Here is a 57,671-nt window from a genome sequence, read left to right on the forward strand (position 1 = left end):
GCAGTGCATGAGTACCGTAGCAATCGTGTATCGCGAAACCAAAGGTTGGAAATGGCCGGTAATCCAATTGGTTTACATGACGGCTATGGCTTATGTTGCGGCTTTAGTTGCTTATCAGTTATTGAAATAGTTTCGTTTAGTGTCAGGTAGTTAGTGTTGAGTATCTAGTATTAAGTAATTAGTAGTTAGTATCAAGTATCAAGTATCAAGTAGCAAGTAGCAAGTAGCAAGTAGCAAGATGGAGTGCCTATCATTTAGCGCGCGCTCGAAACTAAGAACTCAATACTCCAAACTCAGAACTCCAAACTCCAAACTACCCCAGCTCAATCTGACGCTTGATGCTCTCTTCTAAGGAAATTAATGTTTCTGTACGCTGGATTCCATTTACTGCTTGTATCTCCTCATTTAACACGTGCCTGAGGTGGTTAGTGTCTCTGCAGATTATTTTCGCAAACATACTGTAAGCACCAGTGGTGTAGTGGAGTTCTACCACTTCTTTTATTTTACTCAGTTGCGCTACAGCATCTTTATACTGAATTCCTTTTTCTAAATAGATACCTAAGAAAGCACAAATATCGTATCCAGCCTTTTGTGGATCAATAATCAGGTGAGAACCTTTAATAATACCCATTTCTTGTAATTTCTTCATTCTGACGTGTATAGTTCCGCCAGAAACGATTAAATCTTTCGCAATTTCGGTATAAGGTTTAGTCGCATCCTGCATCAATTGTTTTAAAATGTCGATGTCCAGGTTGTCAATTTCTAAATTGGAATTGTCTTTTTTAAGCATATTTTTGAATTATGATAAGCGAATTTAATAAAATTTATCAATATTATAAAAATAAAATTAAATGTTTAAAATATTTGCAAGGTAATGGTTGTTCCTTTACATTTGTATTAAGCAATTAACAAAAAGGGAACGTTCTTTTACAATTGCTGAACATTAACAATGTAGGGTGGTGAAACAGGCAGACACACCTCCTTGTCTCGGTGGCGGAGATCATGGAAAACCAGTAATGGCTAACCACTCCTTGAAGGTTCGATTCCTTCCCCTACAGCCAGTTCAGTTGGCAATTTACGGTTAACAGTTTAAAACTGAAAACTATAAAATTGAAAACTGTTAACTTTTGAAATGTTGGGTGGTGAAATTGGCAGACACGCCTCCTTGTCTCGGTGGTGGGGAATAATGGGATAAACGCAGCTTATTGGGTTGACCACAAATTAATTTTTTGAACTGTAGCTAACTACCCCTTGAAGGTTCGACTCCTTCCCCAACAGCATTTTTTATGAATAATAAGTTAGTTAATTGAGCAATCCTGGATAGGTTGCTCTTTTTATTTTACACCCATTCCCAATCCAAGCATATTTTTTTATTGAATTGATATATCGTATCTTTCACGATATTTAATCAAATGTTGCATTAAGTTTAATGAAAAAACCCTCCATAAAAGATATCGCGAGCCGGCTTAATATTTCCATCACAACTGTTTCGTTTGTAATTAATGGCAAAGCCAAAGAGAAAAACATCAGTGATGCGCTTACCAAGAAGGTTTTGGATCTGGTAGCAGAACTAAACTATCAGCCTAATGCATTGGCTAAAAGCTTACGCACAGGTAAAACACAGATCTTAGGCTTTCTGGTAGACGATATATCTGAACCTTTCTTTGCTGCAATAGCTAGACATTTAGATGAAATTGCATCCGATTTAGGCTATAAAATATTATTTAGCAGCACCAGAAACAATACCCAAAAAGCCATAGAATTATTGCAAATCTTAAAGGACAGGCATGTAGATGGTTACATTATGGCATTACCCGAAGGACTGGAAGATGAGGTGAAAAAACTGATTAAAACCGATGCTCCGGTAGTATTGTTCGATCGCTACGTACCTGATGTTAAAACAGATTATGTAATTATTGATAATCAGGAAAGCGTATATCAGGCAACCAGACATTTGTTGGATAACGGGTATAAAAATATTGGTTTTGTAACATTGGAAACTACACAAAGCCAGATGATTGACAGGTTGTCCGGATATCAGGTAGCGATGGCCGAAGCAGGTTTGCCAACAGCTGTAAAAGAAGTTGATTATAAAGCAGGAGCAGATTCTATTGCGCAAATGACAGCCTATTTTAAAAGTGAGAAGAAATTGGATGCTGTTATTTTTGCTGCCAACTACATTTGCATGGACGGCTTGCGCACGTTTAAGAAAATGGGGATTAAGATTCACCAGGACCTTGCGGTAGTTTCCTTTGATGATTTTGAGTTACTGGAGTTCTGTGATCCGCCTGTTACAGCCATTGTACAGCCCCTCAGCGCTATTGCAGATAATGTGATGAAGATTTTGTTGTCCAGATTAAATAAAGCAGGCCAAGCCACCGGAAATACGCAAGTTAAACTGCCCGCCCACTTAACCGTTAGGGGCTCAAGTTTGAAAAAGGCATAAAATAAAAAAGGGGAACAGTTTTAAACTATTCCCCTTTTTAGTGCTGCTTAAAAATTAAACAGTCATGATATCTTTTTCTTTAGCTTCTGCATGTTTATCAACCTTGATGATGTAAGCATCTGTCAGTTTTTGAACTTCAGCTTCACCAGTTTTAATTTCATCATCAGAAACACCTTCGCCTTTTAGTTTTTTAATTTTTTCGTTGGCATCCTTGCGAATATTACGAACTGTAATTCTTCCACGTTCAGCTTCCTCTTTTACTTTTTTAACTAAATCTTTACGGCGTTCTTCTGTGAGCGGCGGTACCAGCAAACGGATAACAATACCATCATTTTGAGGATTGATACCGATGTTTGCTTCTTGTATGGCCCTTTCAATTGGGGTTAAAAGCGTTTTTTCCCAAGGTTGGATTACCAGTGTTCTGGCATCCGGTGTATTGATACTGGCCACTTGAGATAAAGCAGTAGATGCGCCATAATAATCAACAAAAATGCCATCAAGCATTCCTGCAGATGCTTTTCCAGCTCTGATTTTAGTTAATTCAGCTTCGCAGTGATCAATGGCTTTATCCATAGAAGCCTGAGAATCTAATAATTGTAACTTTATGAGGTCATTCATATTTGCGTGTATTTCTACAAAAATAATAAAATTTTTAAAGCTTATTTAACGAGTGTACCGATGGCTTCCCCGTCAGCAATTTTCATGAAATTGCCCGGCTTGTTCATGTCAAAAACGATAATAGGCACTTGGTTTTCTTCGCAAAGCGTGAAAGCCGTCATATCCATTACATTTAAGTTTTTAGCATATACTTCTTTGAACGAGATTTGTTCAAATTTAGTAGCTGAAGGGTCTTTTTCAGGGTCAGCAGTATAGATGCCATCCACACGCGTTCCTTTCAGTACGGCATCTGCCTTAATTTCAATCGCACGAAGTGCTGCAGCAGAGTCTGTTGTAAAATAAGGGTTTCCTGTACCTGCTCCGAAAATAACTACCCGGCCTTTTTCCAGGTGGCGAACAGCTCTTCTGCGGATAAATGGTTCGCAAATCTGCTCCATTTTAATGGCGGTTAACAAACGGGTTTTAATCCCTACTTTTTCAAGTGCATCTTGCAGGGCCATGGAATTAATTACAGTAGCCAGCATCCCCATATAATCGGCCTGGGCCCTGTCCATCCCACTTTTTTCGGCGCTTAAGCCTCTAAATATATTTCCTCCACCGATAACGATTGCAATTTCAAGTCCCTTATCGTGTACAGCTTTAATGTCTTCTGCATATTGTCTTACACGCTCATTATCAATGCCATATTGTTTGTCGCCCATTAGCGACTCGCCGCTAAGCTTCAGTAGGATGCGTTTGTATTTCATGACCTCAAAAATATTAACAATTTTTTACTTACCGACTATGCTTTTTAACAATTGATGTAAATATTTAGTTTTACAGCAACTTACCTTTAAAAATGACTTGCTGTATCTCCAGTTCCTGATCTAAAACCAATAAGTTGGCCTCACATCCTGTAGCTATTTTTCCAGTCAGATTTTCTATGCCCATTAATCTGGCGGGATAGCTTGTGGCCATTTTTAACGCTTCGGGTAATGCTATATCACAATGTGCTACACAATTTTGAACTGCCTGTAGCATGGTAAGAGACGAGCCAGACAAAGTTCCATCGGGCATAACGTACTTATCTCCGCTTAAGCGGTGCTGGTAAGGGCCGCTATCACAGGCCGTAACGGCATCTGTAATTAAGAAAAGACGATCTTTTAAAAGTTTTTGGGCAAATTTTACTACCTCGAAATCAACATGTCTGCCATCAGCGATAATGCTTGCCATAGCTTTGTTATGATTAAAAACAGCGGTTGGAATGCCCGGTTCACGGTGATGAATGGGGCTCATCGCATTAAAAAGATGGGTAGTGGTTTGAACCCCCATATTATAGGCTGCCGTAGCCTCCTCAAATGTCGAGTTGCTATGGCCCAATGACACCACTACCTGATGGTCCAGGAGATATTGAACCACCGCGTCATCCTGCAGTTCCGGAGCAATCGTCATCATTTTGATCACACCGTCTCCAAAATCGAGTAATGCTTTGATCTCATCAAGACTGGCTTTTCTTACATACTCAGGAACGTGAGCACCTAGTCTTTTAGGATTTAAGAAAGGGCCCTCCAGGTGTAAACCATAGCAATTTTTAACATAGGGGCGGTGTTCTTTTGCTGCTTGAATACAATCGTTAAAAACCGCAGGTGTATTGGTGGCGATACAGGCCAGAAAGCCTGTGGTACCTTTTTGAAGCAGATCATCCTCAATAATATGAAGCGATTCAACAGATGGATTTGCGGAAAATAATCTCCCCCCGGCGCCATAAATCTGTAAATCAATAAAACCCGGAACAACTAAATTACCACCACTACTGGTTGCCGCTTTTATGTCTACAATATTCAGATCTCTGATTACGATTTCTTGATTGGTGATTAATTGATCGTTTTGGTAATAGGAAATGTTACGGAGTAATTCGGACATGTTACAGACTTAGTTAATCATTATGTTGACGCTCAAAATTAAAGAATGTAATCAAGTTTTTATCCAATTCTATAAAATAGGTGTTGATGCATTTAATTATTAAGGAGAAATGTTTATTTTAACAGATATTTTTTATTCATGCAAGGCGAAAAGCAAAAAGTTAAATCATCCCCCGTTTTAACGAGCAAGCCATCCACAATAACCAATAACATCATTTTGGTTATTGCCAGTTTGTATTTTCTGGTAGACTGTGTTCCCAAAGTAGAAATTATTGATCAGATGGGTATCCATTGGTTGCTGATTGGCTTACTCAATTTGGTAGCAGGATTATTCATTTTGAGGAATAATACATTTCTTACCGGAATAAGACCCATATTTAAAAATAATATCACATGGCTTTACCTGGCTTTCGTGACTATTTCGGGTATTTCTATTTGCTTTGCCTTGAATAAGGGTGAAAGCCTTATCATCTACTCCCGCCTACTCACCGTTTGCATAACCGTATTTATTTTTAGTATACTGTTCTACAATCGGAAAGAACTGCTTAAAGACCTGATTGTTGTAATCACTTTAATTGTGCTTGCCCAATCGTTTAGCGGGGTGATGCAGTTCTATGCAGGCCTTGGAAAGACAGAACTGTCCACTTTGGTTAATAGCCTACAGAGTACAACCGGCAATAAAAATATTTTTGCTGCTGCTTTAGTGATCAAAATTCCCTTGATTATTTATTGCATACTAAAGCGGCAGGGATTCTTGAAATACCTTGGCCTGCTGACACTTTTTCTGGCTATTCTGACTGTTTTTTTTATCAATGCAAGGTCTGCGTATTTAGGCTTACTATTGAGCTTTCTAACTATAGGGGGGCTAATCATTTACTTGCAATTAAAAAGCAAGTCGATTGCCCAATTCAAGTTAAATTCCTTGCTGATGCTCGGCACCTATGTCCTGGCATTTTTCATTAGTCAGAATACCCTGACTAAGGCTAAGCAGTTAAATCAAACAACTGTGTATGGAACCTTTGCAGATAGGCTGGGGACAGTGGTAGATACAGATAATGAAACCACCAATATTCGTTTAAAATATTGGAAGGGTGCTTTAGATATAATTTCACAGCAACCTTTAACCGGTGTGGGGTACGGAAATTGGAAACTTTACTCCCCGCTGTATACAGGGCCGCTATTAAACGATAACTTATTCTCCAAACATCCTCATAATGATTTCATAGAAATAGCTGGAGAATCAGGCATTTTAAACAGTATTATATTTTTATCCATCTTTATATGTGCATTGCTGGCTACAATTAGAATGCTCAGATCCAAGCGAGATCCGGAGCTAAAGTTAATTTCGATCATTATTTTGGCGAGCTTAGGGGGGTATTTCATTGATGCCTTCTTTAATTTCCCTTCCGAAAGGCCTAATATCCAGGTGTTGTTTGCTTTTATTTTAGGGGTGATTCTGACTAACTACCTGGCTCCTGCAGAAGCAAATTCCGAAAGCCAAAAGCCAGTGTCAAAGCTTTTCGTTATTATGCCTGCTATTTTAATCGGAATAGCAACAATTTACGTGCATGTTGTTGTGTTTCAGTCTTTGAAGGCCCAGTGGCTGGTTGATAATGACCTCAACAGCATTGATAACATACCGGGAGCGTTTCCTAAACTTAATTATGCTCAGGTGAGTACCATATTACCTGAATATCCGCAAATTGCCGAGAATTCTGAAATCATGGCATTTAAGAAAGCTAAATATCTAAGGGCGGAAAAGCGATATAAAGCGGCTATACATTTGCTGGATAGTGTTCAGTACCAAAGCCCATATTTACCATACAGTGATTATCTAAAGTGCAATATTTACCTGGAAACGAAACAATTAGATAGTGCTTATAAGTATGGCAAACGAGCAGCAGCTATCAAACCAAGAAATTTCTATTATTTTAGAATGGCCAGTTATTTGGCCAGGGTAAACAATGATATTGCTGGGGTACATAAGTTATTTAAAACCTATCATACTTACCGTAACGACCAGCAGTCATGGTCTTATTATGCCTTAACGATGTTTTATTCTAAGGCCAACAGGGCGGAAGTTAAGAAAGTGGTTGATTCGGGACTTAAATATTATCCACAGGATACCATTATGTTAAGTTATAAGCCTTTCTTGCCTAAATGATAAACAAAAACTGATCAAACGTTTGAGTAAATTTAATCTTACACGACCAAATTGGCCTATTGTCGGTATATATTTGATTAATCAGATAGACTCATCAACAAATGGCAGAAAATCAGAACAATAGGAGAAATTTTTTAAGAACTAGTCTTGCGCTGGGCGCAGCAACATTGGTTGCCCCAACTGCTACAATTGCAGGTTTACCAGCAGCAGTAAAGGATGATGAATTTAAGATTGCTGTTGGCCCGTACCTTCAAAGCAATTTTAATAATGCTATGACCATCCTTTGGCTAACCAATAAAAATGCGGCAGGTTGGGTAGAGTTTGGAGAAGATGCAGGAAATTTAGACAGGAAGGCTTATGGTAAGGCAGAACTGGGTTTAATGCAGGCGAACTCGAAGTTAAACGCAGTGACCATTCAAAATCTTAAGCCAGGCATAAAGTACTACTACAAAATTGTTTCCAAAGAAATTAAGGATTTTCAGCCTTATAAACTTACTTATGGAGAAACGATTAGCAGTAGGGTGGAGGAATTTCAAAATGCAGATGTGACGAAAAAAGAGGTTTCTTTTTTAATGATGAACGATATTCACGACAGGCCTGAATCTATTCCTTTTCTACTTAATCTTGTTCCGAAAGGAAAACAGGATTTTGTGTTTTTCAATGGAGATATTTTTGATTACCAAACTGACGAGAAGCAGATTATCGATCACATGCTGCAACCCTGTGTGGATAGTTTTGCCAGGCATACCCCATTTGTTTATGTAAGGGGCAACCATGAAACCCGGGGCAAATTTGCCCGGGAGTTTGCGCAATACTACATGCATGTTGGCCATGCCGCATTTACATTGGGGCCAGTAAGATTTGTGATTTTAGATACTGGAGAAGATAAAGAAGATGCGCACCCTGTGTATGCAGGTATCGTGAATTTTGACGATTACAGAGTACAACAGGCCGAATGGCTTAAGAATGAGATCAATACCAAGGCTTTTAAAAATGCGCCCTTTAGGATTGTTTTAATGCATATACCGCCACGTTTTTCGGGAGATGCACATGGACCAAAGCATTGTACGGAGTTATTTGAGCCCCTGCTTAACCAAGGTAAGGTAGATCTGGTTTTAAGCGGACATACACATAAATACATGGTACACCAGCCGGATAAAAATCTGAATCGTTATCCTTTAATTATTGGAGGAGGACCTAAAGCTGGGTCGCGGACGATTACCTCGATAAAAGCCGACCAGCATAAAATAACAGTAAGCATGATCGGCGATTCAGGAACTGAAGTAGGAACATACACTGCTTTAAGGAAATAAAAAAGCCGGCTAACTGTAAAAGTTAGCCGGCTTTTTGTTATGATTTATAAATGCTTATGCACCTAATTGTACGCGTTTGAAAGCAGTAACTGTTAAACCTTTAGAAGTGTTATCTAAAAATTTACGAACATCTACAGAACTGTCTTTAACAAACTCCTGGTTTAATAAAGTACTGTCTTTGTAGAATTTGTTCAATTTACCAGCAGCAATTTTCTCAACCATTTCTTCTGGTTTACCTTCCTGACGAATTACATCTTTAGCAATTTCGATTTCACGCTCAATAGTAGCAGGATCAACACCGTCTTTATCAACAGCAACTGGGTTCATTGCAGCAATTTGCATCGCAACATCTTTACCAGCTTCAGTAATATCAGCGCCATTAGCACCTTCAAATACTACTAAAACACCCATTTTACCGTTAGAGTGGATATAAGAAACGATTTTTTCGCCAGATATATTTACATACTCCTGAATAACGATTTTCTCTCCGATTTTACCAGTTAATTCAGTAATGGTTTCAGCAACTGTACGTCCGTCTTCTAAAGCAATAGCTGATAATTCTTCTGCAGTAGCAGGATTGTTGGCAACTGCTGCAGCTAAAACAGCCTGAGCTAAATTACGGAAATCTTCAACTTTAGAAACTGGCTCAGTTTCACATGCTAAAGCAACTAATTTACCATTTGTGCCATCCGCTGAAACAGCGATAGATACCAGACCTTCAGAAGTAGCATTACCAGAACGAGCTGCAGATACTTTTTGACCTTTTTTACGCAATAAATCAACAGCTGCTTCGAAATCACCATTAGCTTCAACTAAAGCTTTTTTGCAATCCATCATACCAGCGCCAGTTTGTTGACGCAATTTGTTTACATCTGCTGCAGAAATTTGTACTGTAGACATTTTATTTCCTTTTAAAGTTTAAAATCTTGTTATAACAATTACAGGTTACAAGTTACAAGCAGCAAGTTAAACTCTTGTTAAGCTAACTTAAAACCTGAAACCAGTAACCTGCAATTAAAAAATATTACTATTCTTCTGTTTTAGTTTCTTCAGTTGAAGATCCTTCTACTTCAGCTTCAGCAGTTGCTTTTTTAGCACGTTTTGGTTCTTTAACCTCTGGTGCATCAGCTGCAGCTTTAGCTGCTACTGCTTCTTTTTCAGCTTCTTCGTCTTTCTCACGTTTACGTTCGTCTAAACCTTCTTCAATCGCTTTGATAATTACATCAGTAATTAAAGAGATAGATTTTGTAGCATCGTCATTCGCCGGGATAGGGAAATCGATGTTAGAAGGATCAGAGTTAGTATCAACCATCGCAAAAGTAGGGATGTTTAATTTTAACGCTTCAGTTACCGCGATGTGCTCTTTCTTAACATCAATTAAGAATAAAGCTGCAGGTAAACGGTTTAAATCAGCGATACCACCTAAAAGGTTCTCTAATTTAATACGCTCACGTTGAATCATTAAACGCTCTTTTTTAGATAAGATCGCATAAGTACCGTCTTTAGTCATTTTATCGATGTTAGACATCTTTTTGATTGACTTACGAACAGTAGCAAAGTTAGTTAACATACCACCTAACCAACGTTCAGTTACGAAAGGCATATTTACTTTCTTAGCTTGTTCAGCTACGATTCCTTTAGCTTGTTTTTTAGTAGATACGAATAAAACTTTACGTCCTGATTTTACGATTTGTTTAATCGCAGCCGCAGCTTCTTCAGTTTTAGTTAAAGTTTTATTTAAATCTATAATGTGAATTCCGTTACGCTCCATGAAAATGTAAGGAGCCATTTTTGGATTCCATTTACGGGTAAGGTGACCAAAGTGTACACCTGCATCCAATAAGTCTTGATAAGTTGTTCTTGCCATTGTCTTTGCCTCCTGTGATTAACGTTTACTGAATTGGAATTTCTTACGGGCTTTAGCACGTCCTGGTTTCTTACGCTCAACCATACGCATATCACGCGTCATAAGGCCTTTAGCACGTAGAGCAGGTTTTTTCTCCGCATCAAGTTCAACAATCGCTTTAGCAATAGCTAAACGAACAGCTTCCGCTTGTCCTTTGATACCACCACCTTGAACGTTTACATTGATATCGTAACGGCCAACAAGCTCAGAAACTTCTAAACTTTGGTTTACGATATATTGCAAAGGTAAAGTTGGGAAATATACTTTGTGGTCTTTACCGTTAACGGTAATGGTGCCGTTTCCATCTTTTAAGTAGATGCGAGCAACAGCTGTTTTTCTTCTTCCTGAAGTGTTAGTAACTGACATTTCTTAAAGTTTAATGGTTTTAGGAGACTGAGCTGCATGTGGGTGTTTGTCACCTGCATATACAAAAAGATTAGTGTATAATTTTTTGCCCAATTTAGTTTTCGGTAACATACCACGTACCGCTTTCTCGATTACACGCTGAGGGTGTTTCGCCATTAACTCTTTTGGAGAGATAAAACGTTGACCACCTGGATAGCCAGTATAAGAAACATATTCTTTTTCACTGAATTTGTTTCCTGTCAATTTAACCTTGTCTGCATTAATAACGATAACGTTATCACCGCAGTCTACGTGTGGGGTGTACTCAGGCTTGTTTTTACCACGGATGATCATAGCGATCTTCGATGACAAGCGCCCCAAAATCTCGCCTTCCGCATCAACAACAATCCACTGTTTGTTTACAGTTTTAGCATTGGCCGAGACAGTTTTGTAACTTAACGTATTCACTTGCTTGTATTTAATTTATTAAACAATTATTTATTCCCAATAAATTTGGGACTGCAAAGATAGATGAAATTGTTTTATTATCAAATAGTTGATTGAAAAAAATGTAAGGTAAATGTCTTATTCAGGTGATGAGTAGAATCATATCTGGTTGGTGGAGGCAGGAACCTGTAGTAAAAAATGTGTTTGGTTATATAGTAATCTGTTTGTTCGTATATTTCTTTGATCGAAACCGGGATCAGGTAGCTTTCATTTTTTAAGGTAAAGCAAGGCCGGTAGTACAGGTGGATCGGCAGTCGGGCTTTTCGCTAAATCTTTTAAAATAAATTCTACTTTGAAGGAAGAATTTAGGACAATTTTAAAAGGATATCGCTCCAATCCCGTTTATTTAACTCAAAGCCGTGCTGTATTTCCAGTTGGCATTCTGGCTTACCGAAGCCAAATTTTCTGGGTTATAGATCATCAGGCATATAGCCCATTCTTTTTCTGGGTTTGCTTTTCTTCTCGGTCAACTCATCCAGATACTTGAAAACCAACTCTATGTTCTTATCCTGATTATTGATTTTCCTTTTGATCTCTTCAATTTCAAGTTTAAGCACCCCTCCATCAATTAATAATTGCCTGATTTTGGAAAATATCCTGACAATTTGAATGTTTACTTGTATGGCTTGCTGACTGTTTAAAATACTGGAAAGCATCAGGATGCCATGTTCTGTGAAAACATTTGGTAGATAGGTTCTTCCTCCTCTACCAATCTTTGAGGTCACAATTTGTGACCTCAAAGATTGCCATTCAATTTCAGATAGCTGAAACATAAAATCTTTGGGAAATCTATATATATTTCTCCGGATACTTTGATTCAGTACTTTCGTTTCAACTCCATAAAGATCTGCCAAATCACTATCGAGCATCACTTTAAGGCCACGAACATCATGAATTTTACTCACTAAACTATTTTCAGGGATGATAGCGGGCAGTTGTTTATCTGTCATATCATATTGGATTTATTTGAAGATAAGAAAAAGTATCGATTTATCGGTTTGTGTTACTACCGACCAAATCAAGTTAAATTGAGTAATATATCTGGTTAGCCCGCCGACCATTAGTAAAGCTATATGCGGTTTGATATCGCAATTTGCGATATCAAACAAATATCAAAAAGCTGTTGTTAACATAAAGTCCCCAATCCATAATTATCCATGCAGCACCTCGATCATTTTCTAGGCTATCCCATTCCGTTATTTGTTAAAAATCTCATCATTGCAGTTGTAGCTATATTGGCCGGGCTTCTGCTTAAATTTATTATCCATAAAATATTTATCCTGCTATCCAGGTGGTGGGATTTTATCCTCATCAAATCAACCATCAAACACCTGCGCAGACCTGTAGCTGTATTTATCCCCTTGCTTTTTCTAAATTTTTCTTTGGATGTTATGCAAATGCCCGTCACTTATCGTCATCCACTGGATAAGGCATTAGAAATTTTTCTTACAGCAGTTTTTGCATTGATCCTGGTTCGGATCATTAATGTTTTAGAGGATTACTTCTATTTTAAGTATGACCTGAACAAAGAGAATAATCTTAAAGAGCGCAAAATCAGAACACAGCTGCAATTTGTGCGTAAATTCATTGTTTCGTTAATCATTATTATTACGGCAGCAATTATTTTATTGAGCTTTGAAAGCATGCGTAAAATAGGTGCGGGTTTGCTTACCGGGGTGGGCATTGGCGGGATCATTATTGGATTCGCCGCTCAGAAGTCGTTGGGGAATCTTCTGGCCGGGTTCCAGATTGCTTTTACCCAACCTATCCGCATTGATGATGTATTGATTGTTGAAGGCGAGTGGGGAAGGGTTGAAGAGATTACACTGACTTATGTGGTAGTGAGTATCTGGGATCAAAGGCGGTTAATCCTGCCCATAACCTATTTCATAGAAAAGCCTTTTCAAAACTGGACACGGGTTTCGGCCGAGTTACTGGGTACAGTTTTCCTGTACCTGGATTATACTGTTCCAATAGAACCTTTGCGACAGGAGTTTAGTAAGCTTCTAAATTCAAATCCCCTTTGGGATAAACGAGTAAACGTAGTCCAGGTTACAGATAGTACGAAAGATGGGGCGATTGAAGTTCGCTTTTTAATGAGTGCGACCAACTCTTCCCGTGCTTTTGATCTTCGCTGTAATGTTAGGGAGGCAATGATTGGTTTTATCCAAACGCATTATCCTGAAAGTTTACCTAAAAAGCGATTGGAGTTTAAGGATAAATTTGAGGGAATGTAATTTATTACCTGAAGCATCGCTGTTTGGATGCCCCAGGCAATAAGTTGTATTATTTGAATAAGCCTTTTAGTTTAGCTAATTTCTCTTGTAAATCACCATCAGCGTCTTTAGGCTCGTTGCGAGGCTTAAAGTTTGGCTTTTGGTTGTTGGGTTTGAAGTCGCCCTTAGGTTTCTGCCCTTTAGGTTCGCGATTCTGAACGCCAGCTTTTGGAGCAACTTCCGTTTTCATAGAAAGTGAAATTCTCTTGCGTGCTTCATCCACCTCCACTACCGTAACTTCAACCTTTTGGTGTACTTTAACGATATCGTTAGGGTTTGCTACAAAACGATTAGCCAACTGACTGGTATGAACAAGACCGTCCTGGTGAACACCAATATCTACGAAAGCACCAAAGTTGGTAATGTTGGTTACGATACCTGGTAATTTCATGCCTACGCGTAAATCAGAAATGGCATTCACGCCATCCGTAAAGCTAAAAGCTTCAAACTGCTCACGAGGATCTCGTCCTGGCTTTGCTAGTTCTTTTAAAATATCATTAAGTGTAGGTAAACCAATCTCATCGGTAACATATTGTTGCGGTTTAATCTGTTTTTGAAGCTGAGTATCCTTCATTAAAGCAGAAACAGTTGTTCCCAAATCTTTTGCCATTTTATCTACCACGGCATAACGCTCCGGGTGCACACCACTGGTATCTAAAACATTCTCGGCATTGCGGATTCGTAAGAAACCTGCAGCCTGTTCGTAGGCTTTATCGCCAAGACGCGGAACTTTTTTCAAGCTTTCGCGGTTTTTAAACGCACCGTGCGTATTGCGATAATCAACAATATTTTGTGCTAAACTAGGGCCTAAACCTGAAACATAGGCTAAGATTTGCTTCGATGCAGTGTTTAACTCCACGCCCACAGCATTTACGCAACTAATTACTGTATCATCTAGGCTGGCTTGTAATTTATTTTGATCTACGTCATGCTGATATTGACCAACTCCGATAGATTTAGGATCTATTTTTACCAATTCTGCCAAAGGATCCATTAAGCGGCGACCGATAGAAACCGCACCACGAACGGTAATATCCTGGGTCGGAAATTCTTCTCTCGCTACTTCTGATGCAGAGTAAATGGAAGCACCACTTTCATTAACCATCACAATGGTGATGTGTGGTAAATTTAGCTTTCTAACAAAAGCTTCTGTTTCTCTTCCAGCAGTACCGTTGCCAATAGCAATGGCTTCTACATCGTATTTTTCGCAAAGCTGTTGGATTACAAATTCTGCGTTTTTCTCATTTCCTTGTCCTGTATGCGGATAAATAGCAGTATTTTCAAGCAGTTGCCCTTGTTTATCTAAACAAACCACTTTGCAACCCGTACGGAAACCAGGGTCGATAGCCAATACATTTTTTTGTCCCATTGGAGCTGCTAACAACAACTGACGGGCGTTTTCTGCAAAAACCCGGATAGCTTCTTCGTCTGCTTTCTGTTTCGTTAATACACGAAGCTCAGTTTCCATTGCGGGCTCTAACAAACGTTTGTATCCATCTTCCAATGCTTGCTGAACCTGTTTGGCTGCCGCATTATTTCCTGATACAAATTGGTTTTCCAAGATCGCTATTGCATCTTCTGCCGGAGGAAGAGCATCTAATCTTAGAATCAACTCCTTTTCTCCGCGGCGCATGGCTAAGACACGGTGAGAGGCTGCTGTTTTAACGGGCTCTGTCCATTCGAAATAATCTTTGTATTTAATTCCTTCTTCTTCCTTGCCTTTGATTACCTCGGCTTTAAATGTAGCTTTCTCCTGGAAATAGGTGCGCATTTTGGTCCTGGCTTCTGCATTTTCAGATATCATTTCGGCAATGATATCTCTTGCTCCGGCTAAAGCTTCATCAATGCTGTTTACTCCTTTTTCAGTATCGATAAATTTATCCGCTTCAGTTTCAAGGTCAAAACTGCTTTGATCGAATATCTGTAGGGCCAAAGGTTCTAAGCCTTTTTCTTTGGCTACCGATGCACGCGTTTTGCGTTTCGGCTTGTAAGGAAGATAAATGTCTTCCAGAAGGGAAATGGTTTCAGCCTCGTTAATCTGTTTCTCCAATTCCGGAGTCAGTTTACCAAGTTCGGTCATCGATTTTAAGATCGCTTCCCTGCGCTTATCCAAATCTCTTAACTGCAAAACTCTGTCGCGAATTGCCGCTACTTCAACTTCGTCCAGGCTTCCTGTTAATTCCTTGCGGTAACGGGAAATAAACGGTACGGTTGCACCCTCATCTAAAAGGCTTACGGTAGCTGTTACTTGTTTTTCTGCAACTTTTAATTCGGCTGCAATTATTTTATGATGGGTTAACATATTCAAAAATTAAAGGTAGCAAAGCTAATCAGGATTTGTTTGTTTTCAGGATTTTTAACACGAAGTTTTCCACGGAATTTTGTGAGTAAATTCTTGAGAAAACGGATAATAAATTAACTTCGTTTACTTCTTACGCTTTGCATTTTCTAAATCTTCTTCTGCTCTGAATTTGGTAATGCGGCTTATCAAATCTAATGGAAGGGGTTGGTTTAAAGGGAATTGAATGGCGCCTTTACTCCATTTATAATCTTCAAGTTCATGTTTGAAAGCCTGTATGCCTGAATCAGTCGGGTAAAAACCCAAATGCTTGCTATAAGCGGCAAAGTAGACTAATACTTTGTGTTGCTTAAAGGCGGGCATACTATAACTGATCACTTCCTTTGCATCTGGAGCGGCTTTTTGTATGGTTTGGCGAATTTGCTGTAAAAGCTTTTGAGTTTCTGCCGGAAAATGAGCAATATATTCTGCTATGGTTGTTGGCTTTGGTTGTTCCATAATTTCTTTAACTGATGCGTTCGTGAATTTACAGATTTTTGCAAAGTTTATCTAAGCTGTCACGATGATCTCATACCTGTTTAGTAATCCTGGTAGCCCTGATATAGAAAATCTGGCCTTCTTTATTCTATTATTTTCAGGATCTATAGCATAATTATAAGCCGTTCTAAAATCTGCTTTTTCGAGCACGGTTCGATCAAATGTTGCGGTTAACAGATCACAGTTGTCGAAAGTAGCGTTGCTTAAGTCGCTTTCAGAAAAATCGACTTCATGCATGTGGCAGTTGCCGAAAGTTGTTTTCTTCAGCTTTAGTTTGTAAAAGGAAGAATGGCCTAATTTACATTGCTCAAAACTGAAGGAAAGTCCGAAATCGTTACAGTTTTCAAATCTTAATCCCAGCATTTTGCAATCACTAAATTGGATACCGTTGAATGATGTTTTTGTGATATGAGCAAGGCTGAGATTGCAGGAAATGAATTGGCAATCCAGGAATTTTATGCCGGTCAAATCGGAACCTGAGAAGTCGCAGTTAATGAATTTACAGTTTTCATATTCTGCTTTTGGAAGGGCGCTTAAGGTATAATCTACTTTTTCAAATATTTGATCGGCTATGTAATTAGAGGACATTGGAGGTGTTTTTTAGGTAGCGAAGATACATATTTAGGAAATAGCGACGATGGTCTGTGCGAAACAGACCATGGTGACAGATTTTCGCATTTGAATCACTCGTAGAAATTGCTAATAATATCGTGTAATGGTTTAATTTCTTTTCCTTGATTCAGGATGTTATAGAGTTCGTTATTGATCGATTTTTCCAGAATCTGTCCGCCACTGATTTTCATTAGGTAGGGGAAGCCGACTTGATTTTTAATCTGATTTAAGAGGGAAGATGAAAAGATTTGGGAATAGTAGTCGTTAACAGGAGTTCTTCCATTCAGAAAAATGATGTGAACATCAGATGATAGTGTAGGGATGATGTATTTTTCGATAAATTCCTGACTATTCTTCCTGTTGTTGTAACAAAAGATTTTGTCCCCCTCTAATTTTAGAAGATTTTCATAAAAATTCTGATTTAGTCTCTTCTTCGTAAAATGGTTGTCGATACTTGAAATCACCAAAATTGGAGACAAAACAATGCCGACACAAAAAATAATCAGAAGCACAGTTCCCAGTAGAATAATTTCTCCAAACGTTTGCAACTTAGCGCGCATACTTTTTTGTTAATGAAACAGTTTATGGAAATGTCTGTATGACACAGACTGCGGTAATGGGGATGGACTGTGTGACACAGATCATACTAACAAAAAAAATCCCCTAAGCTTAGCTTAAGGGATTCCAATATTTTATAGTTGTTTTTTAACGACTATTTATTTACATACATGGCTTCTTTTACAGCTTTAACTACTTTTTCTGCATTTGGTAAGCTGGCAGCTATTAAAGTAGGAGAGTAAGGAAGTGGAACGTCTGCACAAGTAATACGTAAAACAGGTGAATCTAAATAGTCGAATGCATTTTTCTGTACATTGAAAGCAATCTCACTTGAGATAGACGCCAATGGCCAGGCTTCTTCTACTACTACCAAACGGTTAGTTTTCTTAACAGATTCGATGATGGTTGCATAATCGATAGGACGTACGGTACGTAAATCGATTACTTCAACATTGATACCTTCTTTTGTTAATTCTTCTACAGCTGGGTTTACTACGCGGGTTAACATTTTACCGAAAGTTACGATGGTAACATCAGTTCCTTGTTTTACAACGTTTGCTTTACCAATTTCTAAGTAATATTCTTCAGCAGGAACATCACCTTTATCGCCATACATTACCTCAGATTCCATGAAAATTACCGGATCCGGATCAATGATAGCTTGTTTCATTAAACCTTTTGCATCATAAGGTGTAGCCGGAACTACAACTTTTAAACCTGGTGTATTTGCATACCAGTTTTCGAAGTTCTGAGAGTGTTGAGCACCCAATTGACCAGCGTTACCAGTAGGACCGCGGAATACCATTGGGCAAGAGAATTGACCACCGCTCATAGATAAGATCTTCGCTGCTCCGTTGATGATCTGATCGATAGCAACCAACGAAAAGTTAAAGGTCATAAATTCTACAATTGGAATAAGTCCAGCTGTAGCTGCACCAGTAGCAATACCTGCAAAACCTAATTCGGCAATAGGGGTATCGATAATTCTTTTGGCTCCAAATTCCTCAAGCATACCTTGACTTACTTTGTATGCTCCATTATATTCTGCTACTTCTTCACCTAATAAAAAAACGCGGTCATCTTTACGCATTTCTTCGCTCATGGCTTCGCGTAGTGCTTCTCTAAATTGGATTTCTCTCATTGTAATTTTTAATAACGGTGGCAAATATAATTATTAATCGCTTTGAAACCAAAGGCTAAAATACCTATGTTTTGTAATAATTATAGGTAATTCCAAAGTTTGCTGGCTGTTTTAACAAGTGTCTTTTTTGTTTATTTGCTAAAGCGTGAAATAATATTGGGTAATTGAGTTTTGGAAAGGGTAATTGTATTAAAGTTGTGGATTTTATCGAAATAAACTAGTCGAAAAAATATTGTTTCAATAAATATTGTTCAATATCATATTTTTAGCAATTGATTAAGGTCAGGACTTACCTTACTTCGGCCAGTTATTTTGCTCTAATATCTTCACCAAAGTGAATAATGTTACCGCTGTTGTCTAAAATAGAAAACTGCCTCATGCCCCAGGGCATATTTTTCAACTTTCCATTGGGATGTACTACACCTTGTGCTGTATACTCGGCATAAAGCTGATCTACTTCGGTGACATAGATATAGCAACCTGTATTTTTGGGGACACTTTCATCGTTAGTTGGCCATAGATGGATACCAATATCATCTTTGCTTAAAATGATGTAGCCATCCCAGTTGTTGTGAAAAGTGAAACCTAATTTTTCAGTATAAAATTGAATGGTTTCATCTGCATTGAGTGAAGCGAGAATTGGCGTAGCTGTTTTAAGCATATGAGTAGGGTTATGGTTGTAATTTAGTGATTTGGATTTAACAAACCATAGATTTCACTATCTAAAAATCTTCCGTTGAAGTAGTAATCTTCTTTGAAATAGGCTTCTTTTACAAAGCCATGCTGGAGAAGAATCTTTCTTGAGGCATCATTACCCGGATTAATATTGGCTTGAATGGTGTGAAAATTTACCTCATTGAAACCAAAATCTATTGTTTTTTTTAATGCTTCTGATACATAACCTTTCTTCCAGAATTTGGGGCTAAGCATGTAGCCTATTTCTGCCCGATGGTTAGCCAGATTGGTTCTCCAATAGCCTATAGCGCCAATCATTTGCTCTGGATTTTCTTTCAAAGCCATTACCCAGGTTAAATTTTGTCCTTCTATGTAGCCATCATGAAGTGTAGTAATAAAGGTTTTGACTTCCAAAATCTCTTTTGGGCGTGCCCGATCAATATAGCGCATCACCTCTTCACTGGTGCGCATATCAAAAATAGCTTGCGCATCGGCAACTACATGTTCCCGAAGGATCAGTCTTTCGGTTTCAAGTACTGGGAACTGGCTAAAATTTAAGCTAAGCATCATTCGTCTTTTGATGATTCAAATTTATGCTTCTCATCGTACTTTTTTATTTCATCAATGAAAGTTTTTTTGGAATGATTGTTTATTTCCTCACCGCCGGAAGGGCTCTTTCTTTTGGCTTGGCCCAAAAGAAACAAAAACCCAAGGCTGGCATCCTTTCTTGACTAGGATAATCTGAAAGCATATAGCGGTAATAAGAGGCTTAGGCCTTTGACCATGCCTACCCTCGCTACTTATTTCCTTGGGCAGTATGTGAACGTTTGAAACTGCGGGCTTTCAGATACCCTATTCTGCGAAATGCTGCTAGGCCGGATGCGTACTTGGCTGAGTGAGGTAAGGTATTGGCATTCTGAAAATATCTGATCCCTCGGTAGCCATCATCCCCTCGCAGGCTGGAATCTTAATGATTGTTCATCTTATCCTTGCGGGGAAAGGGTTTGATGAATTATATCTCAGCTACGACATATTTATAAGAATTGGTTATGCTAATATAGCAAACTTGCCGTCGGTTTAAACCGACGACAAGGGGAAAAGGTTTTATTTTCCAAACAAGGTTTTATAGATGGAAAATTTATAATTGTCATCTACAGCGCTGGCTTTAAAATAAGGCGCTTCAAAAAGCTCTGTCAGTTTGTTTCTTAAAGCGGCTAAAAACTCAGGTTTAATGTCTTCTAAAAACTGGCCAGATAAACTCTGTCTGCCTGTTTTAAACCAAACCCCATCCTGGCTCATGCTTTTTACCACATATAAATTAGGCTCAACATGTGTTTTTCCTGCATATTGCTCGTAAGCGTAGGTGTATAGAAGGGTTTGTACCAGCGCTTTATTAATGTGTTTGCCATCTGAATTAAACAGTTCGGGAATATCTTTAAAGGTGAGTTTATCACTACCGGTTTTATAATCTACAATTCGGGTAATGCCGTTTTTTACATCTACCCGGTCAATGTAACCGAACATTTTTATGCTGGCATCCTGCCCTTTTAAGGGAAAATGAATGAGGGCTTCTACCTTTTGCTCTAAACTGATAATGGTGAAAGGTGTTTGTGAAATATCCTGATTTAAAATCACATTAACATAGGCATCTACAATGGCTAAAATCACTTTTTGCATGCCTCTATATTCCATTACCTTATCAGGGTTATTGAACATCACCGATGAGAAAGCTTTTTGAATCAGTTTTGGTACTCCTGTTCGTCGTTCCTCTATTGCTGCTTTGGTAATTTCTATCCCAACCAGATCTTCGTAAAAGTATTCCATTACCTTGTGCAGGATGGAACCAATTTCATTGGCTTCTACCACTGCACTTACCTCTTTAGGTTCTTTGATGCCGGCGATATAATTAAAAAAGAAATCTATCGGGTTAGAAATATACTGTGTAAGGGCAGAAGGGGAGAGAATTTTTTCTTTATTAAGGTATTTCTGAAGGGTTGCCTGAATAAAAGGATGATCTTCTTTTTTAATGACCACTTCTTTGGCCACTTCAGTTTTTACTTCCAAGGCCAATTCGTGGTATTGGAAGTTGAATTTACTTTCATATTCCAGCTGCTTGAGTATTCTGCTGGCTTCACCGGAGGTCGATTCGTCCGTTAGGCTATTATAAACAAAACTGATGTTTTTGGCGCGCTGCAAAAGCCTGTAAACCATGTAGGACGAGATGGCATCGAGATTTTCCAGTACGGGCAAACCATAAACCCGGCGGATACTATCGGGAATAAAGCTATTGCCGATAGATGATTTCGGAATGATTCCTTCGTTAAAACCTAAGAAAACAACTTTGTCGAAATTCAGGTTCCTGGTTTCCAGTAAACCCATTAGCTGAATACCGTTTAGTGGATCGCCACTTAATGGAACTGCAATGGCCTGAAGGGACTTCTGAACCAGATAAATCACAAAAGAAATATCCTCCTGACCGATGTGGTGGCCAAAGGTATCATGGAGCCGGTTAAGCTCCTGAATGGTTTTTACAAATAACTCTGCATCGATTTTTTTGAGTGCTTTGTTATTGGAGAGCCTGTTCAGTACGAAATTAAGTACCTGAAGTAGATTTGAGACTACATTTTTAGGCTCGACTGTTTGCTGATAAAAAACTTCCAAAAGGCCACCTTGCCTTACTAAGCGTTGATGTTCAATCTCAACAACATTTTCCTTGAGTAATGCGGTTTGGATTTTATCCCTCATTCGCTGACTTAACCCGGTAAGTGGGTGAGTGAGGAAGGCCTCAAGGCTTTTGTAGGTTAACTTTCCGGTATTTAGAATCTCTAATTGAGCACTTAGCCATAAATCTGCCAATCCGTAGATACTGGATGAAGAAAGTGCAAAACCCATGGTAACGTTGAGGTCTATCTTTTTGCCATTTACATCTGTTGGAATGGTTTGAAGCGCCGGAATAAGTAAACTTTCGTCTGCCAATACCACCACGGTGTTACCGACTTCATTTTCTTCAACATAATCGTCTGCTAAAACTTCATTTAATATCTTCGCCTGTACCGATTGTCCCTGAACCTTATAAACATTTACCAGGTGATCTGCTGTTGCCATTAAGCTTGGGCGATCATCAAACACATTTTTTAAGCCCAGCTGATCAATGTTTTTCCTCAGGAATAATCCAGCTTCCTGTAAATGATCTTTAAGGTAATAATCATCGGTATCGAAGTAGAAAAGTGCTTTGTCTGCCTCTTGCAATTGCGTAAAGAGCTTCGCCTCTGCCGAACTAAGGGCATTAAAACCTACAAAAATGATTTTTCCCTTGTCGAAATTTGAAAGGTAAGTCAATTCATTTAAGTTTCCTTCCGCCAGGTGGCGATAAACAGACCCGTTGGTTAAAAAGCCCTCATTTTTTAAGCTTGCATGAAACTTATGATAAAGCTTTGGCATCCTGCGCCACATTTTGATGAAAAGTTCCTGCTGTTTTTTATGTTTTCCTTCCGAATAGGATGTCCAGAATTGAGCCAGAAACTGGTACTGTTCGGGGCTGAGGTAATCGAAATCTTTGTTAATTACAGATATGTCTTCCAAATCGCGATACAGTTTTCCGGCATCTACGAGGTCGGCATCTATCTGGTTAAAATCGCTCAAGATAATTTTTGCCAGGGGAAAAAATTTGTGACTTGATATCGTTTCTAACTTCTCTTCTGCCAGGAGCTGATTGTAAATTCGATGTAAAGTGAAAAACTGGAGATAGAAATCGGCTATTTTAAACTGCGATGCAGCGGCAAAAAACTCCTGGATAGTAAATAGAGCGGGGCTAAAAAATGGTTTCTGAATAATATTGGCGAAATGCTTCTGAAGATAAGCAGCAGGACGTTTATTATTAAAAATGATGGCGCAATGCTGAAGGTTGGCACCAAACCGCTCAATCAAATCTTCGGCAACTTCTTGTAAAAATGGTTTCATGTCTTTATCTCGATTTGATAATTATACTGCCTTTAATTTCCCGGTAACCGCATAAAACAAATAGGTTTTTACGTTTTCAAAGCCCATTTTCAGCAACAAATCCCGGTAAAGCTCTACTTGTTCTATATGCCTTTTACTCTCCTCCAAAGTAAACTTATAATCGAGGATGATTACGCCATCGGGGCTTAACAAAATTCTGTCAGGACGATGGAGTTTGCCGTTTTCGTCGATGATGCTCTTTTCGGTAATGCTTTCCTGTGCATTATCCAGGATGGTTTTTAAATCGGGATGGAGAAGAACTTCTTTAACCGATTGGTGTAAGGCCTCTCTTTCGTTATTTTGGATGATCCCCTGCATCACCAGGTCATCGATATAGGCATTAACTTCTTTATCGGTACTGGCATTGGCCAAAATATCATGGAGTAAAGACCCTTTTCTGCCGGATTGCTGAATATTTACAAGATGCTTAAGGTGTTTATCCTCCGAAGGAATATATAGTTCAGATAAACGGCCTGTAGTTGGATAATAGTTCAGGTTGATGAGGTTAACCTTTTCAACTTTGGTATCTGTCACTACATAATCCACGATCTCGTAGAGGCTGTTTTCATTAAACTGTTCTTCAAAAGTGAGGTTAAGTACATCGCCAATGTTGGATAGTGTAGCCTCTTTTTTGGCCATTGTAGATAGATACAAGTAATCTTTAGCACGCGTTGTGGCTACGTAAAGCATGTTTAACGCATCCATATTATTAAAGAGCAGCTCTTCATAATAGGCTTTTGCTATTGCCGAATTGGCTAAATCGCTACTGTATTTTAATGGAATACCCCTTAATTCTTTATAAACTGTTTCTTCTGATGACACCCAGAATGTAGAATTGGGTTTGCCCTTGATTTCCCAATTACAGAATGGTACAAATACCGCTCTGAAAGCTAATCCCTTTGATTTGTGAATGGTAATGATCTGAATAGCATCCACACCATCCGGGGAAGGGAGCGATTTTTTTACCCCATCTTCATCCCACCAGGTTAGAAAGGCGATAATTCCCTTTTCACCCAGTTTATTGGCATTTGCAGCCAGGTCTCTAAATGCTAGCAGATAGGGCAGGTGTAGGGTTAACTCTTTTAACTCGTAAGATTCGATCAATATTTCTACCAGCTCTGTTAAAGGGAGCTGAAGCCAGCTTTGCCAGTTTTCGCATAGGGCTTTTGGCAATACACCCGATAAGTTACTGAGAGAGTTGTTATTGAGGTTTAAATAATGATCGGGATGTACTGCTATGCCGCGCAGCGAGTGGTACAATGCGATACAATTGGCTTTGTAAAGCGCATTCTGACTATCCAGGCCTATTAATGCTTTCAGTGTATTGATAATTAGTTTTACAGCAGCATTGTTGGCAATAAGTAAAGCATCTCCAGAAATTACCGGGAGATTTTGCTCCATTAACTTTTTAACTGTTAAAAGGGCTTCACTATTGGACCGCACCAATATGGCGATGTCTTTTAATGCATAATTTTTTTCGTTAATCAGCAACAGGATTTCATTGATTACATCTTCCAGTGCCAGATCTCTAAAGGTGGTTTCAGTAAAACGAGCTTCATTGGCAGCATCTTCCTTGCTGAACTTCCTGATCTTGATGGTGCCGCCTTTTAATGTGCTGGTTGCAAAATTCTGGGTAGACTGGCTATAAATATCGGTAATGATGTGACCGTAATTTTCCTCATTCCACCAGTCATTTAATGCGGCAGATTTTTCCTCAATACTTTGGTTTAGTTCCTGTTGTAAGGCAATTGGAATTGAACGGTATAAAAAGTTATTGAAAGAAATGATGTTTTCTGCACTTCGGTAATTTTCAGCTAAACTTTCTTCGATTACATTGTCCATACCTACATCCCGCTTGGCGTGCTTGTGCAGGATATTCCAATCGCCATTACGCCAGCGGTAAATAGACTGTTTCGTATCACCTACAATGAGGTGATCAGTTAAATCGGCACTTGGCGTGGCCATGGCATTCGTTAGCAGGGATTTAAAACTACCCCATTGGCTGGTTGATGTATCCTGAAACTCATCAAAAAGAAAATTCCGGTAACGGTTACCTACTTTTTCCCAAATAAAGGAAGGATTGTCTCCAGCATCTTCAGTTATACCAGAAATTAATTTCTGCGCATCGCTGATGAGCAAATTATCGTTTTCGGCCCGATATTCTTTCAAAAGCACCGCTATTTCCTGCATTAAGCGGAGGTAATAGAGGTTTTTATTGAAAGCTATGGCTAAGCCGTAGTTGGGTAAATGCGCCAGATAATGCTTTTTGATCTCCTGGAGGATGGGGTTAATCTGAGCATAAACTTCAGGTAAACTCACATTCTTTTGAAACCACTCTTCTGGCTCATCGATATAACTGAATAAGCTTTCTATTTTAGAAAAATCGCCCCTGGCAACCAGGATCAGTTTTTTTAAGCCGTTTCTGGATTTACCCTTCAGCTGGTCATCACCTACACCTGCGTTTTGAAGGCTATCATGGGCTTTAGTAGCCAAAGCAATGATCTCGTCTTCAAAATTCTTAATCTCGGCTTTGGTTACCTGGATGTATTTTTTGAATAGCTCGTCGATGTTTTCTAAGCCCAGTTCTTCAACTGCTGTTTCAAAAACCTGAAAACGCTCTGAGAAAATCTCGCCAATGAGGTTGTACAATTCCAGTTTATAATTCCAGCTTTTATTGTCGCTGATTCGTTCAATGGCCAGATCAATAATCCATTGCAAAAGCTGTTTGTTGTGATCTAAATTGGCATCCAGTTTGGCTACCAGATCATCCTTCACCTTATCATAATTCATTTCTAAATTATAATCGGCGTTTAGGCCCAGTTCAAATGCAAAACCACGAATTACTTTCTGGACGAAACCATCAATTGTACTTACAGAGAAACGGCTATAGTCGTGCAGGATTTTCCGATAAATCTTATCTGCTTTATATTGTAGGTCAGTAGGTGTAAGGCCAGGATAAGCCTTAATAATTAACTGCCGGTAATCATCAATCTTTTTTGCAGGGTTACCTTGGGCAAGCCCCAATAAAACCTCTAAAATACGGGTTTTCATTTCTTCTGTAGCCTTGTTGGTAAAGGTTACAGCCAATATCTCCCGATATTTATTTTCACTGCTGAAGAGTAAAGTTAAATAATGTGCGGTAAGACTGAAGGTTTTACCGGAACCAGCAGAGGCTTGAAGAATTTTGAGGGGTTTGGGCATATTGTTAATTCACCTGCAGGGCAGATGCGCTTCTATTTTAATCTGTAGTTGAAATGATGTAGTTTTCTAAACCAATTATTACAAAATGCATATTTTTCATCACATTGGCAACAGAAATTCGGTAAACTTTTAAACCTAAAGATATTAAATAATCCGCTCTGCGTTTATCGTATTTACCTTGTTGTTGTGATTGAAGTTTCGATATAAATATGCAATAAGTTATAATTCCTACAGTTAAACATCCTTTGCACCCAATTTATTCTTTCTTCTTCTTCTTCGCTGGTTTTTTCCTGATTCTTGCCGGCCGTTTTTCCATTTCGAAAGGGATTTCCAGTAGATCGCGGATCACTACTGACGCACAGGCACCACCAAAAGCAGCCGGAAGATAAGAGATTGTTCCATAAGCAGAACGCTTGAAATTGCTGCCGTCGGTTAAGATTAAGGAATCGCGCTTTACTTCCTCTGTAGAAAAAACCGCTTTTACTTTCTCTACATTGGGCTGCTTGTTTAGCCGTTTACGCACGTAGCTGGCAAACACACATTGGTAGGTGTTGGGCAGATAAGTTATACGTAGTTTGGTAGGATCTACCTTACCGCCAGCGCCCATTGAACTCACAATCGGAATGTTTTTTTCCAGTGCGGTAGAGAGCAGGGTAATTTTTGGCATTACGCTATCGATACAGTCCATCACGTAATCGTAATTTGTTTCCAGGATTTCGCGACATTTTTCCGGTGTAAGGAAAGCGTTCACCACATGAAGCTTTAATTCGGGATTGATGGCCAGCAAACGCTCTTGCATAATTTCTGCCTTGCTTACCCCATGATTGGTTGCTAATGCAGGAAGCTGCCTGTTTCTATTACTTGGATCAACCACGTCTCCATCTACGATAGTCATTTCACCTACACCTGAGCGGCAAATAAATTCGGCCGCAAAAGAACCTACTCCGCCTAAACCAATAACCAGAACATGTTTGGATTGAAGTTTTTCTATTCCATCATTTCCTACTAATAATGCAGATCGGGAGAGCCAGGTAACATCAGCCATAAATATATTTTTTTGTCGCTGTAGCCTTAACTGCACCTTGCGCAGATGATTGGTGGTTAGGCATCGAGCAAATTACTAATCAGTTATTAAGTTCAATTTTTTCCAGTTGGCAAAAATACATGCTTTGAGCTCATCAACTGTACATTTTTTTAAATTAGCTGCGGCTTTATAAATTTCGACGATAGAAATGTCTGCATCATCTGTTTCTAAGTAGAATGGATAACCAGATTGAATGAGTTTAGCTGCTCCAGAATCTGCTTGTAGCAACGCCGATCCGAAAGAGAGAAAGAATCCGTTGTCGATGAGTTGTTTTCCCAGCGCTTCTTTTTTATTGAAGCCATGAATAATCATGGGTACTTTTACTTTTAGCTTTTTCTTAATTTCAATCAGTTCAGCAAATGCTTTTACGCAATGAATGATCATTGGCTTATTCAGCTGTTCGGCAAGGGCAACCTGCTGTTCAAAAATATTGATTTGATCAGTTAATGGCGCACCTTTCAGTTTATCCAAACCACATTCGCCAATCATCTTTACATTAGGTTGTTGAGCAAGGACTTTTAAGTAACTCAGCTGTAATTCCAATTTATCCAGCGTGGCAAACCAGGGATGGAGTCCAATAGAAATGGGCTTGCGCTTGGGCATGGCCAGAAAAATATCGCTGGTTAGCGATAAACTCTGAATACTGGTAACTTCCTGTTGTAGGGCAACTTTATGGGTATGTAGATCTAAAAAATCCATCGCGCTGCAAAGATAAGCTTTTGTGAAAATGTATGCCTACTGTAAATACTTTGATAGTAATCTACAACGTTAGTAGACTTTGTTAATTTTGTAATATCATCCTTATAAGTTATGAAAAGATTATTCACTTTATTAACAGCTGTTTTTATTGCTACTGCTGCATTTGGACAGGCAAAAAAAGAAATAGTACACATTTATAATCCTCAGGCCAATGCCAAAGCAGATTTGGCTGCTGCAGTGAGCAAAGCTGCAAAAGAAAACAAGCACGTGTTGGTACAGGTAGGCGGAAACTGGTGCACCTGGTGTATTGCATTCCATAATTTGGTCGATAGTACCGCTACATTGAAGAAATATATCAATGATAATTTTGAAACGGTTCTGGTAAACTACAGTCCGGAGAATAAAAATGAAGCTGCATTGGCAGATTTAGGTTATCCACAGCGTTTCGGCTTTCCGGTGTTTGTGGTACTGGATGGGAAAGGTAAAGTGCTGCACATTGAGAACTCTGCCTATTTAGAAACAGAAGAGGTTTCTGCAAACGGTAAAAAGAAAGTGGGGCATGATGTGAAGAAAATAACCTCGTTTTTAAAAGGCTGGACAAATGCTGCTGTAGATCCAAAAACGTACACGGTTAAATCTAAATAATCGGGAAAATATATTCATAACCAAAAAGCCAGGCATTGCCTGGCTTTTTGGTTAATCGGCCTCTTCATCTAAATCATCAACATTTAGTTCATAAGAGGGGCGCGAAGCTTCATCGGCCTGTTCCAACAAATCTTTATCGTGCTCAATACTGGTACCATCGCCATCAACCTCGTTTATGTTTTCTACATCATCTTCCCTGCGTAAGGCATCATTTGGATCGTTGGAGTAGTTGTCGTTCTCTGGATCTATCATAATTTTAAGTATTTATAATAGATAATGCTTTGAAGGGGGAATTTGTTTTGAATAAACAGGGTTTCAGTTTTCAGTTGGCAGTTTTCAGTTGGCAATTGTGCGAAAAACCAACAAAAGTGAGTGAACGGAGTTAAGTTCAGTGCCGCTGCCCCACAACTCATCTAAAGTCCGTCTCCAAATTTATAATAAGGTGCAATGCTCACCGGCAGCTTTCCTGATGGTACCAAACGGTTATTAATTACTGCAGCGGCAGAAATCTGCATATAATCTTCCTTTTGATAGGCAACAATTAATCCCCTGCTATTTTCTAGTCCGGGTAAGCTTGCAAGATTATATGGATTTGCAAATAATGCAAAAACTGTATTCTTCGCCGATAGCTCTTTGATAAAATTTTTAACGCCTGCATTTAAAGGCATGTTGTTAGCAGGTCGGGCCCTGCTATCGTGAATACCCACAATCACCTGATCAAAAGCACCAATTTCACGTGCAATATTGGAAATTTGCGTGGCGTTGGCATCTTTGTCTAATACGTAATAAACGGAGTTGTAAAATCCTTTAGAAACCTCTTTCTGGAATTTGGTTACACCGCTCACACCAATACTGATTATGGCTGTTCTTCTAATTGGAATGAGGTTTTTGATGTATTCTTTCCCTTTTAATAAAGTAACTGAGGCATTGGCCAGCTCCTGAACCAGGGCATTGCTTTCTTTACGGTTAACACCTGCAACAATATTTTGAGTAACAATGGTATCTCGTTTGTAAACACCAGCCCAATATTTCGCGGTTAGAATTTTTCTTACACTTTCATCAATGATTTTCATGTCCAGGCGATCCTGACGAACGGCCCTGCGAATTAATCTGATTGCCCTGTCGCTGTTTTGTGAAAGCTCCAGGATATCATTCCCGGCAATAACCCCCATTAAATCTGCCTGCCCGTCTTTAAAGTATTTCACTACCCCTTTCATGTCCATTGCATCAGAGATAATTAAGCCTTTAAAGCCCAGTTTCTGTTTTAGAATACCCGTAACTATGGGCTTTGAAAGGGTAGAAGGTACATTAGGTGTATTGTCTAAAGAAGGAATATTCATGTGAGCGATCATCACACCTGAAGCCCCCTGTTTAATCAGCTCTTTAAAGGGATACACCTCCAAACTATCTAAACGGGCAGCGGTAAAGTTCAGTTGAGGCAAGTCATAGTGTGAATCTACATCCGTATCGCCATGTCCTGGAAAGTGTTTTAAAGTGGTTAACAGGCCTCCATCCTGCATACCCTTCATATAGGCAGCAGTTTTAGAAGCTACATTATATTTATTTTCTCCGAAAGAGCGGTAATTAATCACCGGGTTCTTAGGGTTGTTGTTAATATCAGCATCGGGAGCTAAGTTCATTTGCATGCCCAGGCGTTTAAAGTCTTTGGCCACTTCTAAACCCATCCGGTAAATCAGATCTTTATTCTGTATTGCCCCCAAAGTCATTTGGTAGGGGTATGAAATGGTACTGTCTAAGCGCATACCTAAACCCCATTCGCCATCTGACGAGATGAGCAATGGTACATGACTCACTTTTTGATATGCATTGGTTACGGCTGCCTGACGACCAGGGCCACCCTGAAAAAATACCACACCACCTAGTTGTTCTTTCTTGATTACCTGACCAACAGAATCAGAATACTTTTTCCCAAGATTGGTATGGGCCCTTACAAAAAACATCTGGGCAATGCGTTCTCTCCGGTTTAAGGTTTTGAAAACAGAATCTACCCATTTTGGTTGATTGGCAAGTAATTCTAAATATGTTTTTTTCTGTGCATTTGCAGAAAGTGCTGCAAAGCAGATTAAGGTAAGGATAACGTTCTTTTTCACGTGTGTTTTGTTGTATGCTGCGCTAAAATAATAATCAAAAGCCGAATTAAACAAAAACCAATCCAAGTAATTGATTTAATACAATAAGTTGTAGCTAATTTGCTTTTCTCTCTTTCCACTTAGAAACGCAGTCATCCCTTTGTTGCCTACCCCATACAACCATACGTTTTCTAAATAATCCAAACTTATTTTAAAGGCAAAGGTTATTATAAGAGCGCTCGGTAAATCAGTGTTAACTTAAAATATATCGTTATGAAAAATGTGAGCATGCCGAAAAACAATCCAACCGTTCAAGGGAATTCAATTGCCGATAGGGCAAACCACGATCTAAAAACTGATAAAAAACAAAATGGTATAACCAATGGAGGTGGCCAGCGGTCTGACCAGACCTCTAATAAAGATAATGCAAGAAAAAGAGAGCCGAAAAATTAGTTTCGTGTTAAAGGCTGTGGGTTGCAGGATTAGATCTTCAGCCTCCAGCCTTTAATTTCTGTTAACCGGTGTTACTCCCGGCTATTATCGTTAAGGCGCTGTGGAATTGTTTTCTTTCGCCATGGCTATGATATCGTTTCCTTCCAAAATTCTGCGTTCATCGTGATGGTTTAAAGTATTGATCATCGCATTCGCCAATTCTTCCATGGTGCAAAAACCCTTTGAATACAATGCTCTTCCAAGGGGAAATAGCCAGCCAATATAATTGTAAAATTTATGGGTGTATTTAGCCCCCTTAACAGGTTTAATAAAACCCGGACGGAAATTAAATACCTGTAAAAAAGGAAGCTTTGTTAAATCTTTTTCAGTCTTTGCCTTTACCTGAGCCCATTTTAATCTGCTCTTTTCTCCGGTTCCTCCACCAGAAATATAGCAAAAGGTCATGTCGTCGTTCAAACGGCTCAACGTTCTGGCCACATGTAGGGTAAGCTCGTATGTCATTTTGTAATATTTGTCCTGATCAACACCTACAGAGGTAATTCCCAAACAAAAGAAACAGGCATTATATCCTTTCAGTTCTTCCTGTAGGGGCGAAAAATCGAAAAAATCCTGATGGATAATCTCTTTTAATTTAGGATGGTTATATCCACAAGGTTTACGGTTAATCACCAGAATGCGGTCTATTGCTGAGCTTTTTAGGCATTGAATAAGTACGCCTTCTCCAACCATTCCAGTTGTGCCTGTAATGATAACGCTGTTTTCGGTGGTCATTTTAAACGCTTTTTAGGGTGATGTTATTAAAAACCCAATTTAAGATAAAAGGTTTGAAAGCAAAAATGCCTTAACAATATTACTCATTAAGGCATTTTAAATATTATCTTAACCGTGGACCTTTCATCTGATAATCATGAGGTGGTTCCGCACCTAAAAGATTTTTAACAAAATAATCCCAGCGGCGGCGCATCATATAAGGTGAATGCTGGCCGAAACCATGTGCACTATTAGGGAAAATTACCAAATCGAAAGATTTGTTAGCTTTTTCCAAAGCCTCAACAACCAATAGTGTATTGTATGGTGGAACGTTATCATCCATCATACCATGCACCAACATCAGTTTACCTTTGAGGTTTTTAGCATAATTTTGGTTAGCCTGGGCTTCATAATCCGCATTTTCCAGTAAGCCATTGTAGCGTTCACCCCAATCATCCTCATAGTTTCTGTTGTCATGGTTTCCGGATTCTGAGATACCTACTTTAAAGAAATCAGGATAACGGAACATGGCTGCTGCAGTAGCAAAACCACCACCAGAGTGACCCCAAATGCCTACTTTGGTGGTATCCATCGGATATTTTACCGCCAGTTGTCTGATTGCTGCGATTTGATCCGGCAGCGTATTAACGGCCATATTGCCATAGCTCATATCATGAAAACTTTTAGAGCGGTTAGGATTGCTGGTGCCTTCCATTACCACTACAATAAAGCCTAATTCAGCAAGCGCCTGATTGTCACCCCTTGAAGCAACAAATGACCAGCTGCCCACACTTCCGCCTTGCGGGCCAGGATAGATGTAATCAATTACCGGATATTTTTTACCGGCTTCCATCTTGGTTGGCGTAAACACCAGACCATAAATATCGGTTTTACCATCGCCTGCCTTTAGTGCTACAGGGATCGGTGCTTTCCAACCCTGTGCCGTTAACCTGCTAACATCTGTTTTTTCCAGGTTAACTAGAAGTTCTCCTTTAATGTTACGTAACACAATGGTTGCCGGAACATCTGGTTTAGAATAACAGTCGATAAAATACTGGTTAGAAGGTGAAAAGGTAATTTGGTGATTTCCGCTTTCCGGTGTTAAATCAGTTAAACCTTTGCCATCAAAACCGATTTTATAGAAATGACTGAAGTAGGGGTTTGCTGCATCGCGGCCAGAAGCCATGAAATATAAAGTACGGGTTTTCTCCTCTACCCGAATCAATTTGGTTACCACAAAACTGCCCTTGGTGATTTGATTTTTAAGCTTGCCTGTAGCTGCATCATAAAGATAAAGGTGACCCCAGTCATCACGTTCAGAATACCAGATAATTTCTTTCGTGTCAGGAAGGTACCGCCAGTTTATGGCGCCCTGTCCGGATTCGTATTGCGTTTTTACGGTTTCTTCGAAAACCTCTCTTACTGCACCTGTACTGGCATTGGCAATGCGGAATTTCTCGTTTTTATGATCCCTGGAAGTAGAAACAAAAGCCATTTCGCTTCCATCTGCTTTCCAGTCGATATCATCAAAAGTACCACTGCTGGCAATGTCATCGCTTAAGGTACCCCTGTGCTGATCGGGAGCAATATTCAGTGAAATTACCTTCGGGTTTTCTATTTCGATGATTACCCTTCTGATGGTAGCAATTTCCTTATCGCCGGGTAATGGATATTTCCAGGCTGTTAACTTGGGTGCGCCCACATTGGTTGTAACCAGGTACATGTCTTTCACATGTCGCTGATCTTGCTGAAAAGTGGTTAGTTTTTTAGAATCTGGCGACCAGCGCACAATAGGTGCATCACTGTGCGTCCAGCCAGCGTTGTCTGTGGCGTAGCCATAATCTTTAATGCCATCGGTGGTTAACTGGGTTTCTTTTCCCGAGGCTAAATCTTTAACCCAAAGGTTGAAATCTTTTATAAATACGGCTTTTTTGCCGTCAGGAGATAACACCTCATTTGGTCCGCCAGCATTTCGGCGCGCTGGCGTATTTCCATTTTGATTACCAGAACCCTGGGTTTTCGTTTTCTTGACGGGGTCAACCAGGTAGGTTTGCATACCGGTTGCAGTTCTTACTGTATAAGAAAACTGATCATTGGCCAGCCAGTTAGGTCTAACACCGCCATTGTCGATAAATGGTTCAGTATTGTAGCTCAGAAAGCTTTCAGCCCTCTCGTAATCTTTTTCTGTTAAGGTTTTTCCCTGTTGAGCGTTTGCCGAAAGTGCCAATGCACAGGCGGTTAGGCTAAGCAAATATTTATTCATTCGTTCGGTTTTATTCTGGTCGATAAAAATAATACTGTTAAACGGATACGAATTTAAAGTATTAAGAATAATACAGAGAGATTTTGGACTTAAAACAAACTTTCCCAAATATCCTCATCAACTCTTGTTGGTAGTGTAACCCTAAGCAGGGGCGTACGCTCCATTTCTCTTCTGATGGCAAAATCGGCTTCCTGATTTCTGGCCCAGCTGCGTCTTGCAATTCCATTGTTTACATCATAAAAAAGCATATTTTTCAGTTTTTCATCAGCTTCTTCCGTTCCATCCAGTACCATTCCAAAGCCGCCGTTAATGACTTCTCCCCAGCCTACACCACCTCCATTGTGGATTGAAACCCAGGTAGCGCCCCTGAAACTATCGCCGATTACGTTTTGTATAGCCATATCAGCAGTAAACCGGCTTCCATCATAAATATTGCTGGTTTCCCTGAAAGGAGAGTCAGTGCCACTTACATCGTGGTGATCCCGACCCAATATTACCGGAGCAGACAATTCTCCTGTTTTTACTGCTTCATTGAATTTTTCTGCAATTTTCGCTCTTCCTTCTGCATCTGCATACAAAATCCGGGCTTGAGAGCCCACCACAAGCCTGTTGGCTGCGGCTTCCCTGATCCAGGTGATGTTGTCTGATAATTGTTGAATAATTTCCTGTGCTGCGGTAACTTTAATGTCCTCCAACACCTCCAGCGCCAAACGGTCTGTAATGGCTAAATCTTCCGCATCCCCCGAACTACATACCCATCTGAAAGGACCAAAACCATAATCAAAGCACATGGGGCCTAAAATGTCCTGTACGTAAGAAGGATATTTAAAATCGATGCCATTTGTGGCCATCACATCAGCTCCGGCTCTGCTGCATTCCAGTAAAAATGCATTCCCGTAATCAAAAAAGTACGTGCCTTTTGCCACGTGCCTGTTAATAGCAGCTGCATGCTTTCTCAGCGATTCCTGAACCTTATCTTTGAACTGTTGAGGCGATGTAACCATCATTTTATTGGCCGCTTCAAAGCTTAATCCCACGGGGTAATATCCGCCCGACCAGGGATTGTGTAAGGAAGTTTGATCTGAACCAATCTCAACGGATATGTCTTCTAAATCGAATCTTTCCCAAATATCCACTACATTGCCTACATAGGCAATAGAAACCGTTTCCTTACCTTCCCTCGCCCTTTTTGTACGGGCAAGCAGGCTGGTCAGATCATCAACCAGCTCATCTACCCAGCCCTGTGCGTGCCTTTTATGGGCCGCCGCTGGATTAACTTCTGCACAAATGGTGATACAACCGGTAATATTCCCGGCTTTGGGCTGAGCACCACTCATACCCCCCAAGCCGGCAGTAAGAAATATCTTTCCGGCCGGACTTTGCCCTTCGGCCAGTTTTTTCCTGAAAGCATTCATTAAGGTAATCGTAGTGCCATGTACAATCCCCTGAGGGCCAATATACATGTAAGATCCCGCAGTCATTTGACCGTATTGGGTAACACCCAATGCACTGAAACGTTCCAGGTCATCTGCTTTTGAATAATTCGGAATCATCATGCCATTGCTAACCACAACTCTTGGGGCATACTTGGAAGATGGGAATAAGCCCTGAGGATGCCCGCTATACATGTTCAACGTTTGTTCATCCGTCATGATGGCCAGGTATTGCATGGTAATGAGGTATTGTGCCCAGTTTTGGAAAACACCACCATTACCGCCATAGGTAATCAATTCTTCCGGGTGTTGGGCCACTGCAGGATCGAGGTTATTCTGAATCATGAGCATGATGCAACCTGCATGTAAGCTTTGGAATGGGTATTCGCTTAAAGGCCTTGCGTAAATCGCGTAATCGGGCTTGAAGCGATACATATAGATCCGGCCATAGGTGTTCAGTTCTTCCAGAAACTCAGGTGCAAGGGTTTGATGCCATTCGCCTGGGAAATAGCGAAGCGCATTACTTACTGCCAGTTTTTTTTCTTCCGGATGAAGGATGTCCTTTCTGACAGGGGCATGGTTTAACTGTGCGTTGTATATTTTCCTTTCAGGCAGTACAGCTGGAATGCCTTGCAGAATTTGTTCTTTAAAGTTCATTTTTCAGATTTGAGTATACACATCTTCCATTCTTCCAAACTTGCGCAGGCTTTAGTTTGCCTTGCTGGTATAATATTTCCTGATGATTTGCCGTGGCGAATAAATTGAAATCGGCTAACATTGCAGGGGCAAGTTGCCCTCTGTCGTACAGATTAAGTGCTTTTGCAGCCCTAAAGGTGATGCCTGCCCATATTTCTGCATTAGAGAGTTTCTGGAAAGTGCCCAACAAAGCCGCTTGCAGTAATAAATCGCCCATTGGTGCAGAACCAGGGTTCCAATCACTTGCAATGGCCAAACAACCTCCGGCATCTAATAATTTCCTTGCTGGCGTAAAAGCACAACCCAGGCCAATTGATGCCCCGGGTAAGGCCACTGCTACCACTTCGCTACCTGCCAGCAGGTTAATTTCCAGATCAGCGCTCGCTTCTAAATGGTCGGCACTTAAAGCATTAAAATTAACCGCAACAGCACTTCCTCCGGCACTAAACTGATCGGCATGAACCGTTATGCTGAAACCATATTGTTGCGCCATTACAAAGTAGGGGCCGATAAGCTCAGGAGAAAATGCTCCCTGTTCAATAAAGGCATCGACACGGGTAGTTAAATTTTCTTTCTGGATGAGGGGGAAGAGTTCATCACTAATCTGTTTCAGATACATTTCAGCTGTACCCTCAAAATCTTTTGGAAGCATGTGTGCCGCCAAACAGGTAGAAATCAGGTCTGCTTCAGTTTCCTGATCTGCAGCGGCAATTGCACGAAGCATTTTCAGTTCTTCCGCTACACTTAAGCCATAACCACTTTTAACCTCTGTTGTGGTTACGCCTTCTTGTAAATGCCTGTTCGCACGCGCTGTGGTCATTGCTGTTAGTTCAGCTTCAGTTGCCTTGCGCGTAGCCTTTACCGTATCCCAGATTCCGCCCCCTGCCTGTGCAATTTCCAGGTATGATTTTCCCGAATTGCGCATGGCGTAATCATTGGCCCTGCTGCCTGCAAAGCAAATGTGTGTATGTGCGTCAATAAAACCGGGTACGCATACGTAATGGCCCTCAAGTACAAGCTTGGTTGCGTTTAAAGCTTCAGCATCTTCCAGGAGCTCGCTATAGCGTCCAATTTTGTAAATTAATTCGCCCCGCACTAAAATCCCTCCCTCCAGGATGGGTTGTAATACCTCGTCTTTAAGCGGGCCTTTTTCGGCCAGACCGGCAAGGGTAATCAACTGTGAAATGGGACCTATCAGGCAGTATTCATTTTCCATGATCAATAATTTTCAAATTCCTCGCTAAAACCTTCACTGTTAACCTGCTGCTGTGCGGCGTTGGCAATTTCCAGTAACGCCCCACTTTGTACCAGGTCTATAGTGCTTTGCATCAAATTGTACATAATTTGATCTTCCTCAATATGTGAAACCTTTGATCTTACTGCATCGTGCACCGCATTAATTACTTTACCCGATTTTAATGGTAAATGGTAATCCATCGCCTGTGCAGCACAGAAAAGTTCTATTCCCAGTATTTTTTCTACATTTTCAATTACCTGAAGTGCTTTTCTACCACTTATAGAGCCCATGCTCACATGGTCTTCTTGCCCCAATGAAGTAGGAATACTATCGGCACTTGCCGGAAAACATAAACCTTTATTCTCACTGGCCAGGGCTGCGGAGGTATATTGTAAAATCATGAAACCTGAGTTAAGCCCCGTCTCTTTCATAAGCAGTTTAGGAACCCCGGGCGTTGTCCCTTCTAAAGACAGGTATATTCTCCTATCGGATATGTTCCCGATTTCTGAAGCCGCAAGGCATGCATAATCTAAAGGAAGCGCCATCGGCTGGCCATGGAAATTCCCTCCACTGATGGTGAGTTCTTCACTAAAAATTACCGGATTGTCTGTAACGGCATTAATTTCGATCTCCAGCATTTCCTTTAAGTGTAACCAGGCATTTCTGGAAGCACCATGCACTTGTGGAATGCAGCGCAGGGAGTAGGGATCCTGTACCCTCGAACAGTTGGCATGTGAGGGAACGATTTCTGAATCCTTCAACAAATGGCGAATATTTGCCGCTACGTGTTTATTGCCTTTGTAAGGCCGTAAGTTATGCAGTTTCTCGTGGAAAGGTTTGGCCGAACCCAATAAGCCTTCGAGCATCATGGCCGCAGTAATATCAGCCACTGCTAGGAGGTTATGCATTTTCTGAACCACTTTTACCGCGTGTGCAGCAATAAACTGTGTACCATTAATTAATGCTAACCCTTCCTTTGCTCCCAGTGAAATGGGCGCAAGATTATAGATTTTTAATATGTCTGCTGTTTCCGCAATTGTTCCTTGATGATATACTTTTCCTAATCCGATTAAGGGTAAAAAAAGATGGGAAAGGGGAGCGAGATCACCCGAGGCACCTACCGAACCTTGTTTGGGAACAACAGGGATAACGTTATTTTCGAGAAACCAGATCATCCGGTCGAGTGTACCTTCCTGAATGCCAGAATAGCCTTGTGCCAGTGCCTGGAGTTTAAGGATGAGCATTAATCGCGAAATCTCTTCTGAAACCGGCTCGCCAATACCAACGGCATGGCTTTTTAAAATATTTTCCTGTAGTTTGCGTGTGTCTTCTGCAGAGATCATCTCGGTACACAATGGGCCAAAACCCGTATTAATACCGTAAACAGCTTGAGTAGAGGAGGCAATTTTTTCTACTACGGTGCTGCTTTGCCTAATCAGCTTTCGGGTTTCCTCATTTAATACACCATTTATTTGCCCCTTGCAAATGGCCAGGGCTTTCCCTACTGTCAGGGTATCTGCTCCGTATTGAAAAATCTGCTTCACGCTCTTATTTTTATAGATTGAGAACAAATATAATTTATACTTTTGATGCTTATAAATACCAATTACATCATCAATTAATAACCATGAGTTATCAAATAGAACTGAGACACCTGAAATATTTCCAGGTACTTGCAGAAGAACTCAAGTTTAGAAAGGCAGCAGAAAAGCTTTTTATCTCACAGCCTGGCTTAAGCAGGCAGATTAAACAAATGGAAGAAATTTATGGTGTGGATTTATTTGTACGCAACAAGCGTAAGGTAGAATTAAGTAGTGCAGGCACCTATCTTAAGGCAGAAGTAGATTTTATCTTTAACCATTTGGAAACAATTAAAACACAGCTGGATAACATTGGAAAGGGGAGAGAAACGGAGCTGCGGATTGGTTTTCTGGGCTCGGCTGCTCAAAATGTAGTGCCCGAACTGATTTTCCGCTTAAATAAAACCTATCCCGGGATACAAACTTTACTCGAAGAAATGCCCAACCAATTACAGGTTCAGCTGATCGAAAAAGATAAACTTGACCTGGGATTTGTTCGTTTACCCAGGGTGCCCGATGGTATTTCCAGGCATCCGATTTTTGAGGATACTTTTTCTCTGGTGCTTCCCGAAGATCACCCCATACATGAAAAAAACTTTAATAATGTAAGGCAGCTTTCCAATGAACCTTTCATTTTCTTTTCGAGTGAGGATAGCCCCCTTTATTACGATCTGATTATGAGTATTTGTGAAGACAGTGGCTTCAGACCACAGGTTTTTCATAAATCGGTACATGGGCCAACCATCTTTAAACTGGTAGAGCAGGGTTTAGGTGTTGCCATCGTTCCCAGCTCCCTGCAACTGGGCTACCACCTCAAAATCAAGTTTATCGAACTCAAAAATATTAAGCAGCGTACCGAGCTTTCTGTCATTTGGAAGGACTCTAACAGAAACCCGGCATTGAGAAATGTGATTGCTTTACTTTTGGATAAAGAGGTTGTTTATCGCAAAGGTCAACCCTGAATATAAAGTTGTTTCTGGTTCCGCCTCGCAAAAAGGCATAAATAATCGGCGGCAAATTTTGCATTTGTCGTAATTGAATCTTTATTTTTAAAATAGATTTACCTAACCTTAACCAAAAAATATCCCATGAGAAAACTGATCCTCCCGCTCCTAATCATTTCGGTATTTGGTTGTAAGAAAAACAGTAACGGTCCTGATGCACCAAAGGCTGTAACAACCGCCAGCTATAATTTCGATACTGATGCAAATTCGACCGTGATGTTTGCCGATGGAGAATCCATCACCCTGCTCACTTCGGAGGCAAGACGATATGAAATAGGGAAAGTTTTGCGTGTTAAGGCTGTAAATGCAACTACTATTGAGGTAGCCAACTTCGCTCCGGTTGAGATTAACGATGCCACCATTTTGATGACCATTGAAGGACAGGCGAGCCCTGTTAAACTTTTTAAAATAGGTAAGATCAGGGCACATGGTGTTCAGGAAATAAAATATCCTTTTATAACAGGCGATAGCAAATTCCTGAATAATGAAGGACAGGAAGTAGATTTGGCACAATATAAATCTGCAGGCATTCCTGTCGAAAAGGTTTCTTTTGACTTTTCAGGTGATACCGAGCTCATCAAAAAGCTGAAAACTTTATCCAAGTTAAAATGGAAAATAAAGTATCATGATTTTGATCCAAACGACGATCCCGCAAATAACTGGAAAGAAAATATCGACGCAAAGGATGTAAGGAGATTTACAGGCTTTATCATTAACCTGGCTTATCTGTTTCAGGAAGAAGCAACCCGAACAGCATTTGTAGCCGAACCAATTACCGATAACAATAAAATAATATTAACTACGGTGCAAAAGGAAGAGGCTTTTAAAAAGATGATTGATATCCCAAATTTTAATTGCGGTGTGGTGGTAAATGTTTCAGGTTTAGGTGGTGGAGCTACTTTTGGAGTGGCAAACCACGTTTTGAAAGACTATCTTACTGCTGATGTTTGCTTTGTGGTTGTTCATGAAATGGGGCATATGATAGGGTATTCTCATGATTCGAGCATGACTTACCCTACAAATCCAGGAAACAGAGGTGCGGTTGTGGCTACCGGAAATGTTTACAAAGATCTGTTGGCCAAACAACAATTCCCGGTTAAAGTGAGCAATTACTATAAACCACAGGATCTGCAATAGTGTTGGCAGGCGAAATTCAAACCTTCCATACCAAAAAAAGGGCGATCCGTTAAGATCACCCTTTTTCGTTGTTTTATCTTTTTACTTCGCCAGAAAAGCAAAGGCATTTTCGGCAACATAATTGGTTTTGGTATTTACAGCTGTAAATTTATCCATGTTAATTTTTTGGTTTCTGCTCATTACCAGGTTATGATCTCCTGTTGATCCTTTTAAACTCAATTGTGAGTCGTCTTCTATCACAGTGTACAAACCCTCGCTGCGTGAATTTAAGTCAAGCGAGGCATTACCGCTCAGAAAAACCTGTAGATACTGAGATTTTAACTGGCCTTCAGTTTTTACTTTTGCATTATCTGTAGCGTGAATTCTGTAAAGATCATTAACGTATACGGTGATTTTTGCAGGCGTATTGTCTGCTGCCTCAATGTTCAATCCGTCACCCTGTTGGGTTACTTTTACCTTTCCACTATTTTCTGCAGAATAGCTTACACTGCTGCGGCTGCCCTGGATAATGGTTAACTCTACATTGCCAGATACCTTAATGCGTTTGAACGCTAATTTTTGTTCTGCTTTAACTAATTTCCCGTTTTCAATTGTTGGGTTGGCAAAGATTGCTGTGGTAGATAATACTACTGCTAAAGAAGAGGCGAATAATGTTTTGAATAAAGTTTTCATATGCTTTAAGTTTTAATTTTTTATAAATGTTTTTATTGAATGTTCTGATAATAAGACGGCGGCACTGCGCAAACGTTTCAGTGAAAATTGCGGTATTATACCAGCAAGGGCAGACAATCGACCAACGGCTGAAATTCAAAGACAAAAAAAGATTGGAAGAGTAGAGAAAAGAAACCGCAATACATAAAAACGGAATAAAAGAACCGGTTAATGGCTTTGGCCAATGAAAAATCAACATTTATTTTTTTAAACGTATGTTTGACGATTAAAAAATAATATCTACTTTTTGACCTTCAAACCAATCAGATTAATCACTAACCAAAATGAACCTTTCTCCCGATTGTAAACGGAAGATCCTTATTGCAATCATGCATTTAGAAAGCTGCTGCAAGGGTTTGGGTGTATTCGTTGCAATTAGATGAGGATGATCTGACGCGAAAAAATTATTGAATGTGCTGGCAATTAAACAGAATAAAATGAGGTTGATGCTTTTTTTGGTGGTTTTATGCTACTCTTCATCCCTGTTCGGGCAGTTGGAAAAAACACAGTATTTATCTCTGCAAGAGGGGCTGTCCAGTCAGCAGGTGCTGGATGTTGCACATGATAAATCTGGTTTTATCTGGATAGCAACCGAATCAGGATTAAACCGCTTTGCCAGCAATTCCTTTAAGCAATATTATAAGTCGAAACAAGCAGATGGATTCTCTGTTAACAGCAATGAAATCAATACACTTTTTTGCGATAACGATCAACTTTACATTGGCACGCGTGCCAATGGACTCAATGTGCTTGATCTGAAAACCAATCGATTTTCATATTACCTTCATAACCCTAAGGATCCGCAGTCTATCGCAACCAATGATGTTACCGATATCATCAAAAGCAAAAGTGGCAGGCTATGGCTGGCAACATATCATCAGGGTATCCAGCGTTTTGATCCGGTAAGCAAACGATTTGAGCGTTTTAACAGGAAAAATGTGCCTTCGCTGCCAGAGAATAGTATCTGGGCGCTGGCAGAAGATAGGCAAGGCCTGGTATATATCGGGCATGTACATAAAGGGCTTTCCATCTTTAACAGTGCAGCTAAACAAGTTCAGTTACTTGATGTAGCCTCAACTTTGGGCATACTCCCGGATAATGAAGTGAAAACTGTTTTTTGCGATAGTAAAAACAACATCTGGATCGGAACAAGAAAAGGACTGGCCGTTTACAATCCCATCACGAAACAGATTCAGCGAATCAGCCTATCGGGCAAAACCAAAAATAGAAACGAACCTTTTGTGTATTCGATAAAAGAGATTGATGGCCGGATCTGGGTTGGCGCAGAATCCTCCCAATTACTGATCATCGACCCGGTTTATGGTGCCGATAAAGGCTTGATTCAGGTTCAAAGCATAAGCCCGTTTTTTCTCGAAACAAGCAATAATGCATCCGTGCAGAACATGGACAGAGATGAGTTTGGAAACATCTGGATGGCCATCTACAGCGGCGGAATAGCCTTTTCAGGCCATTTAAAGCCTTTCTTCTCCATTTTTCCCAAACAGAATTTAGTGCCCGGTTTAGGTAAACTGGCAACCGTTACAGCCATATTACCCGATAGGGAAAAGGGAATGTGGCTGGCCACAGCAGGGGATGGGATTTTGCAAGTAAAAGCCAATGGTGAGGCGGTAAACAACACAACCTACAACAGCGGTTTAGCTGATGACTTTCTGCTGTCAGGATTCGAAGATAGCCGGCATAACAAATGGTTCGGCCTGCAAAATGGTGGTGTTTCTTTTTATGATGCGAAAACCAATAGCTGGCGTAAAGTTGATGCAGGTGAGAAAATGTCGGCAGTAAGGGCAATCATCGAGGATACCCAGGGCAATATTTGTTTTGCAGCTGAAGAAGGCCTGTTTATTCATAACACCAAATCAGGTACTTTTAGAAAAATAGTGACCAACAACCCCATGCTTGGCGATTATGCCCCCCGCACATTGGTAGAAGACAGTCGCGGCTACATGTGGGTAGGTACTTATGGTCAGGGTATTTACCTGTTTGATCGTCAGGGGAAATTGCTTCGTAAGGTTTTAAAAGGAGAAGGAATTGCGAGCAATACCATTAATCACCTCTTTCGCGATCGGAACAATAATATCTGGATCGCTACAAATGAAGGTTTGGCCTGTCAGCAGGCAAATAAAGATATTGGGAATATCGATCCCGTTATTCCACCGGGATCAGATGCCTGGCAAACCATTAACGCCATTACAGAAGACCGCAATGGAAATATCTGGTGCTCCACCAGGTCGGGCTTATTGCGGTATCTTCCAGAAGAAAAACACTTCTTAAGTTATGACGATGCCTTTGGATTACCTTTAGGTGGGTTTACCAATAACAGCGTTGCATTTGATACCAGAGGGCGCTTATTTTTTGGGATGCCTTCAGGCGTTTGTTACTTTGATCCGGCTGAAATTCCGCTTAAACTTCCAAAATCTCCCATCAGGATAAGTAGGTTGATGGTTTTTAACTCCGGAGAGACGCATGTTCAATCTGAAAAATATCCTAACCTTGCCGAAGAAATCCGGCTGGAACATCGTGAGAACAGTTTTCGTGTTGAACTTGCAGTTATGGATTATGCGCTGAATGATATTGTAGAGTTCAGCTACCAGTTACATGGGCTGGATGATGACTGGATCTTTTTGGGTAATGAAAAAAACCTCGATTTCAGAAATATCCCTTATGGAAATTATGAACTCCGGATCCGCACGCGACAGAAAAATGAAGTCTGGTCGGATGATTATAAGCAGTTATTTATAAAGATTTCACCGCCATTTTACCTCAGTGGTTATGCATTAATCCTGTATGTAATTATTGCGCTGGCTGTGGTGTTTGCCTTATTATTCTTTCATGTGAAAAAAGTATATGCAGAGGGCGAGCTCCATGTTAAAAAGCTTCAGCTGGAGCAGGATGGAAAGCTACACATGGAGCGGATGAATTTTTATACCAATATCACCCATGAACTTCGAACGCCACTAACACTAATTCTTGGCCCCCTCGAAGATTTACTTCAGGAGGAAAAGTTATCTTCCAAACATAAAGATTGGGTTTACATTGTACAAAAGAATGCCAACCGACTTTTCTCGCTGGTTAATCAGTTACTCGAGTTTCGTAAAGTAGAATCGCAGCACAAACCACTGATTTTAGGAGAAGGTTATTTGGGCGAACTTGTACAGCAAATCGTGCTGAAGTATAGCGAGGGAAATACGAAGAAAGATCTTAAAATCAGCTTTCTTTTAGAACAGGACGATGTAAAAACAACTTTCGATGCAGAGATTGTGCAGTTAATACTGGACAATTTATTGTCGAATGCCTGTAAATATACTTCTTCCGGAAGTGTGGAGGTACGCTTAACCTATGAGCAGGACCTATTAAGTACCTGTGCATTAATTAATGTGAAGGATACAGGCTGTGGTATTGCAGCAGAACATCTTGATAAAATCTTTGAGAAATTTTACCAGGTGCCACGTTCTGCAGTTCAGGGTACGGGTGTGGGCCTGGCCCTGGTTAAAGAGCTGGCCGCTATTCATCATGGCAAAATTACGGTGAAAAGTACGCCGGGCAAGGGGAGCGAATTTAATGTTCGCTTACTAACCAATACAGTGACCGCAATGCCTGATAAAACAGCGTTTTCAGGCGCAGCGGATAATGTATCCGCAGAAGAAGATCAGCGGCCATTGCTTTTACTGGTTGAAGATGAGCCGGATCTGAGCCAATACCTATGCTCGGTGCTCGCTCCTGCTTATGAAGTTATTATGGCTGGAAATGGGCTTTTAGGACTTGAACTTGCCCAGAAACGCATTCCTGATATCATATTGAGTGATGTGATGATGCCAGATATGGATGGATTTCTGATGCTTGAAAAATTAAGGCAGCAACGGGAAACCAGCCACATTCCGGTGGTATTTCTAACCGCTATGGACAGGGATTTTGATCGGGAGCGGGGGTATGAGTTGGGGGTAGACTCTTATCTGGTTAAGCCGATCAGCCCGAAAACACTCTTGCGCAGGATCGAAAACCTCATGCTTAAACAAAAGACAGTATACACAGAAGTACTGGGCCGGCTCTCTGCCCAGATAAAACATGAAAAAACAGCCGATGCCGCAATCAGTGATGACTTGTGGCGTGAAAATGTATTTGTAAAAGAATTTGTAGGCCTGGTTGAAGATTGTATTCAGGATGAGGTGCTTGATGCGGCTACCCTTGCCGACAAAATGAACATGAGTCAATCTACACTTTACAGAAAACTCAAAGGGTTAACCGGAAAAAATATCAATCAGCTGGTGCGTAAGGTGAGGATACAAAAGGCCGCTCAGCTTTTGCGTTCGGGCCAGTATAACGTTACCGAAGTTTCCCTGATGGTAGGCATAAACAGCTCCATTTACTTTCGCCAATGCTTTAAGGAAGAATTCGGAATTCTACCTTCTGAATATCAAAAAAAGAAGCAATAAGGCCTGTTAAGCCCCATTTTGACGAAAAAACAGATGTTAATTGACGGATATGTATATGTTCGTGGATGGCATAATCTACTATGTTTGGTTTCATAAACCAATTATAAATCCAGTTATAAAATGAGCCGATCATCTTCCTGTCAGGAGGATGGTATATCACCAATAGGAGGAATACATGATGTGGGTAGCTTGCTGAAAAGCTGGCTGGTATCCGGCATTGTGCCTGTTTCGATAACCCTTCATATACACGGATAAGTAATGGTTGCGGTGTGATTACAAACAAAAACCAAATATAAATATGAGAATCCTTAAAATTTTCTTAATCTGCCTGTTGGTATGGGGAATACCCACATACTCATTTGCGCAACGTAAGATTTCAGGGCAAGTTTTCAGCGAGAAAAATGAGACGTTACCTGGCGTCACTGTTCTGGTGGAGGGCATGCCAAATGAAATTACTACTACAGACAACCAGGGTCGTTTCCAGCTAACTGCGAGTAAGGGAACATTGATCGTATCCTATGTAGGCTACAAAAGCCAACGGGTTCCGGTTGGCGAAAAAAGTGAACTCAAAATCTTCCTGGAAAGTGATAATCAGGACCTGGAAGAGGTTGTTGTTGTGGCTTATGGAAAACAGTCTAAACGCAACATTACCGGAGCGGTGAGCAACATCAAGTCGGAAGATATTGTACGTACTTCATCCACCACTGCAGCAGGAGCACTTGCCGGAAAAGTACAGGGCGTTTCGGTTCGGGCAAAAGATGCCCGTCCGGGAAAAGGGGCAGCCATTGAAATCCGCAACATGGGTAATCCATTATATGTTATTGATGGGGTAGCTTACGGCGGACAAACCGGAACCGACTGGGTTGGAACACAGAACGCATCGGGTGCCGATATTTTTAATGCCCTTAATCTGGAAGATATTGAAAGTATATCTATCCTTAAAGATGCTGCGGCGGCCGTTTATGGTTTCCGTGCTTCAAGGGGAGTAGTACTCATCACAACAAAAAAGGGTAGCCGGAATGAAACAGCAAAAATAAATATCAATGGTTACCAGGGTTGGCAAAATTTAACCCGCTTCCCTACAATGGCAAATGCTGCACAATACACAAGGGGCCTTGTTGAAGCGGCACAAAATGAAGGCCGGGATCCAAATTCTATCTACACCCGTTCAGAACTTGCAAAATGGCAGGCTGGTACCGATCCTGGTTATAAAAGTTACGATTACTACGACATGGTTATCCGCAAGGATATTCCACAGCGGTATATCAATGCCAATGTAACAGGCGGAGCAAAAAAATCCAATTATTTTCTTTCTGTTGGCCACCTGGATCAGGATGCCATGATCAAAGACTTTTCTTATAAACGCACCAATTTACAGGCCAATATGGAAGCCACTATTCTGGAAGGTCTTACTGTTGGTGCACAGATTTCCGGAAGGCAGGAAAAAACACAAGATGTGGGCTTGCCTGGAGGAGATGGCTATTTTTCTTCCATTTTAGCCATTTTTAAAAACAGGCCAACGGTAGCGCCATATGCAAACGATAATCCGGCATACCCAAACCACACCAACGATTTTTCATACAATCCGGCTATTTTTAGCAGGGAGATTGCCGGTTATAAAGATAACAGTTATTTAAGCGGTAATGTGAACGTGTTTAGTGCTTACAAAACCAAATTTGGATTATCAGCAAAAGGAACAGTTTCTTATAATTATACCAATAATAAGTTCGATGGTTTCCAGTATACCTATGATGTATACAGATATGAGAACAATAATTATAACCGCACAGGCGGGAGTGATGCCGGCTGGAGATACAAAACAGACCGCGTGGCCATATCACGTTTCGCACAGTTCCAGTTAGATTACACCAAGCAAATCGGTGACCATAGTTTTTCTGCCATGGCGGGTTATGAACGTTCGGATTGGGATAGAACCTACACCGCGCTGGGCTCAAATCCAACCAATAACTTTATTCCATTGCAAAAGCTTGCCGAGCTGAACAGTGTAGCCGATGAGTGGGCTTATGAGGCACGCGCCGGATATATTGGTCGGTTAAACTACAATTACAAGGGCAAGTATCTTTTAGAGTTATTGGGTCGTTATGATGGTTCGTATCTCTATTATGATGATCGCCGTTGGGGCTTTTTCCCGGGTGGATCCCTGGGATGGAGAATTTCAGACGAATCTTTTTTTAAACCACTTAAAGGTGTAGTTAACGACATGAAGATCCGCGCTTCCATCGGCCAAACAGGATTGGAGGAAGGCGTAGGCATGCATGCTTATCTTGCCGGATACAATTTCGGACAAGGAGATGCAATACTGAACGGCACTTATTATCCTGGTGTACAACCTCGTCCGCTACCCATCCGTAACCTTTCCTGGGTAAAAAATACCAACTACAACATTGGTGTAGACCTGGCCATGTTCAACAATAAATTAACCTTTACCGCCGATGCTTTCAAAATTATTCGTACAGGGATACCGGCACCGAGATATGATGTATTGCTTCCAAGCGAAGTAGGGTATAGTCTTCCAAACGAAAACCTGAATAAAAACGGTTACTATGGGGTAGAGGGTATAATCACCTACACCAGTAAGGTAGGGGAACTGAACTATGTAGTGAGTGGCAATTTAACCTTCTCGCGTTTCAAAAATCTCGAGTCTTATAAGCCACGTTTCAGTAATTCGATTAATGAATACAGAAATTCTGCAGAAGAACGTTGGGGAGGTGTTTGGTGGGGTTACCAGGTTGTTGGAAGGTTCCAGTCTGAGGAAGAAATCCGTAACTATCCTATCAATAACGATGGTTCTAACAACAGGACACAGCTGCCTGGAGATTTTATTTATAAAGATGTGAACGAAGATGGGGTGATCAATGGAATGGATGAACGTCCGATTGGCTATCCGACAGGCTGGGCTCCGATGATGACCTTCGGGGGCAGAATAGGATTAAGCTGGAGAGGAATCGATCTTAATGTTGATTTGGCTGGTGGCGCCGTGCAATCATGGTTCCAGGATTATGAATTGAGAAATGCTTTCCACGGTGGAGGTAATTCTCCTGCTTACCTGTTAGAAGACAGGTGGCACCGTGCAGATCCCTACGATCCTAACAGCCAATGGATCCCCGGTTATTATCCTGCAATCAGAAATGGCAACACAGGGCCTAATAGCAGAAACAGCGATTTCTGGCTAACCAATGTAAGGTATCTTAGAATTAGAAACCTGGAATTGGCCTACAGCCTGCCTAAGGGTATTGCAGAAAAGATTAAAGCACAGAAGATTCGCTTTTATGTAAACGGATCAAACCTGGTTTCCTTTGATAATGTGAAAAAATTCCAGATTGATCCGGAGATAGAGGCTGCAGCAGCTGTAGTTTACCCTCAACAACGCGTTTTTATGGCGGGTTTCAACGTCACTTTTTAATCAATACAAAATGTTAACTCAATGAAAAAATTATATATAACGATGGCTTTGCTGGCATGCCTGGGCATGAACAGCTGTAAGCACGATGAGTGGTTTGAGCGCGATCCCAAACAAATGATCACCGATGAGCAGTTATGGAACAGTCCTACCTTGATGACTTCTTTGCTGGCCAACTACTACAATAGGTTGCCTACATTACACGGCGTTTTCAATACCGGTGGAATGACAGAACTTGATGATGCCATGTGGTCTGGCCACCGCGATCAAAACTGGAGAAATGATTTCCAGTTTGGCGATGACTATGGTCGCTATTGGGACTATGGATTTATCAGAGACATCAACCTTTCTCTGGAGAATATCCAAACACTCAGTACTAAACTTACCCCTGCACAGAAAAATCTCTTCAGCGCTGAACTTCGTTTTATCCGTGCTTTTGTTTACTTCGAGATGGTAAAACGCATGGGTGGTGTACCACTTGTACAAAAACCACTGGTGTACGATTTTAGTGGCGATCCTACACCACTCCAGGTTCCAAGGGCTAAAGAACATGAGATCTATGATTTTATTTATCAGGAAATGGAGGCCATTAAGGAAGATCTTGTTGCCAATAATGCAAGCAAAACACGTTCAAACAAATACACTGCGCTTGCGCTGGAAAGCAGGGCTATGCTTTATGCTGCCTCTATTGCCAAGTATAACGCTTTGATGGCGAGTCCGATATCCACTAAGGGTGGTGAAGTTGGCATTCCAGCTTCGATGGCCAATGCCTATTACCTTAAATCTTTAAATGCTGCAAAGCAGATTATTACCGGTCCATATTCGCTTTTCAATGACAATCCCGATAAAGGTGCAAACTTCTACGACATGCTCAATAAGAAAACCGGCAGCGAAGTGATTTTTGCCAAGGATTTTGCGGTAAGTTTAAAAGTTCATCGATTTGCCTATGATAACATCATTAAGAGCATGACCGAGGATAACGAATCTTCATCAACCATTTCTCCTTCTCTCAGTTTAGTAGAAAGCTTTGATTATTTAGATGGGAGCAAGGGCACATTGCGTGATAAAGATGCGGCTGGGAACTATATCGCCTACAATGGCATTATGGATATTTTCGCCAATAAAGATGCGCGCTTATACGGAACGGTTATTTATCCTGGTACTAGCTTTAAGAACAATCCGGTAAGAATCCAGGCGGGTGTTGCGGTATGGACCAATGGCGCCTACCAGTTAACTACATCTGCCGAGTTAGGAAAAAATTATACTGATGGACAAGTCTGGACCGGGTTCGACGGCCCTAAAGATGATGCTATGGATGTAAGCAATACAGGTTTCTACATCAGGAAGTTTGTAAGCGATGCCCCCGCAGCCAGTACCCGTGGTACCTCGGCAGCAAACTGGTGGCCATGGTTCCGTTTAGGGGAGATTTACCTGAATGCTGCCGAAGCTGCATTTGAACTGGGACAACCAGAGGCCCTGGGATACGTGAATTCATTACGCCAGCGTGCTGGATTTCCTGCCAACAGCCTAAGCGCATTAACCATGGAGGTTATCAGAAATGAGCGTAGGGTAGAACTTGCTTTTGAAGATCACCGTTATTTTGACCTGAAGAGATGGCGCCTGGCGCACCTGGTTTGGGATGGCTCTGAAAATGATGCGAATGCCGTAGTGAGGGGACTGTATGCCTACCGCGTAGTAAGACCCGGACATGCAGACAATGGTAAATATATTTATGCTCGTATCAGGCCAAGCCGTTTCCGCCGGGCAAGATTCTTCCGTATGGCCAATTATTATTCTTCTATCGATCAAGCGGTGTTAAATAACAACCCTAAAATTGTCAGAAACCCATTCCACTAATCGCAGTATTATGAAACTAAAATTTTTAACCTTAATCACCACAGCTGTCAGTATATTACTGGCAAGCTGTGAATACGATAATTTCGAAGCCCCTCAATTTACACTTTCCGGTAAGGTGGTTTATCAGGGTAAAGCTGTGGGGGTACGCAACAATGGCCCTCAGCTAGAACTTTGGCAGGATGGGTATCCACTCCGCTCACCCATTACACTTTATCTTGATCAGGATGGTAGCTTCTCAGCAAAATTATTTAGTGGCCAATATAAACTGGTACGCAGAGCTGATGCCCCCTGGTTGCAACAAGCTACAGATACTATACAGGTGAGCGTTAAAGACGATACCAACATTGAAGTGCCTGTAATGCCTTATTTTACCATTTCCAATGAAAGCTTCCAAAAGTCGGGCAATACAATCAGGGCACAATTTGTGGTTAACAAGGTACAACAGTCGGCAAACGTTGAGTTTGTTAGACTTTACCTTGGAAAATCAATCTTAACAGATCAGGTACAGCGCGAACTTCGCGTAGATGGCAATGTTGCTGGCCTGGTATTCGGCAGTCAGACCGTTATTACTGGTGATCTGCCAGATAACCTGAAAAATCTGGATTATGTATTTGCCAGGTTAGGAATTAAATCCACTGCGGCAGGTGAATATTATTATACCCCGGTTCAGAAAATTGCTTTAAGATAAGCGATAATGATGCTGAAACCTTTAGGAAAAGTAGATCATACTATCATTAAGAAGATAAAATAAATTTAAGCGCCATTCCCCCAATGATCAAAAATTATCGTGCAAGTTTAGTACTCTGTACCCTTTTAAACCTCTTTTTTGCTTTAACCTCCACCGGCCAGATGTATAAATCTGGCCCGGCGGAGAAAGATTTTGCTGGCTACTTGTTCACCTATTTTAAAGGGAATGCCATAAAAGATGAAGCAGTATGCTTCGCCATTAGTACCGATGGATACAATTACCGTGCATTAAACCACAATGAGCCTGTTCTCAACTCAAAAGTGATCAGTTCCACAGGTGGTGTTAGAGATCCGCATATCCTTCGTTCGGAAGATGGACGCTCGTTTTATATGGTGCTTACTGACATGACTTCTTCTAAAGGATGGGATTCTAACCGGGCCATGGTGCTGATGAAGTCCGATGACTTAATCAACTGGAAACACACCGTGATCAATATTCAGCAGCGTTTTAAAGGGCATGAAAACCTGAAAAGAGTATGGGCGCCACAAACCATATACGACCCGGCAAAGCGGCAATACATGATCTACTTTTCGATGCAGCATGGTACCGGTCCGGATATCATTTACTATGCCTATGTGAACAGCGATTTTACTGATTTGGAGGCTGAGCCTCAGGTATTGTTCAGGCCTAAAAATGGTAAATCATGTATCGATGGAGACATCATTAACAAAAATGGGATATTTCACCTTTTCTATAAAACGGAAGGAAATGGCAATGGAATAAGACTGGCGTTAACCGATTCGCTCACTTCAGGAAAATGGATAGAACAGCCCGGGTATAAACAACAAACAAGGGATGCCGTTGAGGGCTCTGGTGTATTTAAACTAAACCGGTCTGACAAGTATATCCTGATGTATGATGTTTACAGCAAAGGGAAATACCAGTTCTGCGAAAGTTTTGACCTCGATAAATTTAAAAAGATAGACCAGGAGGTTACGATGGATTTTCATCCCCGCCATGGTACAATTATTCCCATCTCCAGAACCGAATTAAAAAATCTCTGTAACAAGTGGGGTGTTCCGGAGGGAATCGAGTTAAAACTCAGTAAAAATCCCGTGCTCGATGGTTTCTATGCCGATCCGGATGTATTGTATTCTAACAAAACTAAAAAATACTATATCTATCCTACAAGCGATGGCTTCGATGGCTGGTCTGGATTTTACTTTAAAACCTTTTCCTCTTCAGACCTCATTAACTGGACCGATGAAGGCGTTATTCTGGACCTTAAAAAAGACGTTAGCTGGGCCAATCGTAACGCCTGGGCACCCACCATTACCGAGAAAAAGGTTAAAGGAGATTACCAATATTACTACTATTTTACTGCAGCACAAAAAATTGGAGTTGCAGTTTCCAATATGCCCACGGGACCCTTTAAAGATTCAGGAAAAGCATTGGTTAATTTCAAGCCAGAAGGCATAAAGGGAGGACAGGAAATTGATCCTGCAGTATTCAATGATCCTAAAACAAACAAGAGTTATTTGTATTGGGGAAATGGCTATCTTGCAGTAGCAGAGCTGAATAAAGATATGATTTCGCTCAAACCCAAAACAACAAAGGTGCTTAAAACGGATCAAACATTTAGAGAAGGATGTTATGTTTTTTACAGAAAAGGCATTTATTATTTCCTTTGGTCGGAAGATGATACACGCAGTGCAAATTATCGGGTGCGCTACGGAACTTCCACCTCTGCTTTAGGGCCTATCCAGATTCCGGAAAACAACCTGGTTCTGCAAAAAGATCCTGCTCAGGGAATATATGGTACAGGTCATAATTCTGTACTGCAAATCCCTGGAAAAGATGAATGGCATATTGTTTACCACAGATTTAATTATCCTAATGGCATTAACATGGGAGATGCGGCAGGCTTTAACCGCGAAGTTTGTATGGATCGCCTCTTTTTCGATGATCAGGGAAATATTATACCCGTAAAGCCCACACATTAAATTTAAACCAAATGAAATCATTCCAATACGCATTTCTTGCCCTCACCCTTACCTTTTGCCTCCCGGCAATAACCTTTAGTCAGCCCGGATTTGGCCAGTCTGAAAAGATTACCACCGACTGGCGTTTTCACCTGGGCGAAATTGAAGGAAAAGGCGGGGTAGACTATAACAACAGGTCCTGGCGAAAAGTGCAACTTCCTCATGACTGGAGTGTTAAACAGCCCCATAGCCCTTCGTATGCCAGTGCTTCCGGATATCTCCCTGGCGGCATCGGCTGGTATCATAAAAAACTAATCATTGCAAAAGCAGCAGCAGGGGAAAAAATATATCTCTATTTTGAAGGTGTATATAACCGAAGCGAGGTATTTGTAAACGGGCAATCTGTTGGTAAGAGACCTAACGGCTATATCTCGTTTAGTTACGATATTACGCCATACATTAAATACGGGATAGAAAACGAGATTGCTGTTCGCGTAGATCATAGCAAGGACGCTGATTCTCGTTGGTACACCGGTTCAGGGATTTACCGTGATGTTTGGTTGGTACGCACAAATCCCATTCATCTGGAGCAGTGGGGCGTTTATGCCTATCCTCAAATAACAGGTAAGAAGGGGACTCTTCACGTAGAAACAATATTGAAAAATGAATCAGCTGCTTCTGCAAGCCTTTCCGTCCTCAATGAATTAATAGATGATGCAGGCGCTGTGGTGGCGAAAGAAAACAGCAAACTCATTGTTGAAGCCGGAAAAAGTAATGCAGTCAAATCAACGATCAATCTTAACAATCCAAAATTATGGAATTTAGATGCACCGGCACGTTATACCTTACGAACAACAGTGTTGAAGAATGGTCAGGTAATCGATAGAACGACTACGGTAACAGGTTTCCGCAGTTTCACTTTTGATGCCGATAAAGGGTTTGCCCTAAATGGTAAGCAGATGAAAGTAAAGGGCGTATGCCTGCATCACGATGCAGGTGTTCTGGGGGCAGAGGTATATCCCGAAGTATGGCGTCGCCGCTTGGAATCGTTGAAATCATTAGGCGTAAATGCCATACGTACAAGCCATAACCCACAGGCTTCGGCTTTATATGACTTATGTGATGAACTCGGATTATTGGTTATGGATGAAGCTTTTGATGAATGGGAGTTTCCAAAACGTAAATGGCTTCAGGGCTGGAATGTGGGTACGCCGGGATTTCAGGGAACATCTGATTTTTTCAAGGAATGGGGAGAAAGAGACCTCGCAGATATGGTTCGCCGCGATCGCAACCACCTTTCTGTATTTGCATGGAGTATAGGAAATGAAGTAGATTATCCGAACGATCCTTATTCGCATCCGGTGCTTGCAGGAAGCCGGGAAGGTGGATTTACACAGCCTATATTTGGTGGCTATAAGAAAGATGCTCCAGATGCCATGCACTTAGGTGATATTGCAAAGAAACTTGCTGCGGTAGTACGTAAATATGATACCAGCAGACCAGTAACTGCGGGTTTGGCCGGAGTGGCCATGTCTAACGAAACGGCTTATCCTGGCACTTTGGATATTGCCGGTTACAATTATACGGAAAGCAGGTATCAGGAGGATCATAAACGCTATCCGAAACGCATAATCTTTGGAAGTGAAAATCGCCATGATTTTAATGCCTGGAAAGCAGTTAAAGACAATGAACACATTTTTGGGCAATTTCTTTGGACAGGCATTGATTACCTTGGAGAGTCTGGCCGATGGCCTTCACGTGGGTTTTATTCGGGCTTACTGGATTTTGCAGGCTTCATAAAACCCAGGGGTTATTTCCGCCAATCGCTTTGGTCAGATCAGCCAATGGCTTATCTCGGTACCTATAGCTTACGAGAGGGAGGGGCAGCAACAGACGTATGGTCGGTACTTGAATCGGAGCAGGGACAGCAGCAAAATCAGGCACCTTCTATGGATGCATGGCCCATTTGGAACTACCAAAACGGGCAATTGATTCGGGTAGTGTGCTATACCAATGCAGCAAAAGCACGTTTAGAGCTCAATGGCGAAATTGTTGGGCAAACCAAAGCTTACGATCAGCAACAAGGTATAATTTATTGGGATATTCCTTTTGCGCCCGGTAAATTGGAAGTTGTGGGAATGGATGAAAATGGAAAAGAGAGTGCCCGGTATCAAATTAACTCGAGCAAACGCCAGCAGGCGATTAAAATCGTGCAGGGAAACCAGCTGCAGGCGGAAGCGAAAAACGGAATTAGCCAGATAGAACTTCAGCTTGTAGATGAAGATGGCATTCCGGTTATGCTGGCAGATGACGAGATTACCTGTAACATTATCGGAAACGCACGCCTGCTTGGAATGGAAGCCGGAAATAATTCGGATATGAGCGACTACACTGATAATAAACAGCGTGTTTTTAAAGGGAAAATGCTGGTGTACATCCAAACCAATGGCAAACCAGCTGAAGAGGTTACGGTACGCTTTACCGCCCCCTGGCTAAAACCGGCAATATTGAAAATTAAATTATTATAGCGGTCGCAAATCCCCTCCTTTTTTCAAGGAGGGGGTGGTAAAACATTGTAGAATCCTATTGGCATTTGAACCATATAAGGCATTTAAGAAACATATAAGCAGGACAAAGAGATTCATTTTCTTCCTCACCGCCGGAAAGGCTCTTTCTTTTGGCTTGGCCCAAAAGAAACAAAACCGAGCCTTAGCGAGCTCATGAATGCCATTGAAAACAATAAGCACTAATGAATAACATCAAGGCTTGCATCCTTTCTTGGCCAGGAGCATCCGAATGCCATTAGCGGTAATAAGATGCCTTGCCTCCACACAAACCTACCCGCGCTGCTTATTCCCTTGGGCAGTAGGTAAACGGTTGAAACTGCAGGCATTCAAATGTCCTATCCGGCGAAATGCTGCGAGGCCGGAAGCGTACTTGGGAAAAGTCAGTTAATTATTATAGGCAGCTAGCAAAACGCCTAAACAATCAACAT

General features: G+C 40.8%; 43 protein-coding genes and 2 tRNA genes (1 of these 45 only partly in view). 17 read left to right on the forward strand and 28 right to left on the reverse strand.

What is annotated here, in order from left to right; all coding sequences use genetic code 11:
* Positions 1 to 130, forward strand: the end of a protein-coding gene (gene feoB, locus ACQY77_RS14045) for a ferrous iron transport protein B (RefSeq protein WP_421941526.1). Its footprint begins 1,979 nt before the window's first position; the window shows 130 of its 2,109 coding nt (coding positions 1,980–2,109); its start codon lies off the left edge, out of view; its stop codon occupies positions 128 to 130.
* A 183-nt stretch (positions 131 to 313) separates the two neighbouring features.
* Here feoB and ACQY77_RS14050 read toward each other — a convergent pair whose 3' ends face one another.
* On the reverse strand, positions 314 to 790 hold the full coding sequence (locus ACQY77_RS14050) for an Lrp/AsnC ligand binding domain-containing protein (protein WP_025145395.1): 477 nt from the start codon (positions 788 to 790) through the stop codon (positions 314 to 316).
* Between the two features lie 160 nt (positions 791 to 950).
* On the opposite strand from ACQY77_RS14050, the gene ACQY77_RS14055 reads away from it, so the two are divergent.
* From ACQY77_RS14055 to ACQY77_RS14065, 3 genes are all read left to right on the forward strand, one after another.
* Positions 951 to 1,061, forward strand: a tRNA-Asp gene (locus ACQY77_RS14055).
* Positions 1,062 to 1,133: 72 nt separating this feature from the next.
* Positions 1,134 to 1,278: transfer RNA gene (locus ACQY77_RS14060), tRNA-Asp, on the forward strand.
* 151 nt (positions 1,279 to 1,429) lie between these two features.
* Positions 1,430 to 2,446, forward strand: coding sequence for a LacI family DNA-binding transcriptional regulator (locus tag ACQY77_RS14065; RefSeq protein ID WP_421941525.1), 1,017 nt, complete (start codon positions 1,430 to 1,432; stop codon positions 2,444 to 2,446).
* A gap of 54 nt (positions 2,447 to 2,500) precedes the next feature.
* Here ACQY77_RS14065 and frr read toward each other — a convergent pair whose 3' ends face one another.
* From frr to nagA, 3 genes are all read right to left on the reverse strand, one after another.
* Positions 2,501 to 3,064 (reverse strand): ribosome recycling factor, encoded by a 564-nt coding sequence (frr, locus tag ACQY77_RS14070; RefSeq protein ID WP_421941524.1) that lies wholly within the window; start codon positions 3,062 to 3,064, stop codon positions 2,501 to 2,503.
* Positions 3,065 to 3,105: 41 nt separating this feature from the next.
* Positions 3,106 to 3,810: a UMP kinase gene (pyrH, locus tag ACQY77_RS14075; protein ID WP_421941523.1), complete on the reverse strand. Its 705-nt coding sequence runs from the start codon at positions 3,808 to 3,810 to the stop codon at positions 3,106 to 3,108.
* Between the two features lie 70 nt (positions 3,811 to 3,880).
* Positions 3,881 to 4,966: an N-acetylglucosamine-6-phosphate deacetylase gene (nagA, locus tag ACQY77_RS14080; protein ID WP_421941522.1), complete on the reverse strand. Its 1,086-nt coding sequence runs from the start codon at positions 4,964 to 4,966 to the stop codon at positions 3,881 to 3,883.
* Between the two features lie 138 nt (positions 4,967 to 5,104).
* On the opposite strand from nagA, the gene ACQY77_RS14085 reads away from it, so the two are divergent.
* Together ACQY77_RS14085 and ACQY77_RS14090 are read left to right on the forward strand one after the other, a co-directional pair.
* Entirely contained in the window at positions 5,105 to 7,129 is a 2,025-nt protein-coding gene (locus tag ACQY77_RS14085) for an O-antigen ligase family protein (RefSeq protein WP_421941521.1), read from the forward strand.
* Positions 7,130 to 7,230: 101 nt separating this feature from the next.
* Positions 7,231 to 8,442, forward strand: a complete 1,212-nt coding sequence (locus ACQY77_RS14090; RefSeq protein WP_421941520.1) for a metallophosphoesterase — start codon at positions 7,231 to 7,233, stop codon at positions 8,440 to 8,442.
* Positions 8,443 to 8,496: 54 nt separating this feature from the next.
* Here ACQY77_RS14090 and tsf read toward each other — a convergent pair whose 3' ends face one another.
* The 5 genes from tsf to ACQY77_RS14115 all read right to left on the reverse strand — a co-directional run bounded on the left by tsf (position 8,497) and on the right by ACQY77_RS14115 (position 12,150).
* Positions 8,497 to 9,342, reverse strand: coding sequence for a translation elongation factor Ts (tsf, locus tag ACQY77_RS14095; protein ID WP_421941519.1), 846 nt, complete (start codon positions 9,340 to 9,342; stop codon positions 8,497 to 8,499).
* A gap of 127 nt (positions 9,343 to 9,469) precedes the next feature.
* Positions 9,470 to 10,309 (reverse strand): 30S ribosomal protein S2, encoded by an 840-nt coding sequence (gene rpsB, locus ACQY77_RS14100; RefSeq protein WP_421941518.1) that lies wholly within the window; start codon positions 10,307 to 10,309, stop codon positions 9,470 to 9,472.
* 18 nt (positions 10,310 to 10,327) lie between these two features.
* Entirely contained in the window at positions 10,328 to 10,714 is a 387-nt protein-coding gene (gene rpsI, locus ACQY77_RS14105) for a 30S ribosomal protein S9 (RefSeq protein WP_090888307.1), read from the reverse strand.
* 3 nt (positions 10,715 to 10,717) lie between these two features.
* Complete coding sequence (gene rplM, locus ACQY77_RS14110) at positions 10,718 to 11,161, reverse strand: 50S ribosomal protein L13 (protein WP_090888304.1); 444 nt, start codon at positions 11,159 to 11,161, stop codon at positions 10,718 to 10,720.
* A gap of 449 nt (positions 11,162 to 11,610) precedes the next feature.
* Positions 11,611 to 12,150, reverse strand: a complete 540-nt coding sequence (locus ACQY77_RS14115; protein WP_421941517.1) for an ORF6N domain-containing protein — start codon at positions 12,148 to 12,150, stop codon at positions 11,611 to 11,613.
* A gap of 207 nt (positions 12,151 to 12,357) precedes the next feature.
* On the opposite strand from ACQY77_RS14115, the gene ACQY77_RS14120 reads away from it, so the two are divergent.
* Positions 12,358 to 13,437 (forward strand): mechanosensitive ion channel family protein, encoded by a 1,080-nt coding sequence (locus tag ACQY77_RS14120; RefSeq protein WP_421941516.1) that lies wholly within the window; start codon positions 12,358 to 12,360, stop codon positions 13,435 to 13,437.
* Between the two features lie 49 nt (positions 13,438 to 13,486).
* Here the strand turns inward: ACQY77_RS14120 and ACQY77_RS14125 are convergent, their stop codons facing one another.
* From ACQY77_RS14125 to ACQY77_RS14175, 11 genes are all read right to left on the reverse strand, one after another.
* On the reverse strand, positions 13,487 to 15,778 hold the full coding sequence (locus ACQY77_RS14125) for a Tex family protein (RefSeq protein ID WP_421941515.1): 2,292 nt from the start codon (positions 15,776 to 15,778) through the stop codon (positions 13,487 to 13,489).
* A gap of 123 nt (positions 15,779 to 15,901) precedes the next feature.
* A complete protein-coding gene (locus tag ACQY77_RS14130; protein ID WP_421941514.1) occupies positions 15,902 to 16,273 on the reverse strand; it encodes an iron chaperone in 372 nt (123 codons plus the stop codon).
* A 51-nt stretch (positions 16,274 to 16,324) separates the two neighbouring features.
* A complete protein-coding gene (locus ACQY77_RS14135; protein WP_421941513.1) occupies positions 16,325 to 16,900 on the reverse strand; it encodes a pentapeptide repeat-containing protein in 576 nt (191 codons plus the stop codon).
* A gap of 95 nt (positions 16,901 to 16,995) precedes the next feature.
* Positions 16,996 to 17,484 (reverse strand): hypothetical protein, encoded by a 489-nt coding sequence (locus ACQY77_RS14140; protein WP_421941512.1) that lies wholly within the window; start codon positions 17,482 to 17,484, stop codon positions 16,996 to 16,998.
* A gap of 152 nt (positions 17,485 to 17,636) precedes the next feature.
* Positions 17,637 to 18,623 carry a pyruvate dehydrogenase complex E1 component subunit beta gene (locus ACQY77_RS14145; RefSeq protein WP_421941511.1) on the reverse strand — a complete coding sequence of 329 codons (987 nt, stop codon included), beginning with the start codon at positions 18,621 to 18,623 and terminating at the stop codon, positions 17,637 to 17,639.
* A gap of 307 nt (positions 18,624 to 18,930) precedes the next feature.
* Positions 18,931 to 19,284, reverse strand: a complete 354-nt coding sequence (locus ACQY77_RS14150) for a bleomycin resistance protein (RefSeq protein ID WP_421941510.1) — start codon at positions 19,282 to 19,284, stop codon at positions 18,931 to 18,933.
* Between the two features lie 23 nt (positions 19,285 to 19,307).
* The gene (locus ACQY77_RS14155) at positions 19,308 to 19,868 is read right to left on the reverse strand and encodes a GNAT family N-acetyltransferase (RefSeq protein WP_421941509.1); all 561 of its coding nucleotides are present in this window, start codon (positions 19,866 to 19,868) and stop codon (positions 19,308 to 19,310) included.
* A gap of 534 nt (positions 19,869 to 20,402) precedes the next feature.
* Positions 20,403 to 23,258, reverse strand: a complete 2,856-nt coding sequence (locus ACQY77_RS14160) for a PD-(D/E)XK nuclease family protein (protein WP_421941508.1) — start codon at positions 23,256 to 23,258, stop codon at positions 20,403 to 20,405.
* A gap of 21 nt (positions 23,259 to 23,279) precedes the next feature.
* Positions 23,280 to 26,498 carry a UvrD-helicase domain-containing protein gene (locus ACQY77_RS14165; protein ID WP_421941507.1) on the reverse strand — a complete coding sequence of 1,073 codons (3,219 nt, stop codon included), beginning with the start codon at positions 26,496 to 26,498 and terminating at the stop codon, positions 23,280 to 23,282.
* A 256-nt stretch (positions 26,499 to 26,754) separates the two neighbouring features.
* Positions 26,755 to 27,543, reverse strand: a complete 789-nt coding sequence (locus tag ACQY77_RS14170; protein ID WP_421941506.1) for a tRNA threonylcarbamoyladenosine dehydratase — start codon at positions 27,541 to 27,543, stop codon at positions 26,755 to 26,757.
* A gap of 75 nt (positions 27,544 to 27,618) precedes the next feature.
* Complete coding sequence (locus ACQY77_RS14175) at positions 27,619 to 28,281, reverse strand: TatD family hydrolase (protein WP_421941505.1); 663 nt, start codon at positions 28,279 to 28,281, stop codon at positions 27,619 to 27,621.
* A 111-nt stretch (positions 28,282 to 28,392) separates the two neighbouring features.
* On the opposite strand from ACQY77_RS14175, the gene ACQY77_RS14180 reads away from it, so the two are divergent.
* Positions 28,393 to 28,926, forward strand: coding sequence for a thioredoxin family protein (locus ACQY77_RS14180; RefSeq protein WP_421941504.1), 534 nt, complete (start codon positions 28,393 to 28,395; stop codon positions 28,924 to 28,926).
* A gap of 51 nt (positions 28,927 to 28,977) precedes the next feature.
* Here ACQY77_RS14180 and ACQY77_RS14185 read toward each other — a convergent pair whose 3' ends face one another.
* A complete protein-coding gene (locus ACQY77_RS14185) occupies positions 28,978 to 29,178 on the reverse strand; it encodes a hypothetical protein (protein WP_421941503.1) in 201 nt (66 codons plus the stop codon).
* Between the two features lie 161 nt (positions 29,179 to 29,339).
* The gene (locus tag ACQY77_RS14190) at positions 29,340 to 31,037 is read right to left on the reverse strand and encodes a glycoside hydrolase family 3 protein (RefSeq protein WP_421941502.1); all 1,698 of its coding nucleotides are present in this window, start codon (positions 31,035 to 31,037) and stop codon (positions 29,340 to 29,342) included.
* 252 nt (positions 31,038 to 31,289) lie between these two features.
* On the opposite strand from ACQY77_RS14190, the gene ACQY77_RS14195 reads away from it, so the two are divergent.
* On the forward strand, positions 31,290 to 31,469 hold the full coding sequence (locus ACQY77_RS14195; RefSeq protein ID WP_421941501.1) for a hypothetical protein: 180 nt from the start codon (positions 31,290 to 31,292) through the stop codon (positions 31,467 to 31,469).
* Positions 31,470 to 31,559: 90 nt separating this feature from the next.
* Here the strand turns inward: ACQY77_RS14195 and ACQY77_RS14200 are convergent, their stop codons facing one another.
* The 5 genes from ACQY77_RS14200 to hutH all read right to left on the reverse strand — a co-directional run bounded on the left by ACQY77_RS14200 (position 31,560) and on the right by hutH (position 39,392).
* Positions 31,560 to 32,240: an epimerase gene (locus ACQY77_RS14200; protein ID WP_421941500.1), complete on the reverse strand. Its 681-nt coding sequence runs from the start codon at positions 32,238 to 32,240 to the stop codon at positions 31,560 to 31,562.
* 103 nt (positions 32,241 to 32,343) lie between these two features.
* Positions 32,344 to 34,482, reverse strand: coding sequence for a DPP IV N-terminal domain-containing protein (locus ACQY77_RS14205; RefSeq protein ID WP_421941499.1), 2,139 nt, complete (start codon positions 34,480 to 34,482; stop codon positions 32,344 to 32,346).
* A gap of 89 nt (positions 34,483 to 34,571) precedes the next feature.
* Positions 34,572 to 36,572: a urocanate hydratase gene (locus ACQY77_RS14210; RefSeq protein WP_421941498.1), complete on the reverse strand. Its 2,001-nt coding sequence runs from the start codon at positions 36,570 to 36,572 to the stop codon at positions 34,572 to 34,574.
* Entirely contained in the window at positions 36,562 to 37,827 is a 1,266-nt protein-coding gene (gene hutI / locus ACQY77_RS14215) for an imidazolonepropionase (protein WP_421941497.1), read from the reverse strand. Before hutI ends, ACQY77_RS14210 begins: the two co-directional genes overlap by 11 nt.
* A 2-nt stretch (positions 37,828 to 37,829) precedes the next feature.
* Positions 37,830 to 39,392: a histidine ammonia-lyase gene (gene hutH / locus ACQY77_RS14220; protein ID WP_421941496.1), complete on the reverse strand. Its 1,563-nt coding sequence runs from the start codon at positions 39,390 to 39,392 to the stop codon at positions 37,830 to 37,832.
* Positions 39,393 to 39,475: 83 nt separating this feature from the next.
* On the opposite strand from hutH, the gene ACQY77_RS14225 reads away from it, so the two are divergent.
* Both ACQY77_RS14225 and ACQY77_RS14230 read left to right on the forward strand, forming a co-directional pair.
* Complete coding sequence (locus ACQY77_RS14225; RefSeq protein WP_421941495.1) at positions 39,476 to 40,390, forward strand: LysR substrate-binding domain-containing protein; 915 nt, start codon at positions 39,476 to 39,478, stop codon at positions 40,388 to 40,390.
* Between the two features lie 126 nt (positions 40,391 to 40,516).
* Positions 40,517 to 41,569, forward strand: coding sequence for a hypothetical protein (locus ACQY77_RS14230; RefSeq protein ID WP_421941494.1), 1,053 nt, complete (start codon positions 40,517 to 40,519; stop codon positions 41,567 to 41,569).
* 81 nt (positions 41,570 to 41,650) lie between these two features.
* Here ACQY77_RS14230 and ACQY77_RS14235 read toward each other — a convergent pair whose 3' ends face one another.
* Positions 41,651 to 42,241, reverse strand: coding sequence for a GIN domain-containing protein (locus tag ACQY77_RS14235; protein WP_421941493.1), 591 nt, complete (start codon positions 42,239 to 42,241; stop codon positions 41,651 to 41,653).
* A 476-nt stretch (positions 42,242 to 42,717) separates the two neighbouring features.
* Between ACQY77_RS14235 and ACQY77_RS14240 the strand changes: the two genes are divergently transcribed.
* The 6 genes from ACQY77_RS14240 (at position 42,718) to ACQY77_RS14265 (ending at position 57,204) form a co-directional block, all read left to right on the forward strand.
* Positions 42,718 to 46,728 (forward strand): two-component regulator propeller domain-containing protein, encoded by a 4,011-nt coding sequence (locus ACQY77_RS14240; protein ID WP_421941492.1) that lies wholly within the window; start codon positions 42,718 to 42,720, stop codon positions 46,726 to 46,728.
* Positions 46,729 to 47,026: 298 nt separating this feature from the next.
* Entirely contained in the window at positions 47,027 to 50,152 is a 3,126-nt protein-coding gene (locus ACQY77_RS14245) for a SusC/RagA family TonB-linked outer membrane protein (protein WP_421941491.1), read from the forward strand.
* A gap of 21 nt (positions 50,153 to 50,173) precedes the next feature.
* Positions 50,174 to 52,006, forward strand: coding sequence for a RagB/SusD family nutrient uptake outer membrane protein (locus ACQY77_RS14250; protein WP_421941490.1), 1,833 nt, complete (start codon positions 50,174 to 50,176; stop codon positions 52,004 to 52,006).
* A gap of 10 nt (positions 52,007 to 52,016) precedes the next feature.
* Positions 52,017 to 52,694: a DUF3823 domain-containing protein gene (locus tag ACQY77_RS14255; protein ID WP_421941489.1), complete on the forward strand. Its 678-nt coding sequence runs from the start codon at positions 52,017 to 52,019 to the stop codon at positions 52,692 to 52,694.
* An 83-nt stretch (positions 52,695 to 52,777) separates the two neighbouring features.
* Positions 52,778 to 54,697 carry a family 43 glycosylhydrolase gene (locus ACQY77_RS14260; RefSeq protein ID WP_421941488.1) on the forward strand — a complete coding sequence of 640 codons (1,920 nt, stop codon included), beginning with the start codon at positions 52,778 to 52,780 and terminating at the stop codon, positions 54,695 to 54,697.
* Positions 54,698 to 54,708: 11 nt separating this feature from the next.
* Positions 54,709 to 57,204, forward strand: a complete 2,496-nt coding sequence (locus tag ACQY77_RS14265; protein ID WP_421941487.1) for a sugar-binding domain-containing protein — start codon at positions 54,709 to 54,711, stop codon at positions 57,202 to 57,204.
* Positions 57,205 to 57,671: the final 467 nt, after the last annotated feature.

The organism is Pedobacter sp., from assembly GCF_965279535.1.
Lineage (GTDB): Bacteria > Bacteroidota > Bacteroidia > Sphingobacteriales > Sphingobacteriaceae > Pedobacter.

What these genes read in the sequence shown, in the direction of transcription:
- ACQY77_RS14050 (WP_025145395.1), bottom strand. Translation starts at nt 790, where the DNA reads ATGCTTAAAAAAGACAATTCCAATTTAGAAATTGACAACCTGGACATC.
- ACQY77_RS14065 (WP_421941525.1), top strand. Translation starts at nt 1,430, where the DNA reads ATGAAAAAACCCTCCATAAAAGATATCGCGAGCCGGCTTAATATTTCC.
- frr (WP_421941524.1), bottom strand. Translation starts at nt 3,064, where the DNA reads ATGAATGACCTCATAAAGTTACAATTATTAGATTCTCAGGCTTCTATG.
- pyrH (WP_421941523.1), bottom strand. Translation starts at nt 3,810, where the DNA reads ATGAAATACAAACGCATCCTACTGAAGCTTAGCGGCGAGTCGCTAATG.
- nagA (WP_421941522.1), bottom strand. Translation starts at nt 4,966, where the DNA reads ATGTCCGAATTACTCCGTAACATTTCCTATTACCAAAACGATCAATTA.
- ACQY77_RS14085 (WP_421941521.1), top strand. Translation starts at nt 5,105, where the DNA reads ATGCAAGGCGAAAAGCAAAAAGTTAAATCATCCCCCGTTTTAACGAGC.
- ACQY77_RS14090 (WP_421941520.1), top strand. Translation starts at nt 7,231, where the DNA reads ATGGCAGAAAATCAGAACAATAGGAGAAATTTTTTAAGAACTAGTCTT.
- tsf (WP_421941519.1), bottom strand. Translation starts at nt 9,342, where the DNA reads ATGTCTACAGTACAAATTTCTGCAGCAGATGTAAACAAATTGCGTCAA.
- rpsB (WP_421941518.1), bottom strand. Translation starts at nt 10,309, where the DNA reads ATGGCAAGAACAACTTATCAAGACTTATTGGATGCAGGTGTACACTTT.
- rpsI (WP_090888307.1), bottom strand. Translation starts at nt 10,714, where the DNA reads ATGTCAGTTACTAACACTTCAGGAAGAAGAAAAACAGCTGTTGCTCGC.
- ACQY77_RS14115 (WP_421941517.1), bottom strand. Translation starts at nt 12,150, where the DNA reads ATGACAGATAAACAACTGCCCGCTATCATCCCTGAAAATAGTTTAGTG.
- ACQY77_RS14120 (WP_421941516.1), top strand. Translation starts at nt 12,358, where the DNA reads ATGCAGCACCTCGATCATTTTCTAGGCTATCCCATTCCGTTATTTGTT.
- ACQY77_RS14125 (WP_421941515.1), bottom strand. Translation starts at nt 15,778, where the DNA reads ATGTTAACCCATCATAAAATAATTGCAGCCGAATTAAAAGTTGCAGAA.
- ACQY77_RS14130 (WP_421941514.1), bottom strand. Translation starts at nt 16,273, where the DNA reads ATGGAACAACCAAAGCCAACAACCATAGCAGAATATATTGCTCATTTT.
- ACQY77_RS14135 (WP_421941513.1), bottom strand. Translation starts at nt 16,900, where the DNA reads ATGTCCTCTAATTACATAGCCGATCAAATATTTGAAAAAGTAGATTAT.
- ACQY77_RS14140 (WP_421941512.1), bottom strand. Translation starts at nt 17,484, where the DNA reads ATGCGCGCTAAGTTGCAAACGTTTGGAGAAATTATTCTACTGGGAACT.
- ACQY77_RS14145 (WP_421941511.1), bottom strand. Translation starts at nt 18,623, where the DNA reads ATGAGAGAAATCCAATTTAGAGAAGCACTACGCGAAGCCATGAGCGAA.
- ACQY77_RS14150 (WP_421941510.1), bottom strand. Translation starts at nt 19,284, where the DNA reads ATGCTTAAAACAGCTACGCCAATTCTCGCTTCACTCAATGCAGATGAA.
- ACQY77_RS14155 (WP_421941509.1), bottom strand. Translation starts at nt 19,868, where the DNA reads ATGATGCTTAGCTTAAATTTTAGCCAGTTCCCAGTACTTGAAACCGAA.
- ACQY77_RS14160 (WP_421941508.1), bottom strand. Translation starts at nt 23,258, where the DNA reads ATGAAACCATTTTTACAAGAAGTTGCCGAAGATTTGATTGAGCGGTTT.
- ACQY77_RS14165 (WP_421941507.1), bottom strand. Translation starts at nt 26,498, where the DNA reads ATGCCCAAACCCCTCAAAATTCTTCAAGCCTCTGCTGGTTCCGGTAAA.
- ACQY77_RS14170 (WP_421941506.1), bottom strand. Translation starts at nt 27,543, where the DNA reads ATGGCTGATGTTACCTGGCTCTCCCGATCTGCATTATTAGTAGGAAAT.
- ACQY77_RS14175 (WP_421941505.1), bottom strand. Translation starts at nt 28,281, where the DNA reads ATGGATTTTTTAGATCTACATACCCATAAAGTTGCCCTACAACAGGAA.
- ACQY77_RS14180 (WP_421941504.1), top strand. Translation starts at nt 28,393, where the DNA reads ATGAAAAGATTATTCACTTTATTAACAGCTGTTTTTATTGCTACTGCT.
- ACQY77_RS14185 (WP_421941503.1), bottom strand. Translation starts at nt 29,178, where the DNA reads ATGATAGATCCAGAGAACGACAACTACTCCAACGATCCAAATGATGCC.
- ACQY77_RS14195 (WP_421941501.1), top strand. Translation starts at nt 31,290, where the DNA reads ATGAAAAATGTGAGCATGCCGAAAAACAATCCAACCGTTCAAGGGAAT.
- ACQY77_RS14200 (WP_421941500.1), bottom strand. Translation starts at nt 32,240, where the DNA reads ATGACCACCGAAAACAGCGTTATCATTACAGGCACAACTGGAATGGTT.
- ACQY77_RS14205 (WP_421941499.1), bottom strand. Translation starts at nt 34,482, where the DNA reads ATGAATAAATATTTGCTTAGCCTAACCGCCTGTGCATTGGCACTTTCG.
- ACQY77_RS14210 (WP_421941498.1), bottom strand. Translation starts at nt 36,572, where the DNA reads ATGAACTTTAAAGAACAAATTCTGCAAGGCATTCCAGCTGTACTGCCT.
- hutI (WP_421941497.1), bottom strand. Translation starts at nt 37,827, where the DNA reads ATGGAAAATGAATACTGCCTGATAGGTCCCATTTCACAGTTGATTACC.
- ACQY77_RS14225 (WP_421941495.1), top strand. Translation starts at nt 39,476, where the DNA reads ATGAGTTATCAAATAGAACTGAGACACCTGAAATATTTCCAGGTACTT.
- ACQY77_RS14230 (WP_421941494.1), top strand. Translation starts at nt 40,517, where the DNA reads ATGAGAAAACTGATCCTCCCGCTCCTAATCATTTCGGTATTTGGTTGT.
- ACQY77_RS14235 (WP_421941493.1), bottom strand. Translation starts at nt 42,241, where the DNA reads ATGAAAACTTTATTCAAAACATTATTCGCCTCTTCTTTAGCAGTAGTA.
- ACQY77_RS14240 (WP_421941492.1), top strand. Translation starts at nt 42,718, where the DNA reads ATGAGGTTGATGCTTTTTTTGGTGGTTTTATGCTACTCTTCATCCCTG.
- ACQY77_RS14245 (WP_421941491.1), top strand. Translation starts at nt 47,027, where the DNA reads ATGAGAATCCTTAAAATTTTCTTAATCTGCCTGTTGGTATGGGGAATA.
- ACQY77_RS14250 (WP_421941490.1), top strand. Translation starts at nt 50,174, where the DNA reads ATGAAAAAATTATATATAACGATGGCTTTGCTGGCATGCCTGGGCATG.
- ACQY77_RS14255 (WP_421941489.1), top strand. Translation starts at nt 52,017, where the DNA reads ATGAAACTAAAATTTTTAACCTTAATCACCACAGCTGTCAGTATATTA.
- ACQY77_RS14260 (WP_421941488.1), top strand. Translation starts at nt 52,778, where the DNA reads ATGATCAAAAATTATCGTGCAAGTTTAGTACTCTGTACCCTTTTAAAC.
- ACQY77_RS14265 (WP_421941487.1), top strand. Translation starts at nt 54,709, where the DNA reads ATGAAATCATTCCAATACGCATTTCTTGCCCTCACCCTTACCTTTTGC.